This is a genomic window from Methylobacterium sp. WL64 (assembly GCF_008039945.1).
Lineage (GTDB): Bacteria > Pseudomonadota > Alphaproteobacteria > Rhizobiales > Beijerinckiaceae > Methylobacterium.
In genome coordinates, this window is the sequence record NZ_VRVA01000013.1 from 1 (window position 1) to 55751 (window position 55751).

The 55751-nt window shown below is 70.2% G+C and carries 53 protein-coding genes, 1 tRNA gene and 1 pseudogene (1 of these 55 running past the window's edge); 28 read left to right on the plus strand and 27 right to left on the minus strand.

Going from position 1 to position 55751, the window contains the following annotated elements; genetic code table 11:
* Window positions 1-405, plus strand: a 405-nt coding sequence (locus FV242_RS34445) for a hypothetical protein (protein WP_187278371.1), incomplete at its 5' end; no start/stop codon positions are given.
* An 85-nt stretch (window positions 406-490) separates the two neighbouring features.
* Here the strand turns inward: FV242_RS34445 and FV242_RS35160 are convergent.
* The 13 genes and pseudogenes from FV242_RS35160 to FV242_RS09230 all read right to left on the minus strand — a co-directional run bounded on the left by FV242_RS35160 (window position 491) and on the right by FV242_RS09230 (window position 13302).
* Window positions 491-694, minus strand: coding sequence for a hypothetical protein (locus FV242_RS35160; RefSeq protein WP_210248926.1), 204 nt, complete (start codon window positions 692-694; stop codon window positions 491-493).
* A gap of 323 nt (window positions 695-1017) precedes the next feature.
* Window positions 1018-1287, minus strand: a complete 270-nt coding sequence (locus FV242_RS09175) for a hypothetical protein (protein WP_092043558.1) — start codon at window positions 1285-1287, stop codon at window positions 1018-1020.
* A 354-nt stretch (window positions 1288-1641) separates the two neighbouring features.
* Complete coding sequence (gene ssuD / locus FV242_RS09180) at window positions 1642-2817, minus strand: FMNH2-dependent alkanesulfonate monooxygenase (protein WP_147910688.1); 1176 nt, start codon at window positions 2815-2817, stop codon at window positions 1642-1644.
* 116 nt (window positions 2818-2933) lie between these two features.
* On the minus strand, window positions 2934-3791 hold the full coding sequence (locus FV242_RS09185; RefSeq protein ID WP_147910689.1) for an ABC transporter ATP-binding protein: 858 nt from the start codon (window positions 3789-3791) through the stop codon (window positions 2934-2936).
* Window positions 3791-4573, minus strand: a complete 783-nt coding sequence (ssuC, locus tag FV242_RS09190; protein WP_147910693.1) for an aliphatic sulfonate ABC transporter permease SsuC — start codon at window positions 4571-4573, stop codon at window positions 3791-3793. Before ssuC ends, FV242_RS09185 begins: the two co-directional genes overlap by 1 nt.
* Window positions 4573-5574 (minus strand): sulfonate ABC transporter substrate-binding protein, encoded by a 1002-nt coding sequence (locus tag FV242_RS09195; RefSeq protein ID WP_147938708.1) that lies wholly within the window; start codon window positions 5572-5574, stop codon window positions 4573-4575. Before FV242_RS09195 ends, ssuC begins: the two co-directional genes overlap by 1 nt.
* Window positions 5575-5580: 6 nt before the next feature.
* Entirely contained in the window at window positions 5581-6531 is a 951-nt protein-coding gene (locus FV242_RS09200) for an aliphatic sulfonate ABC transporter substrate-binding protein (protein WP_147938709.1), read from the minus strand.
* Window positions 6532-6539: 8 nt separating this feature from the next.
* Window positions 6540-7118: an FMN reductase gene (gene msuE, locus FV242_RS09205; protein ID WP_147938710.1), complete on the minus strand. Its 579-nt coding sequence runs from the start codon at window positions 7116-7118 to the stop codon at window positions 6540-6542.
* 558 nt (window positions 7119-7676) lie between these two features.
* Window positions 7677-7877 (minus strand): hypothetical protein, encoded by a 201-nt coding sequence (locus tag FV242_RS09210; protein WP_007557999.1) that lies wholly within the window; start codon window positions 7875-7877, stop codon window positions 7677-7679.
* 244 nt (window positions 7878-8121) lie between these two features.
* The gene (locus FV242_RS09215; protein ID WP_147938711.1) at window positions 8122-9645 is read right to left on the minus strand and encodes a carbohydrate porin; all 1524 of its coding nucleotides are present in this window, start codon (window positions 9643-9645) and stop codon (window positions 8122-8124) included.
* A 72-nt stretch (window positions 9646-9717) separates the two neighbouring features.
* Window positions 9718-10653, minus strand: a pseudogene (locus FV242_RS09220) (Gfo/Idh/MocA family protein).
* A gap of 1 nt (window position 10654) precedes the next feature.
* Window positions 10655-11635, minus strand: coding sequence for an AraD1 family protein (araD1, locus tag FV242_RS09225; RefSeq protein WP_147938712.1), 981 nt, complete (start codon window positions 11633-11635; stop codon window positions 10655-10657).
* Between the two features lie 59 nt (window positions 11636-11694).
* Window positions 11695-13302, minus strand: coding sequence for an aldehyde dehydrogenase (NADP(+)) (locus FV242_RS09230; RefSeq protein WP_147938713.1), 1608 nt, complete (start codon window positions 13300-13302; stop codon window positions 11695-11697).
* Between the two features lie 146 nt (window positions 13303-13448).
* On the opposite strand from FV242_RS09230, the gene FV242_RS09235 reads away from it, so the two are divergent.
* The gene (locus tag FV242_RS09235; protein WP_147907274.1) at window positions 13449-14189 is read left to right on the plus strand and encodes a FadR/GntR family transcriptional regulator; all 741 of its coding nucleotides are present in this window, start codon (window positions 13449-13451) and stop codon (window positions 14187-14189) included.
* 39 nt (window positions 14190-14228) lie between these two features.
* Here FV242_RS09235 and FV242_RS09240 read toward each other — a convergent pair whose 3' ends face one another.
* Complete coding sequence (locus tag FV242_RS09240) at window positions 14229-16028, minus strand: IlvD/Edd family dehydratase (RefSeq protein WP_147938714.1); 1800 nt, start codon at window positions 16026-16028, stop codon at window positions 14229-14231.
* A complete protein-coding gene (locus FV242_RS09245) occupies window positions 16025-17179 on the minus strand; it encodes an aldose epimerase family protein (RefSeq protein WP_147938715.1) in 1155 nt (384 codons plus the stop codon). Before FV242_RS09245 ends, FV242_RS09240 begins: the two co-directional genes overlap by 4 nt.
* A 158-nt stretch (window positions 17180-17337) precedes the next feature.
* On the opposite strand from FV242_RS09245, the gene FV242_RS09250 reads away from it, so the two are divergent.
* Both FV242_RS09250 and FV242_RS09255 read left to right on the plus strand, forming a co-directional pair.
* A complete protein-coding gene (locus tag FV242_RS09250) occupies window positions 17338-18654 on the plus strand; it encodes a sugar MFS transporter (RefSeq protein ID WP_147938716.1) in 1317 nt (438 codons plus the stop codon).
* Window positions 18655-18729: 75 nt separating this feature from the next.
* Entirely contained in the window at window positions 18730-19593 is an 864-nt protein-coding gene (locus FV242_RS09255; protein ID WP_147938717.1) for an SMP-30/gluconolactonase/LRE family protein, read from the plus strand.
* A 179-nt stretch (window positions 19594-19772) separates the two neighbouring features.
* On the opposite strand, the gene FV242_RS09260 is transcribed toward FV242_RS09255, so the two are convergent.
* Entirely contained in the window at window positions 19773-20000 is a 228-nt protein-coding gene (locus tag FV242_RS09260; RefSeq protein ID WP_306440292.1) for a hypothetical protein, read from the minus strand.
* A 765-nt stretch (window positions 20001-20765) separates the two neighbouring features.
* Between FV242_RS09260 and FV242_RS09265 the strand changes: the two genes are divergently transcribed.
* From FV242_RS09265 to FV242_RS09275, 3 genes are all read left to right on the plus strand, one after another.
* On the plus strand, window positions 20766-20990 hold the full coding sequence (locus FV242_RS09265) for a hypothetical protein (RefSeq protein WP_147907269.1): 225 nt from the start codon (window positions 20766-20768) through the stop codon (window positions 20988-20990).
* 164 nt (window positions 20991-21154) lie between these two features.
* Complete coding sequence (locus FV242_RS09270; RefSeq protein WP_187278372.1) at window positions 21155-24034, plus strand: PAS domain S-box protein; 2880 nt, start codon at window positions 21155-21157, stop codon at window positions 24032-24034.
* A 6-nt stretch (window positions 24035-24040) separates the two neighbouring features.
* Window positions 24041-25744: an HWE histidine kinase domain-containing protein gene (locus FV242_RS09275; RefSeq protein WP_147938719.1), complete on the plus strand. Its 1704-nt coding sequence runs from the start codon at window positions 24041-24043 to the stop codon at window positions 25742-25744.
* A gap of 37 nt (window positions 25745-25781) precedes the next feature.
* On the opposite strand, the gene FV242_RS09280 is transcribed toward FV242_RS09275, so the two are convergent.
* The 3 genes from FV242_RS09280 to FV242_RS09290 form a co-directional block, all read right to left on the minus strand.
* Window positions 25782-26171: a phage holin family protein gene (locus tag FV242_RS09280; RefSeq protein WP_147907266.1), complete on the minus strand. Its 390-nt coding sequence runs from the start codon at window positions 26169-26171 to the stop codon at window positions 25782-25784.
* Between the two features lie 75 nt (window positions 26172-26246).
* Entirely contained in the window at window positions 26247-26675 is a 429-nt protein-coding gene (locus FV242_RS09285; protein ID WP_147938720.1) for an RNA polymerase sigma factor region1.1 domain-containing protein, read from the minus strand.
* An 83-nt stretch (window positions 26676-26758) separates the two neighbouring features.
* Window positions 26759-27805, minus strand: coding sequence for an acyltransferase (locus tag FV242_RS09290; RefSeq protein ID WP_246692647.1), 1047 nt, complete (start codon window positions 27803-27805; stop codon window positions 26759-26761).
* Window positions 27806-28067: 262 nt separating this feature from the next.
* Here FV242_RS09290 and FV242_RS09295 point away from each other — a divergent pair.
* Window positions 28068-28144, plus strand: a tRNA-Arg gene (locus FV242_RS09295).
* 287 nt (window positions 28145-28431) lie between these two features.
* Here FV242_RS09295 and FV242_RS09300 read toward each other — a convergent pair.
* Together FV242_RS09300 and FV242_RS09305 are read right to left on the minus strand one after the other, a co-directional pair.
* Window positions 28432-30858, minus strand: a complete 2427-nt coding sequence (locus tag FV242_RS09300) for a PAS domain S-box protein (protein WP_147938722.1) — start codon at window positions 30856-30858, stop codon at window positions 28432-28434.
* Window positions 30859-31042: 184 nt separating this feature from the next.
* On the minus strand, window positions 31043-32155 hold the full coding sequence (locus FV242_RS09305) for an FAD-binding domain-containing protein (protein WP_147938723.1): 1113 nt from the start codon (window positions 32153-32155) through the stop codon (window positions 31043-31045).
* Between the two features lie 258 nt (window positions 32156-32413).
* On the opposite strand from FV242_RS09305, the gene FV242_RS09310 reads away from it, so the two are divergent.
* Window positions 32414-33550 carry an S-(hydroxymethyl)glutathione dehydrogenase/class III alcohol dehydrogenase gene (locus FV242_RS09310; RefSeq protein ID WP_147856776.1) on the plus strand — a complete coding sequence of 379 codons (1137 nt, stop codon included), beginning with the start codon at window positions 32414-32416 and terminating at the stop codon, window positions 33548-33550.
* Window positions 33551-33682: 132 nt separating this feature from the next.
* Entirely contained in the window at window positions 33683-34516 is an 834-nt protein-coding gene (gene fghA, locus FV242_RS09315) for an S-formylglutathione hydrolase (protein ID WP_147938724.1), read from the plus strand.
* 92 nt (window positions 34517-34608) lie between these two features.
* On the opposite strand, the gene FV242_RS09320 is transcribed toward fghA, so the two are convergent.
* Both FV242_RS09320 and FV242_RS09325 read right to left on the minus strand, forming a co-directional pair.
* Window positions 34609-35019: a DUF1236 domain-containing protein gene (locus FV242_RS09320; RefSeq protein WP_147907259.1), complete on the minus strand. Its 411-nt coding sequence runs from the start codon at window positions 35017-35019 to the stop codon at window positions 34609-34611.
* A 364-nt stretch (window positions 35020-35383) separates the two neighbouring features.
* The gene (locus FV242_RS09325; RefSeq protein ID WP_147938725.1) at window positions 35384-36454 is read right to left on the minus strand and encodes a malate/lactate/ureidoglycolate dehydrogenase; all 1071 of its coding nucleotides are present in this window, start codon (window positions 36452-36454) and stop codon (window positions 35384-35386) included.
* 174 nt (window positions 36455-36628) lie between these two features.
* Here FV242_RS09325 and FV242_RS09330 point away from each other — a divergent pair, with 174 nt between their 5' ends.
* The 5 genes from FV242_RS09330 (at window position 36629) to FV242_RS09350 (ending at window position 42111) form a co-directional block, all read left to right on the plus strand.
* Entirely contained in the window at window positions 36629-37792 is a 1164-nt protein-coding gene (locus tag FV242_RS09330; RefSeq protein ID WP_147907257.1) for an ABC transporter substrate-binding protein, read from the plus strand.
* A gap of 33 nt (window positions 37793-37825) precedes the next feature.
* Entirely contained in the window at window positions 37826-38701 is an 876-nt protein-coding gene (locus FV242_RS09335) for a branched-chain amino acid ABC transporter permease (protein ID WP_007562633.1), read from the plus strand.
* On the plus strand, window positions 38698-40545 hold the full coding sequence (locus FV242_RS09340) for an ATP-binding cassette domain-containing protein (protein ID WP_147938726.1): 1848 nt from the start codon (window positions 38698-38700) through the stop codon (window positions 40543-40545). The genes FV242_RS09335 and FV242_RS09340 overlap by 4 nt, the downstream gene beginning before the upstream one ends.
* 5 nt (window positions 40546-40550) lie before the next feature.
* The gene (locus tag FV242_RS09345; RefSeq protein ID WP_147856343.1) at window positions 40551-41309 is read left to right on the plus strand and encodes an ABC transporter ATP-binding protein; all 759 of its coding nucleotides are present in this window, start codon (window positions 40551-40553) and stop codon (window positions 41307-41309) included.
* Between the two features lie 151 nt (window positions 41310-41460).
* Window positions 41461-42111: an SAM-dependent methyltransferase gene (locus tag FV242_RS09350; protein WP_147938759.1), complete on the plus strand. Its 651-nt coding sequence runs from the start codon at window positions 41461-41463 to the stop codon at window positions 42109-42111.
* Between the two features lie 57 nt (window positions 42112-42168).
* On the opposite strand, the gene FV242_RS09355 is transcribed toward FV242_RS09350, so the two are convergent.
* Window positions 42169-43512: an APC family permease gene (locus FV242_RS09355; RefSeq protein WP_147938727.1), complete on the minus strand. Its 1344-nt coding sequence runs from the start codon at window positions 43510-43512 to the stop codon at window positions 42169-42171.
* A gap of 190 nt (window positions 43513-43702) precedes the next feature.
* On the opposite strand from FV242_RS09355, the gene FV242_RS34450 reads away from it, so the two are divergent.
* The 9 genes from FV242_RS34450 to FV242_RS09395 all read left to right on the plus strand — a co-directional run bounded on the left by FV242_RS34450 (window position 43703) and on the right by FV242_RS09395 (window position 51502).
* Window positions 43703-43876 carry a hypothetical protein gene (locus tag FV242_RS34450; protein WP_187278373.1) on the plus strand — a complete coding sequence of 58 codons (174 nt, stop codon included), beginning with the start codon at window positions 43703-43705 and terminating at the stop codon, window positions 43874-43876.
* Window positions 43873-44655: an SDR family NAD(P)-dependent oxidoreductase gene (locus tag FV242_RS09360; RefSeq protein WP_147907253.1), complete on the plus strand. Its 783-nt coding sequence runs from the start codon at window positions 43873-43875 to the stop codon at window positions 44653-44655. The genes FV242_RS34450 and FV242_RS09360 overlap by 4 nt, the downstream gene beginning before the upstream one ends.
* Before the next feature lie 181 nt (window positions 44656-44836).
* Window positions 44837-45541 carry a GntR family transcriptional regulator gene (locus tag FV242_RS09365; RefSeq protein ID WP_147938728.1) on the plus strand — a complete coding sequence of 235 codons (705 nt, stop codon included), beginning with the start codon at window positions 44837-44839 and terminating at the stop codon, window positions 45539-45541.
* A gap of 91 nt (window positions 45542-45632) precedes the next feature.
* Window positions 45633-46385: an ABC transporter ATP-binding protein gene (locus FV242_RS09370; RefSeq protein ID WP_147907251.1), complete on the plus strand. Its 753-nt coding sequence runs from the start codon at window positions 45633-45635 to the stop codon at window positions 46383-46385.
* Between the two features lie 67 nt (window positions 46386-46452).
* On the plus strand, window positions 46453-47163 hold the full coding sequence (locus FV242_RS09375; RefSeq protein WP_147907280.1) for an ABC transporter ATP-binding protein: 711 nt from the start codon (window positions 46453-46455) through the stop codon (window positions 47161-47163).
* A 99-nt stretch (window positions 47164-47262) separates the two neighbouring features.
* Complete coding sequence (locus tag FV242_RS09380) at window positions 47263-48495, plus strand: ABC transporter substrate-binding protein (RefSeq protein WP_147907250.1); 1233 nt, start codon at window positions 47263-47265, stop codon at window positions 48493-48495.
* A 71-nt stretch (window positions 48496-48566) separates the two neighbouring features.
* Window positions 48567-49469: a branched-chain amino acid ABC transporter permease gene (locus tag FV242_RS09385; protein ID WP_147938729.1), complete on the plus strand. Its 903-nt coding sequence runs from the start codon at window positions 48567-48569 to the stop codon at window positions 49467-49469.
* Between the two features lie 9 nt (window positions 49470-49478).
* Window positions 49479-50480, plus strand: coding sequence for a branched-chain amino acid ABC transporter permease (locus FV242_RS09390; RefSeq protein WP_147938730.1), 1002 nt, complete (start codon window positions 49479-49481; stop codon window positions 50478-50480).
* A 125-nt stretch (window positions 50481-50605) separates the two neighbouring features.
* Window positions 50606-51502 carry a dihydrodipicolinate synthase family protein gene (locus tag FV242_RS09395; RefSeq protein ID WP_147938731.1) on the plus strand — a complete coding sequence of 299 codons (897 nt, stop codon included), beginning with the start codon at window positions 50606-50608 and terminating at the stop codon, window positions 51500-51502.
* A gap of 27 nt (window positions 51503-51529) precedes the next feature.
* Here FV242_RS09395 and FV242_RS09400 read toward each other — a convergent pair whose 3' ends face one another.
* The 3 genes from FV242_RS09400 to FV242_RS09410 form a co-directional block, all read right to left on the minus strand.
* Complete coding sequence (locus FV242_RS09400; RefSeq protein ID WP_147938732.1) at window positions 51530-51793, minus strand: hypothetical protein; 264 nt, start codon at window positions 51791-51793, stop codon at window positions 51530-51532.
* 104 nt (window positions 51794-51897) lie between these two features.
* Window positions 51898-52167 (minus strand): hypothetical protein, encoded by a 270-nt coding sequence (locus tag FV242_RS09405; protein ID WP_147907245.1) that lies wholly within the window; start codon window positions 52165-52167, stop codon window positions 51898-51900.
* 118 nt (window positions 52168-52285) lie between these two features.
* Window positions 52286-52900, minus strand: a complete 615-nt coding sequence (locus tag FV242_RS09410) for a hypothetical protein (protein ID WP_147938733.1) — start codon at window positions 52898-52900, stop codon at window positions 52286-52288.
* A gap of 317 nt (window positions 52901-53217) precedes the next feature.
* Here FV242_RS09410 and FV242_RS09415 point away from each other — a divergent pair, with 317 nt between their 5' ends.
* From FV242_RS09415 to FV242_RS09430, 4 genes are all read left to right on the plus strand, one after another.
* Window positions 53218-53664, plus strand: a complete 447-nt coding sequence (locus FV242_RS09415) for a hypothetical protein (protein WP_246692648.1) — start codon at window positions 53218-53220, stop codon at window positions 53662-53664.
* Between the two features lie 115 nt (window positions 53665-53779).
* On the plus strand, window positions 53780-54070 hold the full coding sequence (locus FV242_RS09420; protein WP_147857360.1) for a hypothetical protein: 291 nt from the start codon (window positions 53780-53782) through the stop codon (window positions 54068-54070).
* A 97-nt stretch (window positions 54071-54167) separates the two neighbouring features.
* Window positions 54168-55064, plus strand: coding sequence for a LysR substrate-binding domain-containing protein (locus FV242_RS09425; RefSeq protein ID WP_147938734.1), 897 nt, complete (start codon window positions 54168-54170; stop codon window positions 55062-55064).
* A 214-nt stretch (window positions 55065-55278) separates the two neighbouring features.
* Window positions 55279-55751 carry the 5' portion of an SDR family NAD(P)-dependent oxidoreductase gene (locus FV242_RS09430; RefSeq protein WP_147907241.1) on the plus strand. It continues 277 nt past the right edge of the window, so only the first 473 of its 750 coding nucleotides appear in the window; it begins with the start codon at window positions 55279-55281; the stop codon falls past the right edge of the window.

Genomic DNA, 55751 nt, shown 5'->3' on the forward strand with positions numbered 1-55751 from the left:
GCCCCGGCACCCCGGGCAGCCGCTGCTCCGCCGGCGGCGCGGGCGCCGGGCGTGGCGCTCTATGTCGGGACGCAGCCGGGCTGCAATGCCGGCGAAGTGACGATCGACCCCGGTTACAAGGGGTGCACCACGGCTCCGATCGGCGCGACCCTGACGCAGCCATCCTCGGCCGCCGACGCGCCGGTCTATGCCGGCACCACGGCCGGGCTCGATGCCGGCCTGGTCACCAACAACCCGCGCCATCTCGACGCCGGCACGCGGCCGATCGGATACCTGGCAGCCACCGGTGCGAGCGGGACGCCGCTCTATGTCGGGCTGCAGGGCGGCTGCAACGCAGGCGTGGTCTCCACAAACCCGGCCCATCTCAATTGCCGCGGCGCCCCGCTGGGGATCGCCGTGCGGTGAGGCCGGCCGAACGCGCCGCCCCGGATTCGGGACGGTGCTGGGGTATCGTCCTGAAGGCGAACCCGCGCCTGTCGGGACGCGGTGCTCAGCCCTTCTTGATCAGCGGCACCGGCTCAGCCGGCGGCTTGGTCGCGCAGGCGGCGACGCTGGCAGCCAGCACGGCCAGGACCAGAACGCGCGTGAGAGGATTCTTTGCGAAACAACGTGCAGTGGACACGAGGCAATCTCCGATTTGCGGCATAGCGGAGGCTAATGCCGCGCTCGGCTTCGGAAAGTGCAGGAATTTCACGCCTACGATGTTTCGCGATATTCTGTAATACCTAAAAAGTAAAACTCAAGCAATATAACGGATAAGTAAACGCATTCACTTATCGTAGGCGTATGAACTGATTTATTGTGAGCTGATCTGAAATAAACGCTGCATATGTCCCGGTTTTCATCACACGCTGCGGGCACCGCAGCGCGCTCAAAAAACGTCACCCGCACCGGAATCACCAGAGGAGCGCAGTGACCCGGGCCAGCACGACACGGCCAACCGCCGCGCCACGCTGTGTTGCTTCGCGACGCGCGCGATGACGGGATGGCTACCGGACAGGCGCCGCGGCGTCGGTCTCAGCGCACCTCGCTGACGCGCTTGGTCGCCTTCTTCTCCTGCTTGTAGGCGGTGATCGCCGCCGAGCAGCCGGGCGACAGGTTCTTCATGTTCGCCTTGAAGCAGGCCTCGACCTCCGGGCCGCCGGGCGCGTAGGCGCTGCAATAATCCATGTAGTCGCCGGTGCAGTGCTGCTTGAGCGCCTCGCGGGCCGGGGATTGCTCGGCCAGCGCCGCGGCCGGGCCGAGGCAGAGACCTAGGGTCAGGAGGACCGCCTTGGTCGAAGTCATGGATGTCCTTGTCGCTGTGCGATGATCGCGCGATCGAGCCGCGCGGTGATAGCCGCGGCACCTGAGCGTCAAGGATGGCGTGACTTTGGCGCGGATGTGCCGAACCTGCGCCATCCCCCGTTCTTTCCATCGTCATTGTGCGACGATGCCGGGGAAAAACCTAGCTTCAGAAGGTGATGGACAGTCTGCCGGTGCCAGCACGGCCATGCGGCAGGGCGTCGCCGGGCCTGCCGGGCTGCGCGTCCCGAACGCTGCCGGAGGGCGATAGGCCCTCCGGAAACCCTGATGTCTAGCCCGCCATCCGGCCGATGGCGCGGGCATCCCGGGTGCGGCGAGCCGGGCCGGAATACCGTCTCAGTGCGCGCCGACCCGGCGGGCGGGCACGAGGTCGTTGGCGATGATCTCGCCGAACGGTCCGTCGTTGCGGGCATTGCCCGCCGGCCGGCCCGTGGTGGCGCGCAGCGGCAGCTTCGGGAAGACCAGCTCGGCGAAGCGGTAGGCCTCCTCAAGATGCGGGTAGCCCGAGAGGATGAAGCGGTCGATCCCGAGATCGATGTATTCCTTCATCCGGTCGGCGACCTGATCGGCCGAGCCGACCAGCGCCGTTCCGGCGCCGCCGCGCACCAGCCCGACCCCGGCCCAGAGGTTGGGCGAGACCACGAGCTTTTCGCGGGAGCCGCCGTGGAGCGCCATCATGCGGCTCTGGCCGACCGAATCCTGCCGCTTGAGGGTCTCCTGCGCCTTGGCGATGGTGGCGTCGTCGAGCTTCGAGATCAGCTTCTCCGCGGCGTCCCAGGCCTCGGCCTCGGTCTCCCGGGCAATCACGTGCAGGCGGATGCCGTAGGAGAATTCCTTGCCCTTGGCCTCCGCGGCCTGCCGGGCGGCGGCGATCTTCTCCGCAACCTGGGCCGGGGGCTCGCCCCAGGTGAGGTACACGTCGCAATGCTCGGCCGCGACCTCCATGCCGGCGGGGGAGGAGCCGCCGAAATAGAGCGGTGGGTAGGGCTTCTGCACGGGCGGGAAGATTACTCGTCCGTTCTCGGTGCGCAGGTGCTGGCCCTGGAAGGTCACGGTCTCGCCCGAGAGCAGGCCGCGCCAGATCGTCAGGAACTCGTCGGTGACGGCGTAGCGCGCGTCGTGGGACAGGAACACGCCGTCGCCGGCCAGCTCCACCGGATCGCCGCCGGTGACGACGTTGATCAGGAGGCGCCCGTCCGAGATCCGGTCGAGGGTCGCGGTCATGCGGGCGGCCGCGGACGGCTCCATCAGGCCCGGCCGCACCGCCACCAGGAAGCGCAGACGCTTGGTCAGCGGCGCCAGCGCCGAGGCGATGATCCAGGAATCCTCGCAGGAGCGTCCGGTGGGCAGCAGCACGCCGTAATAGCCGAGTTCGTCGGCGCCCTGGGCGATCTGCCGGAGGTAGCTGATCGAGACGTCGCGAGCCCCTTCCTGGGCGCCGAGATAGCGCCCGTCGCCGTGGGTCGGCAGGAACCAGAGGACGTCGGCGCGCCCGTCATTCGTCGCGGTCATCGGGGTCTCCATTGCGGCTATGGGCCGGATGCGGAAAAGCCGGATCCGACTTTTCGCATCCGGCGATCACCAAGAGCTAGGGCAGGCCGCCGCTTCAAGGAAACGGCGACCCGGCGTCAGACGTTCGGCTCGGCGCCGAGCAGATGATCGAGAATACGCCCTTCGAGACGCGCCAGATCCGGATCCCCACGCCGACGCGGGCGCGGCACGTCGACCCGCAGGTCGAGGGCGATGCGGCCGGCCTCGACCACCAGGATGCGGTCGGCCAGCGCCACCGCCTCGGAGACGTCGTGGGTGACCAGCAGGGCGGTGAAGCCCTGGGCCAGCCAGATCCGCTCGATCAGGTCCTGCATGCCGATGCGGGTGAGCGCGTCGAGGGCGCCGAGCGGCTCGTCCAGGGCCAGCAGGCCCGGCCGGCCGACCAGTGCCCGGGCCAGCGCGACGCGCTGGCGCTGGCCGCCCGACAGGGTCGCGGGCCAGTGCCCCGCCTTCTCGGCGAGGCCGACCTCGGCCAGGGCCGCGAGCGCCTTGTCCCGGCGCTCGGCCCGGGAGCCCTGGCCCGACAGGCCGACCGTGACGTTGTCGACCACGCGCGCCCAGGGCAGCAGCCGCGGCTCCTGGAACATGATGCGCTTGGGCGGATCGCTCCGGCGCGGGCCGGTCTCGGGGCCCTCCAGCACGATCCGGCCGCCCGTTGGCGCCTCGAGCCCCAGGATCAGGCGCAGCAGGGTGCTCTTGCCGCAGCCGGAGCGCCCGACCACGGCGGTGAACCCGCCGGCCGGCAGGTAGAGGTCGAGCCCCTCGATGACGGCATGGCCGTCGAAACTCTTTCTGAGATCGCGGGCGGTTACGGCGATGCCGCGGCCGGCGGCCGGCGCCGGCTGATGGGGCGGCGGCAGCGAGCCCGCGTCGGCGCTCCGGGTCTCGGGGACGGGATCGGCCGGAGCCTCTCGGCGAAGGGCGTCGAGCAGCATCAGGCGCTCCTGTAGGCGGGGTTCCAGGCGAGGCAGGCACGCTCGAGCTGGCGCGTCAGCGCGTCCGCGAGCTTGCCCAGGGCGGCGTAGATCAGGATCGCCAGCACCACGACGTCGACCAGCATGAACTCACGCGCCTGCATGGCCATGTAGCCGAGCCCCGAGGAGGCGGAGATCGTCTCGGCGACGATCAACGTCAACCACATGATGCCGAGCGCGTAGCGCAGGCCGACGAAGATCGACGGCAGGGCGCCGGGTAGCACCACCTTGGTGAACAGCTCCGTGCGCGACATGCCGTAGACGCGGCCCATCTCCACCAGCGCCGGGTCCACCGAGCGGATCCCGTGCAGGGTGTTGGCGTAGATCGGGAAGAACACGCCGAGCGCCACCAGGAACAGCTTGGCCTCCTCGCCGATGCCGAACCACAGGATCACCAGCGGGATCAGCGACAGGTGGGGCACGTTGCGCACCATCTGGACGGAGGTGTCGGTCAGCTGCTCCGACACGCGGGAGAGGCCGTTGGCCAACCCGAGGGCGAAGCCGATGCCGCCGCCCACAACGAAGCCCGAGAGGGCCCGCAGGGTGCTGACCCAAAGGTTGGTCCAGAGTTCGCCGGTGCGCCCGGCCTCCCAGCCGGCCCGGACCACGTCCAGGGGGGCCGGCATGAACCGGTTCGAGACGAGGCCGGCCGACACCGCAGCCTGCCAGCCCAGCAGGATCGCGATCGGCAGGAGCCACGGCAGCGCCGTGTCGCGCAGGCGTGCGAGGGGGGTGGGGCGCATCATCGGCTCTCCGCCCGGCGTTCGGGCTGTGTCCAGACCGCGTCGGCCACGCGGATCGGCTTCGGCAGCAGGCCGAGGCCGTGGAAGGCGTCCGCCACCCGCTGCTGGTCGGCGATCGCAGCGGCGTCCAAGGGGGCGGCCCCGTAGGATTGGCGTTCGAGGGCGATCTTGAGGATCGGCGCCGGGATGCCGACGGAGGGCGCGAGTTCCGCCGCCACGGTCTCGGCGTGGCCCTCCGCCCAGGTGTCGATCGCCCCGATCGCCGTCAGCACGGCCGCGATGATCTCCGGGCTGGCTTCCGTGAAGCCGCGGCGCGAGAGATAGAACTCGCGGTTGGGTGCGATCCCCCGCCCGTCCGCTAGCACGCGGGCGCCGGTGGCGCGCTCGGCGGCGGCGAGATAGGGATCCCAGATCGCCCAGGCATCCACGGCACCGCGCACGAAGGCGGCGTTGGCGTCCGCTGGCGCCAGGAAGGCGAACTTCACCGCGTCGTAGGGCAGGCCGGCCTGCTCCAGCGCCCGCACCACCAGGAAGTGAACGTTCGAGCCCTTGTTGAGCGCCAGCGTCCGGCCGCGCAGGTCGGCGACGCTGCGCACCGGGCTGTCCCTGGGCACGAGGATCGCCTCGCCCCGCGGGGCCGGCGGCTCGGTCGCCACGTAGCGCAAGTCCGGGCTTGCCGCCTGCGCGAAGATCGGCGGCGCCTCGCCGGCCGTGCCGAAATCGATCGCCCCGGCATTCAGGGCCTCCATCAGGGGCGGGCCGGACGGGAATTCCGACCACGTCACCGCGTAGCCCAGCGGCTTCAGCGCCGTCTCGAGGGTGCCGCGGGCCTTCAGCAGCACGAGCGACCCGTATTTCTGGTAGCCGACCCGGACGGTGCCGCCTGCGGCCCGGGCAGGCCGCAGGGCGCCGGTCGCCGCCAGGCCGAGGCCCACGGACAGGAACTTTCGGCGGTGCGGGGCAAGCCCGGACCCGGCTATGCGGAAGGTTCGGTCGGTCATGAGATCTCAGCCGTTGCGGGCGGGCGGTGTCCAGACCGCGTCGGTGATGCGGATCGGTTGGGGAATCAGCTTGAGGGCGTGGAAACGGTCGGCGACGGCCTGCTGCTCGGCAGTGACGCGCGCCGTCATCGGGCCGATCACGTAATCGTTGCGATCCACCGCCCGGCGGGTGGCCGGCAGCGGCACGCCGGTGCCCTGCGACAGGAGCGCCGCGACCGCGCCGCGGTTCTCCCGGCACCAGGCGGCGACCTCGCTCAGCGCGTCGATCGCCGCGACCAGCACCGGGCCGTGCGCTTCCGCAAAGGCACGGCTCGCCAGGAAGAAATTGTTCTGTGGCGTGATCTCGGTGGCGAAGGCCAGCACGCGCACGCCCTCCCCCGCCTCGGCGATGGCGAGATAAGGATCCCAGATCACCCAGGCGTCGACGCTGCCGCGGGCGAAGGCTGCCGCCGCGTCGGCTGGTGCCAGCAGCACCGGCTCGATATCGGCGTAGCTGAGACCCGCTTTCTCCAGAGCCGCCACCGTAAGGTTGTGTGCGCTCGTTGCCTTGCCGAAGGCGACGCGCCTTCCCTTGAGATCGGCGAGGCTCCGCAAGGTCGAACCCTTGGGCAGCAGGATCCCGGCCCCGGAGCCGCCGGCTTCCTGGGCGGCTATGTAGACGAGGCTGGAGCGCGCCGCCTGGGCGAAGATTGGCGGTGCGTCGCCGGTTTGGCCGAAATCGATCCCGTCGAGGGACAGAGCCTCGACCAAGGGCGGCCCGAGCGAGAACTCCACCCAGCGCACCGTATGACCCAGGGCCGCAAGGCGTCGCTCGATGATCCCCTGCTGCTTGGCCACCACCAGGATGCCGTTCTTCTGGTAGCCGATGCGCAGCACGCCGGGCTCGGCCGCCCGCGCGCCGCGCAGGGCCGGGACGGCCGCAAGGGATGCGGCCAGGAAGGTGCGTCGGTCGAGCATCGCGCGGCTCATTCGGCGGCGGCGAGTTCGGCCGGGCCGGTCGCCGCCGCAGCCCGGTGCAGCAGAAGGGCGGCGAGCTGGGCGCCAGCCTCGGCGGCGCGGGCCCGCACGCCAGCCTCGGTCAGGACACCGTCGCTGAAATCCGCATCGGACGCGTAGACCGCAGTCGGGATCTGCAGCGCGCCGAAGAAGCCGAAGAGTGGCCGGAAAGCGTGCTCGACCACCAGGGCGTGGCGCGTCCCGCCACCTGTGGCCACGATGGCCACAGGCTTGCCGGCCAGCGCGGTCGGATCGACCAGGTCGAACAGGTGCTTGAACAGGCCGGTATAGGCACCCTTGTAGACCGGCGAGCCGACGACGAGCCCATCAGCCTCCTCGATCGCATCGAGCACGCGGCGGGCCGGCAGCGGCAGCTGGTCGCGCGTCCAGGCCGCTCCCAACCCGGAGCCGGCATCGACGAAGTCGAAGATCCGCCCGTCGAAGGCTGCCTGGGCGCAGGCCTCGTGCAGCACGGCGTCGACCAGCCTGCGGGTCTTGGACGGACGCTGAACATTCGCGCTCAGCCCGACGAGTCTCGGTCGTGTCATTGCAGTAGCCTTGCGATAAGACCGGGCCGCCCTGCGCGATGGCGAATGGCGGCGGCGCAACCGGATGTCCGAATAGAGCAGTAGAATTGCTGACTGCGCCGCGCGACGTCAATGAAACGGGTTTTCTAATTCATCTGGAATAGAAAAACGTTCTGCTCGGAAACGGCGGTTCGGAGCGCGGTTTCATCTCGCGATCCGGGTGCGGTACTGGCCGTCCCCCCGCTCGGCAGGGAAAAAATTTGATTTTGGCGCGCAATCAGTCTCGCCGTTCTGACGGATGGAGAGGAAAAGCGTTCGGATCGACGTATCGGGAGAAGGACCGTCTTGCGGGGATGATTGTGTCGCCGGGCGGCGGCCACAACCATTCGCAAGGGCATCGGTTCGTACAATTCGGGCCGGCCGGGTGAAGCCGCGTGGATACACAGGCTCCGAAACAGGCGTCCCGGTTCGGATCCGGGGGCGAACGAAAAAGGGCCAGCCGTGGCGGCTGACCCTGCATCGTTCGACGATCCTCATGCGTCGCGCGCGTCGCCGGTTGGGCGGTGCGCGCGCTCGGGATTACTCCGCTGCGGTCATCTCGGCGGTGAAGTGACCGCACCAGTCGTTGGTGGCCACGACCGGCCACAGGCCCTTGGACTCGGGTGCGGGCTGGCTCACCGGCGGGTTGAAGCGGCACAGGCCGGCATCGCCCTGGGCGCTCGCACCGTTGCCCTTGTGCTCATCGAAGAACTTGCAGCTCTCGCAGTTCGCGCTGGCCATGTCTCGATTCTCCCGTGTCGGTTCGGCTGCCTGCCGTTCTCTCTTGCGAATTAGAACAGCTACAATCTGCTGGTCAACCGATCGCCGGACGGGCGGTTCCCGCGAGGGCCGCAGCTTTCTGAATTCATGGAAGCCTCAGCGTCGGCCGCAGGACGACCCGGCCGCTGAAATGCGATCCGCGCGCGCCGATTCTGGCGATTCTTCCGCCCGCGCACCCACCAAGGTGGGCGCGCGGGACGTGCAGTCAGAGGCTTCCCGGGCCCTTGGCCAAGCCGCCCAGCGTGAACAGGTCGACCGAGAGCTTCGCGCCGATGACGAAGGCATTGGGGATCGGCTTCGGGCGGAGCGGGAAGCGGGTCTGGTCCGGGCCGATCACGTATTGCAGGTTCGGCATCAGCCGGACCGCCGGGGTGAGCTGGATCCCGTAGCTGAGTTCCAGGATGGTCTGCAGGGTGTCGACGTTGCGGCTGCTGAGCCCGTACGAGGCCCGCGCGGCCCGGATGTTGGCCGTGCCCAGGGGCGACAGCTTCTCCATGGCGAACACGAACCCGAGCGTGTCGTAGGGCCGGCCCGGGAAGGTGCCGGTCAGCACGGCGCCGCCCTCAAGGAAGAAGTCCTGGAACTGCCGTCCGCCGGTGCCGCCGAGCGCGACCCCGAACACCGACAGGCCCTGGACGCCGTTCGGGTCCGGACGCCAGACCATCTGGTCGAAGCGGGCATAGACCGCCGACCGGCCGAACCGGGTCAGCGGATCGAGATCGCTGAAGGCCCGAAGCCGTCCGCGCACGTCGTAGACCGGATCCTTGTAGTCGGACTGATCGAAGACCACGCCGATGCTGTAGTTGCGCGGCAGTGGATCGTTGCCGAAGTTGGTCGAGTAGCCGGCCTCCACCGGGATCAGGACGCCGGTGGCGCCCCGGGTCGACCAGTCGATGCCGTTCTGGTTGGCCTGCTGATCGCGGGGATTCACCTCGTAGACGCCGGCATGGATGAACACTTTATCGGTGACCCAGGCCTTGGCATGGGCGCCCCAGGTGGCGATCGGCCAATACGTGAAGTTCGTCAGCTTGAAGATGGATTTCGGCGCGCCGCAGGTTGCGTTATTCTGGAAGTTGCAATACAACGGAGAACCGAGGAAGTTTGGATTGGCTAGAAGACGGCCAACTTCGATATCGAGACGGTTGTCGAACAGCTTCTGCTCGTAGGAGATCGACGAGAGGTGTGCCGTCTGGCCGCCACCGTAGATTTCCTGCACGCTTCCGTCGAAGCCGATACGATCCTGCGCGAGGCTGCGCCCGTGGCGCTGCGTCACGATCGTATGGAACGAGCCGCCGTCGATCCCGGCGAGTCGGCTGAGGTCCGCGTCAAGGCCGAACACGACCTGGCCGGCATAGGCCGATCCCTGACGGATGCCGCCGGACGGGTTCGCGGCGAACTCGCCTGTATAGTTCAGGACCATGCTGATCCCGTGGCCGAGATAGAGGGTCCCCGGCGGCAGGCCAGGCGGTGTCGCGCTGCTGCCCTGCACGTCGATCGAGGCCGCCGCGCTGCTCGGGCCGGCCGCACTCCGTGACTCGCGGATCGTCCGACGCCGCGCGCGATTCGCCCGGTACTTGGCCTTGGCCGACGGAGTTGCCCTCGGGCCAGGATTGACCAGGGACGGCCCCCCGTCCGGGGCGTCTGCCATTTGAGCTTCAGCTGAGCTGATGCCCGCAGAAAATGTGGTGGCGCAAAGTGCGAGCGCCGCCCATCGCGTGTGCTTTCCCATGAGATAACTCCCCCTAAGACGCGCGGCCCTGATTGGCTCTGTCGCGTTGGTGTTCCGCCGGGATCCCTCCGGTCAGTCCGTGAAGGTCTCCACGGAGCGGCGCTCGCCGCGCAGGAATGCGTCGGCGACGTGGATCAGCGGGTTCAGGTCGACGTCGCTCGTGCCGGATCGGACGAGGGCGGCGAATCGGTCTTAGAGGCCGCGATACTCGGCCTCCGGTGGCAGCGGCTGCGGACTGCCGTCGATCGTGAGGACGCCGCCGCCCTGAGACAGCACCAGCAGGCCGTCCTCGGTGTCGACGCGGATGTCCCAGGTCTGCGGGCCGGTCTGGCGCCAGTCGAACACCGCCTGGATCGGGGTGCCGGCGGCGTCGGTGAAGTGCAGGTCGGCAGCGATCGGCGCCTGCCGGTTCTCCGGGACCGAGAGGGTCGCGCCGGTGAGGAAGAAGGGCGGCAGGATGTGGGTCGCGATCGACAGGGCGTTGATGCCGGGATCGAATACGCCCATGCCGCCGGCTTGCCAGATCCAGGCCTGGTTCGGATGCCAGTGCCGGACATCCTCCATCCAGGCGATCGCCACCGACCGGATCCGGCGGCCGGACAGCCATTGGCGCGCGGGCTCGACCCCGGGGGCGTAGCGGGAGTGCCAACTGGCGAACAGGGTGACGCCCCGCGACCGCGCGGCCTCGACCAGGATCCCGACCTCCGCGAGCGTCGCCCCCGGGGGCTTTTCCAGGAACACGTGCCGGCCGGCCTCGATCGCCGCAAGGGCGGCCGCGAACCGGACCTGCGGCGGCTGGCAGAGGGCGACCGCGTCGAGGTCGCCCTCTGCCGCCAGCATCTCCGCGAGCGTGCGGTAGTTCGGCACCCCCTCGAAGCGGCCTTCGCGGCTCGCCACGGCCGACAGGGTGTAGTCCGGCGAGGCGCCGATGACCGGCAGATGCTGGTCGCGGGCGATCTTGCCGACGCCGACCAGACCGATGCGGATGGTCCCGTTCGAAGCCGACATCTCAGAGGACCTTCACGGACAGATCGCGGGCGGGCGCGACCGCCAGGGGGTTGCGCAGCGGCAGGGTGAACGGGGCGGCTTCGATCTCGAACACGTCCCCGGGCCGCGCCGTGACGCCGTCGCTGAACGACAGGGTCGCGGTGCCGAAGAAGTGGACGTGCAGGTCGCCGGGGCGGAGGAACGGCGCGTATTTGAAGTGGTGCCGCTCCAGGTTCTCGATTGAGTGGGACATGTTCGCCTCACCCGAGAGAAACGGCTTCTCCCACAGCACGGCGCCGTCGCGCAGGATACGGCTGGAGCCGCGCACGTCCGCGGGCAGCGCCCCCAGCCACAGCTCCGGGCCGAGCGCCGCCGGACGGAGCTTCGAGTGGGCGAGCCACAGGTAGTTGCCGCGCTCGGTGACGTGATCGGAGAACTCGTTCGCCAGCGCGAAGCCGAGGCGCACGGGCGTGCCGTCCGCGTCGATCAGGTAGATGCCGGCGATCTCGGGCTCCTCGCCCCCGTCGAGGGCGAAGGCCGGCGACACGAGCGGCTCGCCGGTGCCGACGATCGCGGCGCCATCGCCCTTGTAGAACCACTCGGGCTGGACCCCGGTCTCGCCCGGGGCGGGCTTGCCGCCTTCGACGCCCATCCGGAACATCCGCATCGAATCGGTCGGGGCCGGATCCGCCGCGGCGGCCCGGTGCATCTTGTCCCGGCCCTCCGCCGAGCCGAGATGCGTCAGCCCGGTGCCGCTCAGGAGCAGGTGCGCGGGGTCCGTGTGGTCGATCGGCGGCAGCAGCCGCATGGCGTCGAGATCCACCGCGTCGCCGAACCCGAGTCGGGTCGCCGACTCGACCAGGCTGTCCCCCGCCGCGAGCGCGCGCCGGGCCAGCTCCAGGACGCTGTCCACGCCGACCACGGACCGAGCCTGGCCGTCCTGCAGCACCGCCACACCCCGTCGCCCGTCCGAGGCGCGGAATTGTAGGAGTGATTGCCCCATCTCGTGCTCTCCCAAGGCCGGTCTTGACCGCGCCGGCTCGAAATCGAAGTGTGCCGCTGTCAGCGCTCGAAGGCCGAGCTGATGGTGCCGTCGACCCTCCGGGTCAGATGCCAGGGATTGTCCGGACGCAGGGGCTGCGGCAGCAGCGCGTCGGGCAGGTCCTGGTAGCAGACCGGTCGCAGGAAGCGCTCGATGGCCAGGGTGCCGACCGAGGTGGTCCGCCCGTCGGAGGTGGCCGGGAACGGGCCGCCATGGACCATCGCGGGGGCGACCTCGACCCCGGTGGGCCAGCCGTTCGCCAGGATGCGGCCGACCTTGCGGGCCAGCGCCGGGACCAGGCCGGCGGCGATGTGCTCGTCCGCGCGATCGAGATGCAGCGTCGCGGTGAGCTGGCCCGGCAGCGCGGCGATGATGCGATGGACCTCTTCGAGATCCGCGGCCGCCACCAGGATCGCCGCGGGGCCGAACATCTCGTCGGCAAGGCTGGGATCCGCCAGGAACCGCGCCCCGTCGGTGCGCAGCAGGGCGGCGGTTGCGCCGCCCGGCCCGGCGCTCGCGCCGCGCGCCGCCACCGTGACCCCTGGGCGGTCCGCCATCTCGGCGACGCCGTGCTCGAAGCGAGCGCGGATGTCGGCGGTCAGCATCGCGTGCGGCGCGCTCTCGCGAATCGCTGTCGCGGCGGCCTCCGCGAAGGCCTCCAGGTCGGAGCCCGCGATCCCGATCAGGAGGCCCGGATTGGTGCAGAACTGCCCGGCCCCCATGGTCACCGACTGGACGAAGCCGACCGCCAGGGCCGCGCCCCGTGCCCGCAGGGCGCCGGGCAGCAGCAGGACCGGGTTGACCGCGCTCATCTCGGCATAGACCGGGATCGGCTCGGGGCGTCCCGCCGCCACCCGCATCAGGGCGAGCCCGCCGCCACGCGAACCGGTGAAGCCGACCGCCTTGATGCGCGCATCGGCAACCAGCGCCGTCCCCAGGGCGTTCGAGGGCCCCGGCAGATAGGAGAACACGCCCGGATGCAGGTCGCTGGCGGCCACTGCCGCACGCACCGCACGGGCGACCAGCTCGCCGGTTCCGGGATGGGCCGGATGGCCCTTGACCACCACCGGGCAGCCGGCCGCCAGGGCCGAGGCCGTGTCGCCCCCGGCCACAGAGAACGCGAGCGGGAAGTTGCTGGCGCCGAACACCGCCACCGGTCCCAGGGCGACGTGACGGCGGCGCAGGTCGGGCCGCGGCAAGGGCAGGCGCTTCGGCTGGGCCGGATCGATCGTGGCCTGGACCCAGTCGCCCGCGCGGACGACATTCGCGAACAGGCGCAGCTGGCCGATGGTGCGGGCACGCTCGCCCTCGAGCCGCGCCCGCGGCAGACCGGTCTCGGCCATGGCCCGCGCGATCAGGGCTTCGCCGAGATCGCCCACGGCCTCGGCCACGGCGTCCAGGAAGCCGGCACGCACCGCGGGGGTCGATTCGGAAAAGCTCGGGAACGCCGCATCCGCCAGCGCGCAGGCTGCCTCGACCTCGGCCGTGCCGGCGGCCGAAAAGGCGGGCTCCAGAGCCGCGCCGCTTGCAGCGTCGGCAGCCCGGAACGTATCGGTGGTGGTCGCATCCTCGGCGCCGATCAGGATCGTGCCGCGAAGTTCCGCGTTCATCGTCAGCTCTTTACTCATACAAATAACTTAGAGCAGTTGTGCAGTGGCTGCAAGTGTCGCAGCACTATGGTGCTTGTGGGTGCGGGCGCTTGCACTCCTACAACTTCCGGGTACGATCACGGCGATCCTGCCCCGTCCTGGCGGCTTCGGACTGGAGGTGGCAGTTGAGGGGGGATCCAGGCTACGAGGACATCAAGCTGCCGCTGGCCTCGGGCTCGCGCAGGATCCACGGTTCGGTGGCGCGCGATCTGGGCATCGCGATCCTGGCCGGCCGGTACGCACCCGGGGACGTGCTGCCCGGCGAGATCGAGTTCTCGGAGCAGCTGAAGGTCTCACGCACCGCCTATCGCGAGGCGATTCGCATCCTGAGCGCCAAGGGGCTGGTGGAGAGCCGGCCGCGCACCGGTACCCGCGTGACCCAGCGCAGCCGCTGGAACCTCCTCGACCCGGACATCCTTGCCTGGGCGTTCGAGGCCGAGCCGAGCGAAACGTTCATCCGGGACCTGTTCGAGCTGCGCATGATCGTCGAGCCGGCGGCGGCGGCCCTGGCAGCCGAGCGGCGTTCAGCCCTCGACATCTCCCGGATGGGGCACGCCCTGGAGGAGATGGGACGCTACGGCCTCGCCACCGAGCTCGGGCGGGCCGCCGACCAGGCGTTCCACAACACGATCTTGGAGGCAGCCCGCAACGGACCCTTGATGGCGCTGTCGAGTTCGATAGCCGCTGCAGTAACTTGGACGACGATCTTCAAGCAGCGTCGCAGCGCCCTGCCCCGGGACCCCATGCCGGATCACCGGATCCTGTACGAGGCGATCGTGGCCGGCGACGTCGAGGCGGCGCGGGCGGCGATGACCGAACTGGTCCGCCTCGCCCTGACCGACACCGAGCTGTCCCTGACGGCGTGAACCCCGCGGCCGCCGTCGCGGCGGCCGCGGGGTTCCGTGTCAGTGGTTGTCGCGCGGCAGGCCGCTGGTCTGGGCGATGCGCTGGAAGTGCTCGGCCCCCTCCAGGATCGCGCCGGTGTGCATCTGCCCCACGGCGGCCCGCTGGATTGCCTGCCACGGCGTCTGGGATGCCGGATACGCGTATCCCCCGGCCTCCTCCAGGGCCTTGCGCCGCCGCTCGATCTCGTCGGCGTCGAGCAGCATGTCGGCGGTGCCGCGCTTCAGGTCGATCCGCACCCGGTCGCCGGTGCGCAGCAGGGCGAGCCCGCCGCCGACCGCCGCCTCGGGCGAGGCGTTGAGGATCGAGGGCGAAGCCGAGGTGCCGGATTGGCGCCCGTCGCCGAGGCAGGGCAGCGCGTGCACCCCCGAGCGGATCAGGTAGGCGGGCGGGCGCATGTTCACCACCTCGGCGGCGCCCGGATAACCGACCGGGCCGGCGCCCCGCATGATGAGGATGCTGTTGTCGTCGATCGCCAGAGCCGGGTCGTCGATGCGGTGGTGGTAATCCTCCGGTCCGTCGAACACGACGGCGCGGCCCTCGAAGGCCTCCGGATCGTCGGGGTTCGAGAGGTAGCGGTCCCGGAACTCATCGCCGATCACGCTGGTCTTCATGATCGCCGCGTCGAACAGGTTGCCGCGCAGAACCAGGAAGCCGGCGGCCTCCTTCAGCGGCCGGTCGATCGGGCGGATCACGTCCTCGTCCTCGATCACCGCGCCGCGGCAATTGTCGCCGATGGTGCGCCCGTTCACCGTCAGGGCATCCTCATGGAGCAGCCCGCGCTGCATCAGCTGCGCGGCCACCGCCGGGAGACCGCCCGCACGGTAGTAATCCTCGCCGAGATACTCGCCGGCCGGCTGCAGGTTGACCAGGAGCGGCACCTCGAGGCCGTGGGTCTGCCAGTCGGCGATGTCGAGCTCGACGCCGGCGTGGCGGGCGAGCGCGGCCAGGTGGATCGGGGCGTTGGTCGAGCCGCCGATCGCCGAATTGAGCACGATCGCGTTGAGGAAGGCCTCCCGGGTCAGGATGTCGGTCGGCTTGAGGTCCTCGGCGACCATCTCGACCACGCGCTTGCCCGTGAGGTAGGCGACCTCCTGCCGGTCCCGGTAGGGCGCCGGGATCGCCGCGGAGCCCGGCAGCATCATGCCGAGCGCCTCCGCGAGCGCGTTCATCGTCGTCGCCGTGCCCATGGTGTTGCAGTAGCCCGTGGAGGGCGCGGACGAGGTCACCAGCTTGATGAAGCCGTCGTGGTCGATCTCGCCCGCCGCCAGCATCTGGCGCGCGCGCCACACGATCGTGCCCGAGCCGGTGCGCTGGCCCTTGTACCATCCGTTGAGCATCGGGCCCACCGACAGGGCGATGGCGGGGATGTTCACGGTGGCGGCCGCCATCAGGCAGGCCGGCGTGGTCTTGTCGCAGCCCGTGGTCAGCACGACCCCGTCGAGGGGGTAGCCGTACAAGAGCTCGACCAGCCCGAGATAGGCGAGGTTGCGGTCGAGGCCGGCGGTGGGCCGCTTGCCGGTCTCCTGGATCGGATGGACCGGGAATTCGAGCGCGATGCCGCCGGCCTCGCGGATGCCCTCACGCACGCGCTCCGCCAGGACGAGATGGTGCCGGTTGCACGGCGACAGGTCGGAGCCGGTCTGGGCGATGCCGATGATCGGCTTGCCCGAGCGCAACTCGTCGAGGCTCAGGCCGAAGTTCAGGTAGCGCTCCAGGTAGAGCGCGGTCATGTCGATGTTGTCGGGGTTGTCGAACCACGCGCGCGAGCGCAGGGGCCGTGTGTTCGGGCGATCGGTCATTTCTTATGGGTCCGGTGTGCGGAACTGGTTGAGAAGCGATAGGTGATCACGTTCCGGTAGGTCGAACCCGGATCGAGGCGGGCCGAGCCGAAGGCCGGTTGGTTCGGGGTGTCGGGAAAGAGTTCGGGCTCGAGCGCCAGGGCGTCCGACTGCCGGTAGGCCAGGCCGGACTTGCCCACCGCGGTCGCGTCGAGGAAGTTGCCCGCGTAGAATTGGACGCCCGGCTGGTTGCTGGCGACGTCCAGAACCCGGCCGGATTCGGGGTCCTCGACCCGGGCCACGAGATGCGGCTCGGTCGTGGGGGCGTCGGTCACGACCCGGTTGTGGTCGTAGCCGCGCCCACGGAGGATCTGGATGTCGCGTCCGTCGCGGATGCGATCGCCGATCACCGTCGGCGTGCGGAAGTCGAACGGCGTACCCGCTACCGGGACTTGCGCGCCCGTGGGGATCAGCGTCGCGTCCACGGGCGTGTAGCGCTCGGCCGGGATCGTCAGGACGTTGCCTAGGATCGAGCGGCCGGACCCCTCCCCGGCGAGGTTGAAGAAGCTGTGGTTGGTCAGGTTGACGATCGTCGGCTTGTCGGTGGTGGCCTGGTAGGTCACGGACAGCGTGTCGGTGTCGTCGAGCGCGTAGGTTGCGGTGACGGTGAGCGTACCGGGATAGCCTTCCTCGCCGTCCGGACTGACGTAGCGCAGGCTGACCGACGGCGCTGCCCCGCCCTTGACCTCGGTGATGGTCCAGAGCTGCTTGTCGAACCCGGACGTGCCGCCGTGGAGGGCGTTGGGCCCGTTATTGGTCGCCAGCGCGTAGGTCCGGCCGTCGAGGGTGAAGCGGCCTCCGCGGATCCGGTTGGCGTAGCGCCCGACGCTCGCTCCGAAATAGTTGGGCTTGGCCAGGTAGCCGGCGAGATCGTTGTAGCCGAGGACGATGTCGGCGGACTTTCCGGCGCGGTCCGGGACTTCGAGGGTCCGCAGCAGGGCCCCCCACGAGATCACGCGGGCGGTGACGCCCCTGCCGTTGGTCAGTGTCACCTCTTCGACCGTCCGGCCGTCCGGCAGGGTGCCGAACACTGTCCGGACCGGCTCGGCAGCCTGGGCCGCCACAGGGAGCGCCGCGCAAGCGCCCAGCGCCACAGCCCCGACTCCACGCATGTGATCTCCCCGCAAGATGCCCGCCTCCCGCTTGCCGATCGTACGCCGGCGCTCCACGCGTGCCGCGGTTGACGTCTTAAACTCCGCTATATACTCATACAAATGAATTTCACAACATGGGGCCACGGCAAAGCGGCTCCCGGGAGAGGAAACGTTTGATGGCAGGACCGATCGCGAGCATCGGAGCGCCCGCGGCGGGAACGGCGTCGGCCGACCGCGGCAGCTACCGCCCGGCCCTCTCGCTGCTCGCGAGCCTCTTCTTCATGTGGGGCTTCATTACGGTCATCAACAACACCCTGCTACCTCATCTCAGGAGCGTCTTCGACCTCGATTACACGCAGACCACGCTGATCGAGTCGGTGTGGTTCATCGCGTATTTCGTGGCCTCGATCCCGGCCGCGAAGCTGATCGCGCGCATCGGCTACCAGCGTGCCCTGGTGGTGGGCCTTTGCATCATGGCGCTGGGTACGCTGGGCATGGTCCTGGCCTCCCATCAGGTCTCGTATGCGATCACGCTCACCGCCCTGTTCGTCATCGCGAGCGGCATCACCCTGCTCCAGGTCGCGGCCAACCCCTACGTGGCGGTGGTCGGGCCGCCGGAGACCGCCCCGGCGCGCCTCAACCTCGTCCAGGCCTTCAACTCGCTCGGCACGACCCTGGCGCCGCTCTTCGGCGGTTACCTGATCCTCGGACGCTCGGCCTCGGGCAACCTCGCCGCCGGCACCACCCTGACCGCGGCCGAGCGGCTGGCCGACGCACAGTCGGTGCAACTCCCCTACCTGATCGTGGCGGCGATCCTCGTCGTGCTCGCCATGGTGATCGCGCGCTTTCCGCTGCCCGCCATGGGCGGCGGCGCAGGCGACTCCGCGAAGCGGGCCGCCAAGGCCGAACGCGCCGGCCTCTCGCTCTGGCGCCACCGCAACCTCGTGTTCGGCGTGCCGGCGATCTTCATCTACCTGATCGCCGAGATCGGGGTGTCGAACCTGTTCATCAACTTCGTCTCGCAGCCCGAGATTGGCGACCTCACGCACACGCAGGCCTCGCATTACCTCTTCCTGCTCTGGGGTGGGATGATGATCGGCCGCTTCCTCGGCAGCTACCTGATGCAGGTGCGGTCCGCCGATACCATCCTGGCCGGAGCCGCCCTGGCGGCCTTCACCGTGATGCTGGTGGCGACCTTTGCGACGGGGTCGCTGGCGATGTGGGCGCTGATCTCCGTGGGGCTGTTCCACGCGGTCATGTTCCCGACGATCTTCACCCTCGGCATCCGCGGCCTCGGCCCGCTGACCGAGGAGGGGGCGGGCCTGCTGATCATGGCGATCGCCGGGGGCTCCCTGGTGGTGGTGCAGGGCTGGGCCGCCGACCGGTTCGGCCTGCAGCACTCCTTCCTCATCACGGCCGCCTGCGAGCTCTACGTCCTGTTCTTCGCGCTTTGGGGCAGCCGGCCGGGCCTGGGCACCTCCGACCGCGCCTGAGATATCGGTCACCACCGACGGTGCAGCGTAACGCGGTGGGCTGCGGTCCTCCGCCGGACTCGAGAAGGCGATCCCATGGAGGCACAGGTCCGCATCGTCACCCGCCCCGAGCGCGACCGGCTCGGCGAAGGACCCGTCTGGGTGCCGGAGCGGGGGCGGCTGTTCTGGGTGGACATCGAGGCGCCGGCCCTGCGCTGGCTCGACCTCGCCAGCGACGAGACGGGCACGCGCCCGTTTCCCGAGCCGATCGGCTGGATCATCCCCCGCGCCGGCCGGCGCGACTTCGTGATCGGCCTGAAGAGCGGATTTGCGCTGTTCGACCTGGAGGCCGACCACGTCACGCCGATCGGCAATCCGGAGCCGGACTGTCCGGACAACCGCCTGAACGACGCCAAGGTCGACTCGGCCGGCCGGATCTGGGCCGGGAGCATGCACCAGCCTGAGACTGCGGTCTCGGGCGCCCTGCACCGGCTCGACCCGGACCTGACCTGGCGTCGGATGGACGGTGCATACGGCGTCGCCAACGGCCCGACCTTCAGCCGTGACGGCCGGATCCTCTATCACAGCGACAGCGCAGCCCGGACCGTCTTCGCCTTCGACCTCGCCGCCGACGGGACCTTGACGGGGAAGCGGGAATTCCTGCGCTTCCCCGAGGCCTGGGGCTGGCCCGACGGGATGACCACGGATGCGGACGGCTGCATCTGGATCGCCCACTGGGGGGCTGGCCGGATCAGCCGGCTGGATCCGGAGGGGTGCCTCCTGCGGGCCATCGCGCTTCCGGCCACGAACATCACGAGTTGCGCCTTCGCGGGACCCGAGCTCGACCGGCTGTTCGTCACGTCGGCGTCGCGGGGCGTCGAGCACGAGCCGTCCGCAGGCGCGCTGTTCGAACTCGATGTTGGCGTAACCGGCCTGCCGCCCCGGGCGTTCGGGGGCTGACCGCCCGATCCCTCGGCCGGGCGAAAGCGATCGACGGGTCGCTAAATCGTGTGGCTCCTTCCCCCGGATGGGGGATGCGGCGCCGGGGTGGCGCGTCTACGGTCCGGCATTCTCCGAGACGAGACCACCTCCAAACCCGCCCGGCCCGTGCCGCGGCGGGTTCTTTGATTGCGGCAGCCTCACGCACGGATCGGTAGGCGGCCGACCACCGAGCCCGACGCATCCCGTACGACGAGGGTCCAGGACGCGCCGGACGCGCCCGTGCCGATGGATCCCGCCATCTCTCCGATCACGCTGCGCGCCTCGTCCAGGGCCTCCTCCAGGCTCTCGGCCTCGACGCCCACCTCGTCCCGGATCCGCTCCCGGTCGTTCTCGACATCGAAGTAGAAGCGCTCGGGCACCGACATCCCCCTGCTCAAACCCTGTGGCGGACGCCAGGACTATCTCGACGTCGTTTAATGGGCCACCGTGACCAACGCCGGCTGCGATAAACCTTAATCTGTCTAAAACGTGAATTGGACCGGTTTACCACAATGCGTCCGGTATTTGAGCGCATCGATCTACTATAGAGCTGAGAGACAGCCCGCCCACCCACACCGGTGGCTCGAAGCGGCGGGGCTTCTGACCTTGGGGCTTAGCCATGTCGACCGCCGATGAGCCGCCTGCCATGAAGGGAACGGGCGACGGCTCAAACAGGAAAGAGAGGGTGCGGGTGCATATCCGAAGCGTTCTCTCAAAGATCAGTGCTTCATCAATACCCAAGGATTAGACGCGCTGATGGCGGCTTGACCATACGCCCTTGGGTGATGGGTGCAGCGACGGCCTCCGCGCACGACCGCCTTTTTACGTAGCAACGCCCTTCGAAATGGCGGGTTTCTGAAACCTCCAGCCCCGTAGCGCCGTAACCGACCCATGGCGGAAAACACCCCCCTTCGCGCCCATATCCGCGCGGTACTGCTCAGGCTGGTGCGGACGTTGACGGATCGGACCGGTCCGCGCGGACCGACGCCGACCTAGAGCGCACGCCGCCGACGTGGATACCGGTTCGGCGCAAGCGAGCGCGTCGCATAGGCTCACCGTCCGCGCGCGATCGTCGCGACGGCATCGCCGCTCCGGGGCGTTAACCCTTCGTCAACCATGCGCCGACAGAGTTCCGGACGGAGGGCTCAGCCATGGTTCGACGCCGGGATTTCGATGCACTGAGCGAGGCGCAGATCGCCGCGCGGCGCACGCAGAAGCGCTGGGTCGAGCCCAAGGCGCAGTTCCGTCCCGCTGCCCCGCAGGCGGTGACCGATTTGCTCGACACGATCCAGCACGTGGCCGAGGCGGCCACCGGCGAGCGCAGCTTCCTGCACCTGCGCCCCGTGGCCGGCGGCGGCCGCAGCCGCGAGCATTAACGCCGCGCACCTCTCAAGTCCGGGCCGGCCGATGGGCTGGCGAGCGCCAGCCGGTTCTGCAACAAGGCCGAGATGAGCCGGCGTACAGCCTTCGATCTCATCCCTACCGGTGCGCCGTCCGTGTCCGGCCGATGCCGCGCGGTCCGCGCGCCGTGAGCGGTGCCTTGAGCGCGGACGAGGCGGACGTTCTCCGGCGCCGCACCCGTGACCTCGAGGACGAAGTCACCCGCCTGCGCACCGCCCTCGCCGCGAGCCGGGCGGAGACCCGGGCCGAGGTGCCGCAGCATGAAGAGGCGCCGCGGGACGAGACCGCCTTCGATCGCGCGTACTGGCACAGGTCAGCCCATGTCGACGCGTTCCTGCCCGATCCCGATCCCGAGCGGATCGACGATGCCGAGTTCCGCCGGCTCGCCGACCACCTGCCGATCCTGTGCTGGCTCGCCCGCGGCGACGGCCATCTCTGCTGGTACAACAGGCGCTGGCTCGATTACTGCGGCACCACGCAGGCGGCCATGGCCGGCTGGGGCTGGCAGAGCGTCCACGACCCGGAGGCGCTGCCCCGGGTGACGGCGGTCTGGGCCGCCTCGATCGCCACCGGCGAGCCGTTCGAGATGGTGTTTCCCCTGCGCGGGGCCGACGGCGTGTTCCGGTCGTTCCTGACGCGGATCGTGCCGCTGCGGGACGCCACCGGCCGGGTGGTGCGCTGGTTCGGCGTCAACGCCGAGATCGGTGCCCAGGTCCGGGCCGAGGCGGCGCTCCGCACCTCCGAGACGCGCCTGCGCCGGGCCCAGGAGGCCGGCGGCGTCGGGGTGTTCTCCATCGACCTCGACCGGAACGTCATCCACGCCACGCCGCACTTCTTCCGCCTGTACGGCCTGGCCGAGCAGGAGACGTTGCCGATCGACGCGGTCGTCCGTCTCGTCATCCCGGAGGATGCCGGACGCGTCGCGCAATGGGCGGACCGGGGCGCCGGCCTGACCGATGCCGACGTGGCCTATCGGATCCGTCGGGCGGATGACGGCGCGGAACGCTGGATCGCCCGCCGCGGCGCGCTCGAGCGCGACCCCGATGGGCGCCCGATCCGGTTCGTCGGGGCGGTGCGCGACATCACCGACCACAAGTCCGCCGAGCAGCGGGCGGAGGCCAACCAGCGCGAGCTGCGCCTCATCACCGACGCGTTGCCGGTGCTCATCGCCTTCATCGACTGGGACTACGTCTACCGCTTCGCCAATGCGGCGTATCAGGACTGGTTCTTCCGCCCGGCCGCGGAGATCGTGGGGCGGGACGTGCGGGTGCTGCTCGGGCCGACCGCCTTCGAGCTGCGGCGCGCCTATGTCGAGCGCGCCCGCGCCGGCGAGGCCGTCCGGTTCGAGATCGCCTGGCCCCACCAGGACGGGCGCCACCGCGACGCCGAGATCCGCTACCTGCCCCGGCGCGGCGCCGACGGTGCGGTCGACGGCTTCCACGTGTTCGTGCAGGACATCACCGACCGCAAGCGGGTCGAGGCCACCCTCCTCTCCGAGGTCACCCAGCGGACCCGCGAACGCGACCGGTTGTGGGAGACCACCAACGACCTGATGGGCACGGCGGGCCTCGACGGCTTCCTCAAGACCGTCAATCCGGCCTGGACGCACATGCTCGGCTGGAGCGAGGCGGAACTGCTCGGCCGGCCGTTCCTGGACGTCGTCGATCCGGGCGACCACGCCGAGACCGTCGAGGTGGTGGGCCGCCTAACGGCCGGCGAGACGGTGGCGGGCTTCGTCGACCGCGTCCTGACCCGCGCGGGCGAGCGCCGGGTGGTGATGTGGACGGCGGTGCCCGATCCGGGAACCGGGCTGTTCTACATCGTCGGGCGGGACCTCACCGAGCAGCGCCGGGTCGAGGAGCAGTTGCTCCAGGCGCAGAAGATGGAGGCGATCGGCCAGCTCACCGGCGGCATCGCCCACGACTTCAACAACCTGCTGACCGGCATCGTCGGCTCCCTCGACCTGATGCAGACCCGCATCCAGCAGGGCCGCACCGACGCGATCGAGCGCTACGCCCGCGCGGCCTTGTCGTCGGCCAACCGCGCCGCGGCGCTGACCCACCGCCTCCTCGCCTTCGCCCGGCGTCAGCCGCTGGAGCCGCGGCCGACCGCCGCCAACCCGCTGGTCACCGGCATGGAGGACCTGCTGCGGCGGACCCTGGGCGAGCGGATCCACCTCGAACTCGTCACCGCCGGTGGCCTGTGGCTGACCCTCTGCGACCCGCACCAGCTCGAGAACGCGCTGCTCAACCTCGCCATCAACGCCCGGGACGCGATGCCCGAGGGCGGCCGCCTCGTGATCGAGACCGCCAACGCCCATCTCGACCACGCCTACACCCGCCGGCACGCCGGCGTGAACGCGGGCGCGTATGTCTGCCTCAGCGTCAGCGATACCGGGACCGGCATGAGCCCGGAGGTCGCCGCCCGGGCCTTCGACCCGTTCTTCACCACCAAGCCCCTCGGCCAGGGCACCGGCCTCGGCCTCTCGATGATCTACGGCTTCGCCAAGCAGTCCGAGGGACATGTCCGGATCTACTCGGAGCCGGGTCGCGGCACGACGGTCAAGCTCTATCTCCCGCGTCACCGCGGCGCCGCGCCGCCCGAGGAGGCGGAGTCCGGTCTCATCGAGGTGCACCGGGCCGAGCGCGGCGACACGGTGCTCGTGGTGGAGGACGACCCGGTGGTGCGCGACCTGATCGCCGAGGTTCTTGGCGACCTCGGCTACACCGCACTCCAGGCCGCGGACGCCGAGGCGGGCCTCGCGCTGCTGCGCGCGCCGGGGCGGATCGACCTGCTGATCAGCGACGTCGGATTGCCCGGTGGCCTCAATGGCCGCCAGATGGTCGACGCCATCCGCCCGGACCGGCCGGACCTGAAGGTGCTGTTCATCACCGGCTACGCCGAGAACGCGACCTTCGGCAACGGCCACCTCGAACCCGGCATGCGGATGATGACCAAGCCGTTCCCGGTCGAGGCCCTGGCCGCCCGGGTGCGCGCGATGATCGCGGGTCTCGACTGACCGCCCATGTCGCTCACCACCCGCATCCTGCTGCTGGTGCTGCTGGCGCTCACGCCGGCTCTGGCGATCCAGGGCTACAACGAGGTTGCCCTGCGCACGAGCCGCGACGCGGCGGTGCGTGCCGACGCGCTCGCCACCGTCCGGGGCGCCGCGGAGGATTTCTCCCAGCTGTCGGAGCGGATGCGCCAGGCGCTCGACCTCATCTCCGGGGATCCATCCGTGCGGGCGCGCGACCCCGCCGCCTGCGCGGCCTACCTGAAGCGCTCCGCCGCCCGGCTCCCGCACGTGATCCTGATCGCGCTCACGGATCCCGCCGGCGCGGTGATCTGCGACAGCGCCGGCTCGGCACCGGGATCCTACTCGACCGGCGCACGCGCCTATCATCACCGCGCCCTGGAAGCCGGCGGATTCGCGGTCGGCGGCTACGCGCTGGGGACCGTCTCGAACCGGCCCTCGATCCACTTCGCCCGGGTCGTGGCCGGGGGGGACGCGACCGACGGCTCCGCGACGGGCGTCCTTCTGGCCGCCGTCGATCTCGACTGGCTGTCCGACCATCTGGAGCAGACCCTGCACCAGGCCGAGACGGCCATCACGGTGACGGACCGCGACGGCCTGATCATCGCGCGGCGCCCGGACGGGGCGGACTGGATCGGCAAGCCGATCCCGCAGGAGCGCGTCGTGATGCGGACGGCCCGGGACGGCGAGGTGCGCATCGCCGAGGGCCTTGACGGCCGCACGCGGGTCATCGCCACGGCCATGCCGGAGGGGCCGCTCTCCGGGGTGCGCCTCGTGGCCGGGCGCGACAGCGCGGCGGCGTTCGCGGATATCGATGCCGCCAGCCGCCGCGGGCTGGTGCTGATCGTCCTGGGCGCGGTCCTGGCGCTGGCGGCGGCGCTCCTGGCCGGACGGATGTTCATCCGCCACCCGATCGATCGCCTGCTCCGGGTCGCGGCCGCCTGGCAGGACGGCGACCTCTCCGCCCGCACGGGCCTGCGCGGCCTGGCGGAGTTCGGCCGCCTCGGGCGCAAGCTCGACGCCATGGCGTCCGCGCTCCAGAGCAACACCGACGCGCTGCACGCCGAGATCCGCCACGGCCGCGCCCTGCAGGAACAGCAGGTGACGATGCTGCACGAGCTGAACCACCGGGTGAAGAACACCCTGGCCACGGTGCAGGCCCTGGCCCGCCAGTCCCGCGGCGCCGAGGGCGTCCTCGAGGCGCGGATCCTGGCGCTGTCGAAGACCCACGACCTCCTGACCCGCGAAGATTGGAGCGGCGCCTCCCTGCGTGAGGTGCTGGAGAGCGAGCTGAACCCCTACCGCACCGGCGCCGATCAGATCGGCCTCGACGGGCCCGACGTCGCGCTCTCACCCCGGCACGTGCTGGCCCTGGGGATGACGATCCATGAGCTGACCACCAACGCCGCCAAGTATGGCGCCCTCGCGGTGCCGGGGGGACGGGTGCGGGTCTCGTGGTCGCTGGCCGCGCCGGAGGGCGGGATACGGCGCCTGCGCCTCGACTGGCAGGAGAGCGGCGGCCCGCCGGTGCAGCCGCCGGCCCGGGCCGGCTTCGGGACCCGCCTGATCTCCGGCGGTGTCCGGCGCGAGCTCGACGGCATGGTCGACCTCGCCTTCGAGGCCGGGGGCCTGCTCTGCCATCTGGATGTGCCGATCGAGTCGGGGCCGAGCACGATCCTGGTGCCGACGCGGTAGGGCGCCCCCTCCTGCCGCAGGCGGCGGGTACCTCGGATTACCCCCGGGGCCGCGCCAACTCCCGGGCATCCTGCTTGACCTGCCGCCACGTCCGCCACGGCTCCAGGTTCGACAGCGCCATCCGGCGCAGGCCGAGCCAGCCGAGCGCGAACGCCGCGACCAGGAACGGCGCCGCCACGATCAGCGCCGCCGGCGCCTCGGAGCCGAACGGCACGGCGAGCAGCTTCACGAGTCCGTCGAGCCCGAGAAAGAACGTGACGATCAGCAGCACGGGAATCGTGCCGACGATCGCGACCAGCGAGACGATGGCCCGGACGTTGCCGTCGATCTCGGTCCGCGCCAGGCTCAGGAGCGATTCCAGATGCGTCGCGCTCTCGCGCAGGGCCGCGACCAGCAGGGCCAGGGTGCCGTCGGCTCGTTGACGCATGGTTCGGGTCTATCCTCTCGATCCATCAGGGCCTGGGCCAACGGAGCCGCCCGCGCAAGCGTTCCGGCCCGCCGCTCACAGCATCAGCAGCACGGCGCCGAGGATGAGGAACGTCGCGAGGGCCGCCAACGCGACGGCCTGGGTGGCGTCGCGGCTGTCGTCGGGATCCAGGCCCGGCGCGGCGGCGGATCGAATCGGCCGGGGCTCCGCCGCCGCGGCCGGAGCCCCGGTCCCGCCGGCCGGCAGGACCGGCGGCGGCGTCCCGGGCTGCTGCTCCGGGAGGATGACCGATCCCGGGATCGCCCGATCCAGGGGCGGTCCGAAGGCCTCCGGCTCGACGCTCACCCCCGCGGCGTCGAGCTCCAGCATCACCAGCACCAGGGCGTCGACATCCATGCGGTCGACCGGGAGGGCGGCCTGCAGGTCGATTGCCGTGAGTGCGCCCCGCGCCCGGCCGAGGGCGATCAGCCGGTCCAGCGTTCCGCGATCAATCGTCTGCGTCATCGCCCGCTCCGGCCTCCGCCCGACCCGCAGGGCCGGTGCTCTCCCGACGAGAACCCGCGAGGCCCCCCGCGGTTACCGCGCGGTCACGGGCCGAGCGCGGGGGCGGCCGTCAGGGCGTCGCCGGAACCCCGGATCGCAGACCGGTGCGTACCGGGCCGGTGTCGGAGCATCGGCTTCTCGACCAAGTACCAGCTCAGGAACCCCAGTGGGGCCGCCGCCGCGAGGGTCAGGATCGCGGCCGTCCAGGGTGGCAGGTCCGGCCGATGGGCGACCAGCAGGTTCTGCACAGGCCAGGCATAGAGATAGAGCCCGTACGAGGCATCGACGCGCGCGGTGGCGCGGCTGAGGGCGTTGGGGCGCACCGCCAGGGCGAACCAGAAGATCAGGTAGCCGCCGAGAATCGCGAAGGCCGGCTCGGCGAGCGGCGGGCTGAACATCAGCGGCAGGAGCAGCGACGCGGCGGCGGCTGCGCCCCGGCCGGTATAGGCGATCCGGTCGCCGAACAGCTGGAAGGCGCCGCCGCAGCAGAACACGAAGCTCAGGCGGATCATCTCCGACAGAACGCCGAGCCCATGCCCGGGCTGGCCGATCGGCAGGACGAGCCAGCGCAGGGCCAGCACTCCCCCGAGGCCGGCGAGCAGGACGAGGTAGCGCCGCCGCCGCCGCAGGGCGCGCGCGCCGCCGACCAGACCGAGCAGCAGGTAGCAGCCGAACTCGCACGGAATCGTCCAGAGCGATCCGTTGAGGATCGGATAGGGCAGCGCCTCGAACGCGCCCGGAACCACCGGCATCAGCAGCAGCGACAGGCGCAGCACGGTCTCGGCGGGCGAGATCGCGGCCAAGTCACCGCCGCCCAGGGGCGCGACGACGGCGATGCAGACGAGGGACGCCACCACGAAGCCCGGATAGATCCGCAGCGCCCGCCGCTTCAGGTAGTCGGAGAACGAACGCTTGGCGCGGTAGCTCGCGGTGATCAGGTAGCCGCTCACCAAGAAGAATCCGTCCACCGCGACCTCGCCCAGCGACAGCGTGCCGAACACCTGCGTGAGCCATTCGCGCGACCGATTGCCATCCGCCAGCTCCGGCGCGTGCGAGAGCACGACCAGGATCGCGAACAGCACGCGCAGCATGCCGAAATTGTTCGCCGCTCGGTCTTCCCCGCCGACCCGCTGCGACACCCGCCTCGCCCCATAATCCCCTAGCGACCGCCAAGGACCGGGAAACCGCACGCGAAGACAAGACCGCCAGGGCAACACCCTGCAGCCATCGCGCCGCCGACGGCCGGAACCGGTTCGGTATCCGGTCCCAGTCCGGACACGGACGCAGGCAAAGGCAGCCTCACCCAGACCGTTGCACTGGCGCCGCGGTTGGGTTAGGAAATCGACGCGGCTAGCACCCGTAGCTCAGCTGGATAGAGCGTTGCCCTCCGAAGGCAAAGGTCACACGTTCGAATCGTGTCGGGTGCGCCAATCTCCTGAATGCCTTAGGGCGTCAGCTTAACGTGTCGGTTTGCCTGGGGTTAAAGCCCGGCTGCCGTACGTCCGCGTACTGGTGACGTGCCAATTAGCGCAGTTGGCCGGCCAGAGGCCGGTGAGCTGAACGCTTGGCCTTTCCGATCAATCTCAGCCGTGGCGATCTCGTCGCGGGTTGGCCTCGGCGCCCGGATGCCAGTCCCGGCGCTGGTTCAGTTCAGGCCGCCCACACCGCGGGGAGTGTGCCCTTCCCTGCGCGCGCGGCCTGCGGGAGATCCCGTCCGTCAGCGCCGCGCCGGCGACCGTGCCCGTTCGACGGCGCGCCGCAGGATGCGCGACAGGTCGGTGACCGAGTACGGCTTGCGCAGCAGCTCGAAGCCGTGGGTGCCGTGCGCTGCAAGCACGTCGCTGTAGCCCGATGCCAGGACGACCGGGAGGTCGGATTGCCGGCGGCGGATCTCGTGGGCCAGCTCGACCCCGTTCATGCCGGGCATCACCACGTCCGAGAACACGACCTCGAAGCGGAACGGGACACGCTCGAACTCGCGTAGCGCCTTCTCCGCGTCCGTCGCCCAGACCGTGCTGTAGCCCAGTTCCTGCAGGGCCTGCGCGGCGAACGCGCCGACCTCGAGGTTGTCCTCGACCAGGAGGACGCAGGTGCCGTGGCCGTCGGCCAGGGCCGCGGGCTCGGGCGCCTCGGCCTCCGGGACAGCCGCAGCCACCGCCCGCGGGAGATACAGGGTGAAGGTGCTGCCCGCGCCCAGGCGGCTCTCGGCGACGACCTCGCCACCGGACTGTTTGGCGAAGCCGAACACCTGGCTGAGGCCCAGACCGGTGCCCTGCCCCACCCCCTTGGTCGTGAAGAACGGCTCGAAGATCCGCTCCAGGTCACCGGGGGCGATGCCGGTGCCGGTATCGGTCACCGAGACCGCGACGAAATCCCCCTGTATCGCCGGGTGGGCCCGCACGGCCGGGACGCGATTCACGGGCTGCACCCGGATGGTGATCCGGCCCTCGCCCGCCATGGCGTCGCGCGCGTTGACCACCATGTTCACCAGAGCCGTATCGAACTGGCTCGGATCGGCGTCGATCAGGCACGGGCTCTCCAGCCCCGCCGCGTCCCGCAGGGGCACGACCTGCATGTCGACGTGGATGCGCGCCCCCGTCAGGGTCCGCACCATGTCGGAGACCGAAGCCACGCCGCGGCCGACGTCGAACACCTCGGGCTGGAGCGCCTGGCGCCGGGCGAAGGCCAGCAATTGGCCCGTCAGCTTGGCGGCGCGGGCGACGGTGTCCGAGATGGCGTCGACGTACCGGGTGCGGCGCTCCTCGGGGAGGTTCGGGCGCTTGAGCAGGTCGGTCGACGACTTGATCACGGTGAGCAGGTTGTTGAAGTCGTGCGCCACCCCGCCGGTGAGCTGGCCCACCGCCTCCAGCTTCTGGGATTGGCGGAGTTGCTCCTCGAGGGCTTTCCGCTCGGTGACGTCCCGACCCGCCGCGTAGAAGTGGTCGCCGCGCGGGACCACGTTCCACGAGATCCAGCGATAGGCGCCGTCGCGCGTCCTGAACCGGACATCGACGTCGTCGACGTCGCCGACGGCGATCACCCGCGCCAGCGCCTGTTCCGCGAGCGTCCGGTCGTCCGGGTGTACGAACGCGTCGAACCGGGCGCCGACCAGATCCTCGGAGGTCCAGCCGAGGGTCGCGGTCCAGGCCGGGTTCACCGCCCGGTACACGCCGTCGAAGCCGCAGACCACGAACAGGTCGCGGCTCGCCCGCCACAGGGTGTCGCGCTCGTCGGTCCGCTCGCGGGCGGCGGTCTCCAGGTGATCCTCGAGGCGGCGCCGGTCGGTGATGTCGTTGAACAGGATCGCGACGCGCCGCCGCGCCGGCTCGCCGACGCGCAGGGCATGGACGTCGAACCAGCGCCCCATCGACACGGCGGCGCTCTCGAAGCGCACCGAGCGCCCGGTCATGGCGACCGCACCGTAGGTCTCGAACCAGGACGGTTCGAGATCGGGAACGAGTTCGCTGACCCAGCGCCCCGCCGCGTTTCGCAGGCCGGTATGGCGCTCGAAGGCCGGGTTGACCTCGATCAGGCGGTAATCGACCGCGCGGCCCTCGGCGTCGAACCGCATCTCCACCACGCAGAAGCCGGCATCGATGGCCTCGAACAGGGTCTGGTAGCGCGCCTCGCTCTCGGCCAGGCGCTCCTCCTCGGTGCGGAAGCGAGTAACGTCCAGCTGGCTGGCGAAGAAGTAGCGCAGCTGCCCGTCCGCATCGAAGACCGGGCTGACGTAGAGTTCGTTGCGGAACGGCCTGCCGTCGCGGTGATAGTTCAGGATCTCGACGACCACGTCGCGGCGGGCCGCAATGGCGTCGCGGACCTTGGCGACGTCGGCGGGATCCGTCCCGGGCCCCTGGAGGAACCGGCAGTTGCGGCCGATCAGGTCCTCCGCGCCGTAGCCGCACAGCTCCTGGAAGGCGCGGTTGGCGAAGACGATGGGATTGTCGGGCAGGTTGGGATCGGTGACGATCTGCGGCATGCGGGTCTTCTCCGCCGCCGTGAACAGGAGGTCGATCCCGGCCGCCGACGTGCGCTCGTTGCCGCTCGGCGCATGCACGGCGCTCGCGTTGTACGCCCGCAAACGCTCGATCTCGGCCTCGGCCTCCTGAAGGCGCCGACGCAGCGCGTCGTGTTCGACATCCATGCAGCGAAATCCCGCCCCCGCGTCGCCAGACCTGGCCGTCGGTCTCCCAACGGTCAGGCCGTCCGGCGGCTCCATACCGTATCTGCCGGGTCGGTCGCCATGAAGACCGGGGCCGGAAGACCCGGAACCGCGACGATTCAAATCAGCGCGGCGCGGACAGTCGGCGGCGGACGGGTCCGGGACCTCATGCTGTCAGGACCGCGGGAATCACCGAGCGCAGGCGGGAATAGCCGCGCGTGGATCGCGGCCAGGCGGTCTCGTCCCATGCACGGCGAACCCGGATGCAATCCTCCGGCAGGGCATCGGCCGACGGGCCCACCGGAGCCCAGGCGGTGACGACCGGACGATCCCCGGACCAGCCTGCCTCGACCGGGCCCGCTTCGCAGCCGAACTGCGCCGCGGAGCGTTGCAGCGCATCGGCCATCGCCTCGGCGTCGGCTGCCCGGACCCGCTCGGAGGCCCCGGGGGCATGGACCAGCAGGCCGCCGACGCGAACCACCCGGGAGTCCCCCAGCGGCAGGCTCTCGGGGTGCAGGTCGTCGAGATGCAGCAGCAGCGCGATGTCGCCTGCCGGCACGGTCTCGGCCCGGGGCAGCGGGACCTCGCGGGGCGGCATCGCCTCGTCGAGGGCGTCCGGCTCCTCGTCGAGGCCGACGGGGTCGAAGCGGCCCTCGGTGTAGCGCCGGATGTTCTCGGCACGGGCGACATAGTGCTTCCCCCGGGTGTGCAGCCCCGCCACCCAGCGCCAGGACAGGGTGTTGCTCGCCGGATCGCCATCGACCAGGTGGTCCATGAAGAACGCGGCTCCGAGCGCCCAGGGCAGGCGCAGCGTGAAGATCCAGATCGAGGCGAACCACATCCGGGCGTGGTTGTGCAGCCAGCCGGTATCGACGAGGTCGCGGGCCCAGTCGTCGAACCCGTCGATCCCGGTCCGGCCCTCGACCGCCATCGCGTAGGTGCGGCGCAGTCCGGGCTCGGCGGCGAGCCGCTCCCGGTCGCAAGCAACCCGGGCGTGGTAGTCCGTCCAGGCGGACGGGTGGGTCTCCAGATGGCCCTTGAAGTAGGTCCGCCAGAACACCTCGGACACGAACTTCTCGGCGCCGCCATCGCCGAACGCGTTCTCGGCGGCGGCCGCGACTTCGGCCTCCGTGATCAGGCGCCGGCGCAGGTAAGGTGAGAGGGCCGAGGTGGTCGGCGCGCGGCCGGGACCACGGTCGGTGTTGCGGCAGGCGGCGTAATCGGCCCCGGCTCCGGCCAGGAAGGCGGCGAGCCGGTCGAGCCCGGCGGCTCGGGTCATGGGGCGATTCACGGGAAAGGTAGGGTCCATGCCCCGCAGTTAGCGCGCCGCCCAAGCCGTGCGGATGCGACCCATTCCCCGGACCGCTCGAACGGGGGACGTACCCGAAACGCGGACGCACACATTGCATCTCGGCGCCAGAACCATCAAACACACCCCAGATTTTCGGACCGTTCGGTGTGCCGCCCCAGGGCGAGGCGCGCCGAAGAGTCGGCCGTTCGACGCCGTCCGTGATCGTCCAAACAACAGGAACACGTGATGAAGACGCGCGCCGCGGTCGCGTGGGAAGCCAAGAAGCCTCTCACCATCGAGACCATCGACATCGAAGGGCCCAAGGCCGGCGAGGTTCTCGTCGAGCTGATGGCCACCGGCATCTGCCACACCGACGCCTACACCCTCTCGGGACTCGATTCCGAGGGCAAGTTCCCGGCGATCCTCGGCCACGAGGGCGCGGGCATCGTTCGCGAGGTCGGCGCCGGCGTGACCACGCTGAAGCCCGGCGACCACGTCATCCCGCTCTACACGCCGGAATGCCGCAACTGTAAGTCCTGCCTCTCGCAGCGCACCAACCTGTGCACCGCGATCCGGGCGACCCAGGGCCAGGGCGTCATGCCGGACGGCACCAGCCGCTTCTCCTGCGTCTCCACCGGCGGCAATCCCGGCGGGTCGAACACCGTGTTCCACTACATGGGCTGCTCGACCTTCTCGAACTTCACGGTCCTGCCGGCCATCGCGCTCGCCAAGATCCGCGAAGACGCCCCCTTCGACAAGATCTGCTACATCGGCTGCGGCGTGACCACGGGCATCGGCGCGGTGATCTACACCGCCAAGGTCTGGCCCGGCGCTAACGTGGTGGTGTTCGGCCTCGGCGGCATCGGCCTCAACGTGCTGCAGGCCGCCCGGATGGTCGGTGCCGACAAGATCATCGGCGTCGACATCAACCCGGAGAAGCAGGCCATGGCCCGCAAGTTCGGGATGACCCACTTCATCAACCCGAACGAGGTCGGCACCGACAAGGTGGTCCAGGCCATCGTCGATCTTACGGGCGGCGGCGCCGACTTCTCCTTCGATTGCACCGGCAACGTCCACGTGATGCGCCAGGCCCTCGAATGCTGCCATCGCGGCTGGGGCGAGTCGATCGTCATCGGCGTGGCGGAGGCCGGCCGCGAGATCTCGACCCGCCCGTTCCAGCTCGTCACCGGCCGGGTCTGGCGGGGCTCGGCGTTCGGCGGCGCCCGCGGTCGCACCGACGTGCCGAAGATCGTCGACTGGTACATGGAGGGTAAGATCAACATCGACGATCTGATCACCCACACCATGCCGTTGGACGAGATCAACCACGGCTTCGACCTCATGCACGAAGGCAAGTCGATCCGCTCCGTCGTCGTCTACTGAGGAAGACCGATCCGGGGCTCCCCGCCTGCAAGGCCGGGGAGCCCCGCGCACGTCCTCGCATTCTCGAAGACCCGGGCCCGCGATCCAGCCCCCGAGCGGGGCTCCCGCCTCCCGAGCAGGAGATCACAGCTGATGGAAACCGTCTCGAAGGCCCGCGCCCATGGCGGCACGCAGGGCGTCTACAAGCACGACGCGCAGACCACGGGATGCCCGATGACCTTCGCGGTGTTCGTGCCGCCCCAGGCCGAAAAGGGCCCGGTCCCGGTGCTGTGGTACCTGTCCGGGCTCACCTGCACGCACGCCAACGTCATGGACAAGGGCGAGTACCGCGCCGCTGCCGCGGAGCACGGCGTGATCATCGTGGCCCCCGACACCAGTCCGCGCGGCCCCGGCATCCCGGACGAGGAGGGCAACTGGCAGTTCGGCTCCGGCGCCGGGTTCTATCTGGACGCCACGCAGGCGCCCTATGACAAGAACTACAGGATGTGGAGCTACGTGACGGAGGAGCTGCCGGCCCTCATCGCGAAGGAGTTCCCCGCCGACATGACCCGCCAGGGCATCTTCGGCCATTCCATGGGCGGGCACGGCGCGCTCACCATCGCGTTGACCTACCCGGAGCGCTTCAAGTCCTGCTCCGCCTTCGCGCCGATCGCCCAGCCCGCGACGGCCGGTTGGTCGAAGCCGGCCTTCGAGAAGTATCTCGGGTCCGACACGGCCGCCTGGCGCGCCCACGACGCCACCGCGCTGATCGAGGACGGCAAGCGCTTCCCCGAGTTCCTGGTCGATCAGGGCACCGCCGACAGCTTCCTCCAGGACGGCCTGCGCCCCTGGCTGCTGGAGGAGGCCTGCAAGAAGGCCGGGATCGCACTGACCCTCAACATGCGCGAGGGCTACGACCACTCCTACTTCTTCATCTCGACCTTCATGGCCGACCACATCGCCTGGGCCGCCGCGCGCCTGAAGTAACATCGCGTCGGCGCCCCGCGCCGAGCACGACCACGCCGCCGGGCGCGTCCCGGCGGCGTGAAACCTCGGCTCCGCGCGGATGCGCGCAGCCCCTAATCAATGACCTCGACGATGCGCCGCGTCCGCGGCTCGACCAGCACGGGGTGATCGTTGACGATGGTGTAGTTGTAGTTCGGCAGCGCGAATTCGGCCGGCACGTCGTAATAGACCACACCGTCCTCCGGCAGGACGGTTCCGACCCGCACCGGCCCCGCGTAGGCGAAGGAGGGCCGCTGCTCGCCGATCGCGTAGATGCGGAAGCGGTCCCGCCGGTCGATCCCGAGGATGCTGTTGGCCGTGCCGACGGCGGCACCGATCGCGCCGCCGACCACGGCGCCGAGCGGGCCCGCGATGGCCTCGCCGCGCTCCCGACCGTCCTGCGCGCCGCGCGCCAGGCCTTGCGCGTGAGCCGGCGTCACGAAGCCGAGCATCAGCACGATCGGCAGGGAGATCCAGTGTCGCATGAGATCCTCGTCAAGCAGTGGAAACGGTAGCGACGGTCAGCGGCACCACGGGGCGGCCCCGCACCATCGGATCGGAGCCCGGTCGATGGATCCCGTCGTGACGGGATCGGAGGATGACGGCGCCGCGACCGACCGCTCCGCGGGGCGGTTGGCCTTCACCAGCATCACGGCCGAAAAACAGCAGAGTGCGAGGGCCGCGATCCAGAGGACGCCCCTCGCCGTTCGGATCGTTCGCTTGGACATGCGCGCGAGGGTGGGCGGCTTCGGTTAGCGAACCGTTTCACGCCCCGGCGCGCCCCTGATGCGCGCCGTCGAGATCCTGCCCAAGGGGGGGTGTTCGCCCCGCTCGGGAGACCGGGCCCCCTCAGGCGCAGTAGGATTGCCCGTCGAGGCCGTGCGGCCGGCCGGCGGCGAGCAGCGTCTCCCAGACGGGCTCGGGAAGCGGCACGCCCTCGGCTAGGCGTTCCGCCTTCATGCGGCGCTCGGGCTCCCCGGGCAGCAGCACCGCGCCACCCGGCGCCGGCTGGGCGGAGGCGAAGAAATCGAGATAGCTGCGCGCCTCGGCCGCGATCGCGTCGTCCGAGCCGAAAGCGCTCGGCGTCATGTAGAGCGAGAGCATGCCGTTGCAGACCCGCCGCTTGCCCGGCCCCGCCGTACCGGAGCCGGTGAGCGCGCCGGCCAGGAGCTCGCACATCAGCGACAGGCCCGAGCCCTTGTGCTCGCCGAAGGCCCGGATCGCGCCCGTGCCCTTCTGATTGTCGCGGTCCGGCCCGTCGAGCGGGCCGAACAAGGTGGTCGGGTCGGCGCTGAGGCGGCCATCCGGCTCGATCAGCACGCCCTCGGGCAGGGGCTTGCCCCCCTGCGAAGCCACCAGGACCTTGCCCTCGGCGACCGCCGAGGTCGCGAAGTCGAGGACGATCGGGTCGCGCCCCGGAAGCGGAAAGGCGGCCGCGACGGGGTTTGTGGAGAAGCGTCGCTCCACCGAGCCGAACGGCGCGACGAGCAGGCTGCCGGCGACGTTGACGAAATGCACCGAGATCAGGCCCGCGGCGGCGGCACGCTCGGCCCATTCGCCGATCCGCCCGAGATGCCCGGCATGCCGAAGGGCGATGACCGAGACGCCGTGCTCACCGGCCTTGGCGATGCCGAGATCGGTGGCGAACGGGCCGGCGGTCTGGCCGAAGCCGTAATGGGCGTCCACCAGCGCGAAGGCACCCCCGTCGATCAGCACCTCGGGGCTGCGGTCGGCCACGAGTTCGCCGTCGCGCAGCCACGCGACGTAGCGCGGCACCCGGATGACCCCGTGGCTATCGTGGCCGGTGAGGTTGGCGGCCACGAGGAACTGGCCGATCCGCCCCGCTTCCGCCTCCGAGCAGCCCTCCCGAACGAAGATGTCCCGCACGAAGGCGGTCAGTCCGGCGGCGTCGATCCGCATGATGGTCTATCTCCCGTCGTCGCGCCTCGTCGGGCGCGTTCGGGTAACGATCCTAGGCTTTCTTAACCCGCAAGGCGACCGGTTCGGGTGACGCGGGATAGACAATGAAGCGTTCCGCATGGCCCAATACAATCAACGTCGGGCACAAGAACCGGCGGCGGGACGGGAATGCCGATGAAGACGACGCGTCGCGTTTTCTTGACGGGTGCCGCTTGCGCGGCTGCGAGCGGCCTCGCCCCGGGGGTGATCCGATCGAGTCACGCGCAGGGCGCCGGCGCGACGATCCGGATCGGCATGGTGCTGCCGGTCACGGGCCCCGGCGCGGATGCGGGGCGCTTCGCCCTCAACGGCGCCAAGATCGCCCTGGAGGCGGTCAACAAGGCCGGCGGCGTGCTCGGCAAGCCGCTGGAGATCGTCACCGAGGACGACCAGACCACCAATCCCGGCGCCGTGCTGGCCTTCTCCAAGCTGGCCTCGCAGCCCGATCTCGTCGGCTTCCTGGGCTCGGTCCGCTCCACGCAGAACCACGCGATGGCGCCGGACATCCTCAAGACCGGCAAGCCGATGTGCTTCGGCGGCACCGACCCGGTGCTGACGCAGCTCGGCAACCCGTGGATGTTCCGCTTCCGGCCCAACGACAGCTTCTCGGCCCGGGTGATCGCCGAGCACGGCGTCAACGGCCTCGGCAAGAAGAAGTGGGCGATCATCCACTCCACCGACGCCTTCGGCACGAGCGGCGCCAAGGCGCTGACCGAGAGCCTGGGTAAGGTCGGCGCCACGGTCGTGCTCGACCAGGGCTACGCCAACCAGGGCCAGGACTTCACCCCCGTGGTGCTGGCGATCCGGCAGGCCGGGGCCGACGTGATCGGCTCGTACTTCACCTTCGAGAACGACCTCGGCATCTTCGCCCGCCAGCTCCGCCAGCTCGGCGTCACCGCCCCCTGGGTCGGCTCGCCCTCGATCACCAACGTCACGGCGCTGAAGCTCGCCGGGCCCTCGCTCTACGGGACCTACGGCGTGGCCGACTACGCGGAGGAATCGAGCGACGCGGCCCGGGCCTACGGCAAGGCCTACCGCGCCGCGACCAAGATCGCCCCCGACAACCAATCCTCCTGGACCTTCGACGCGGTGACGGTCCTGGCGCTGGCGATCAACAAGGCGGGCAAGACCGACCCGCAGGCGATCCGCGAGGCGCTGCTGGCGGTGCGGGGCCACGCGGGCGCCGAGGGCACCTACAACTTCGACAAGAACGGCGACGGCCTGCACGGCTACAACGTCGTGCGCAACGACAAGGGCACGATCACGTTCGACCGGCGCATCGACTTCTATCAGGGCTGAACACGTCGTCGCGGACGGGGCACGGGCGCGCACATGGACCTGATCCTCCAGCTCCTCTTCACCGGAATCGGCATCGGCTCGGTCTACGCCCTCGTGGCCCTGGGCTTCGTGCTGATCTTCCGCGCCACCAACGTCGTGAACTTCGCGCAGGGCGAGTTCTCGATGGTCGCGGCCTTCCTGATGGTGGTGTTCGCCGTCGATCTCGAGTGGCCGTACTGGCTCTCGGTGCTGCTCACCATCGGCGGGATGGCTCTGCTCGGCGCCCTGTTCAACCTCGGCGTCTACTATCCCCTGCGCCACCGCACCTACCTGCCGGTGATCATCTCGACCATCGGCGCCTCGATCTTCCTGGCCAACACCACGCTCGCCCTCTACGGACCGCAGCCGCAGGTCCTGCCGCCGGTGTTCGAGACGCAGGGCTTCCTGCTCGGCCCGGTCTTCCTCGACAGCCAGTACCTGCTGATCATCGCGGTGACCGCGGCGCTCGTGGCGTTCCAGTACTGGTTCTTCGAGCACACCCTGGTCGGCAAGAAGCTCCAGGCGACCTCCCAGGACAAGGAGATGGCGGCGCTCCTCGGCATCCCGGTCGCCGGCATGATCATGCTCACCTTCGTCTACAGCGCCGTGCTCGGCGGCATCGCCGGCATCCTCGTGGCACCGGTTCTGTTCGTGTCGATCCAGATGGGCGCGACCATCGCGCTGAAGGCCTTCGCCGCGACGATCATCGGTGGGTTCGGCGACGTGACCGGCGCGATCATCGGCGGGCTGGCGCTCGGCATCATCGAGACCTTCGGAGCGGCCTACGTCTCGGTGCCGTACAAGGACGCCTTCGCCTTCATCGTCCTCGTGGCCTTCCTGGTCGTGCGCCCGCAGGGGCTGTTCGGCGAGCGTGTGGCGGAGAAAGCATGAGCGCCGATCCGACGACGGCCAACCCGACCCTCTCGGGGACCGCCCCCCGGCCCTCCCGGCCGATGCCGCTCGGCAGCCTCGCCTATGCGGGTTTCGCCGCAGCCGCCGTGGCGCTCGCCGCGACCACGCCGCTCACCGGCTACGTCCTCAACATCCTGATGCAGGCCGCGACCTACGCGATCGCGGTGATCGGGCTCACCGTCGTGCTCGGGCTGTGCGGCCAGATCAACCTGGCCCAGGCCGCCTTCTTCGGGATCGGCGCCTACGCGGTCGGCCTCGGCACGGTCGATCACGGCCTGAATTTCTGGCTGTGCCTGCCGATCGGGCTCGCGCTGGCGGTCGTGCTCGGGGCGGTGCTCGGCGCCTCGACGCTGCGGCTCGGTGGCCACTACCTCGCCATGGTGACGATCTCGTTCCAGCAGATCCTCACCCTGGTCCTGACCAACTGGATCCCGGTCACCCACGGCCCGGACGGGGTGCCGAACATCCGCCGCCCGGCCCTGTTCGCGGATGGACAGAGCTACCTCGCGCTGTGCGTCCTGGTTCTGGCGGTGGTCGGCTGGCTGGTCTGGCACCTGCCGCGGACCCGGCTCGGGCGCGCCATGCGGGCGGTGCGCGACAACGAACTGGCCGCGGGCGTCAGCGGGATCGACGTCTACCGCACCAAGGTCGCGGCCTTCGCCATCGGGGCGTTGCTGGCGGGCCTGGGCGGCGGCCTGTTTGCCGGCAGCTTCACGTATATCAGCCCGGACCAGTTCTCCTTCGCCGAGTCCATCGTCTTCCTGACCATGGCGCTGCTGGGCGGCGTCGGTTCGCCGGTGGGCGCGGTGATCGGCACGGGCCTGCTGATCCTCATTCCGGAATGGCTGCGCTTCCTCAAGGAGATCCCGGGCCTGTACCTGGCGATCTACGGGCTCGCGGTGATCCTGATCGTCGTGTTCATGCCCGACGGCATCTGGGGATTTCTGGGCGATCAGGTCCGGCGGCTGCGGCCTGCCAAGCCTGCGCCTGCGCCCGCCCCGGAGCTGACCCTGAGCCAGGAGCGCGACGCCTCGGCGACGCTGCTGACCGTGTCAGGCCTGTCCAAGCATTTCGGTGGCCTCAAGGCCGTGGACGCGATCGATTTCACCGTCACCCGCGGCGGCATCCACGCGCTGATCGGCCCGAACGGCTCGGGCAAGACCACGACGCTCAACGTCCTGTCCGGTCTCTACACGCCGACCGGCGGCAGCATGCGCCTCCAGGACCGGGACATCACCCGGTTTCCCCCGCACCGGCGCGCCGCGGTCGGGATCGGGCGCACGTTCCAGAACATCCGCCTGTTCCGTTCGATGAGCGCCCTGGAGAATGTGGTGATCGGCGCCGAGCGCCCGAACAACCCCCTCGGCGCAAGCGACCGGCCGGCGCTGGAGGCCCGGGCGCGCGCGGCCCTGGCCTTCGTCGGGCTGGAGGCGCGGGCGCAGGAGCCGATCTCGGGCTTCTCCTACGGGCACCAGCGCCTGATCGAGATCGCCCGGGCGCTCGCCGGCAACCCGACGCTGCTGCTCCTCGACGAGCCGGCCGCCGGGCTCAATTCCAGCGAGAAGAACGCCCTGACGGTGCTGCTGCGCCGGATGGCGGCCAAGGGCCTGACCATCCTGATCATCGACCACGACATGACCCTGGTCAGCGACGTGGCGAGCCACGTCACCGTCCTGAACTTCGGTCGGCACATCGCGGACGGGGTCACCGCCTCCGTGCTGCGCGAACCCGCCGTGATCGAGGCCTATCTCGGGGAGGACGCCGCGACCGGGCCGGGCGCGGGGCTCCAGACCGCGTTGAAGACCGATCTCGCGCCGGCCTGAGCAGGATGAGCACCGCCGTGTCGAACCCGGTCCTGGAGATCCGCGACCTCACCGTCCGCTACGGCGAGATCGAGGCCGTGCGCGGGCTCTCGTTCGTGGTCGGCACGGGCGAGGTCGTGACCCTGCTCGGCTCCAACGGGGCCGGCAAGTCGACCACCCTCAAGGCGATCTCCGGCTTGGTGAAGCCGGCGGGCGGCAGCATCCTGCTCGACGGGCAGCCGCTCCACGGCCTGAAGCCCGAAGCGATCGTGCGCCTCGGCGTCGCCCACGTGCCCGAGGGGCGCCGGGTCTTCCCGGGGCTCACGGTGCGCGAGAACATCATGCTCGGCGCCTCGAACCGGTCCGGCGTCCCGAAACGCGCCTTGCGCGACGAGGTCGAGGCGATGTTCGAGCTGTTCCCCGACATCCGGCGCTTCGGCGACGCGCTCGGCTGGACCCTCTCGGGCGGCCAGCTCCAGATGGTGGCGCTCGCCCGCGGCCTGATGGCCAAGCCGCGCCTCCTGCTGCTGGACGAGCCCTCGCTCGGCCTCGCCCCGGTGATCGTCCAGGCGGTGTTCGCGATCATCGCGGAGGTGCGGCGCCGCGGCACGACGGTGCTGCTGGTCGAGCAGAACGCCCGCATGGGCCTGTCGGTGGCCGACCGCGGCTACGTGCTGGAGACCGGCCGCCTCGTCCTCGAAGGCGATCCGCAGGCGCTCTGGGCCAACGACGACATCCGCGCCGCGTATCTCGGCGGCCGCGCCGCGGCGGGCAGCGCCGCCTGACGCCGCAGCCCGGAACCGCCCGGACCGCGCCCGGTTTCACCGTCACAATCCCGAAGGCGCGGTGAGGCCTCTCGTGCGTGATCGCAAATCGGCCTCCCGGCGCCGCCTGCTGCAAGCCGGAGGCGCAGCCGTGACGAGCGCGATGCTCGGGATGCAAAGTGCCTCGGGCGCCGAGGTCGACCCCACGCGGCCGGCCGAGACTTCGGCGGGCCGCCGCGCGAAGAGTCTCGATACCGATTACTTCAAGGGCATGTACGCCACGGAGTCGGATCCGTGGCGCTTCGCTACGAGCCCTTACGAGCGCGACAAGTATGCGGCGACGCTCGCGGCCCTGCCGCGGGCCCGCTACGCATCCGGCCTCGAAGTCGGCTGCTCGATCGGCGTGTTCACGCATCAGCTCTGCCCCCGGTGCGACGCGCTGATCGGGCTCGACGTAGTCCCCTCCGTCCTGGACGACGCCCGGGCGCGCTGCGCCGATTGCCCGAACGTGCGCTTCCAGCTCGCGGCCGTTCCGGGCGCATGGCCGGACGGGCGGTTCGACCTGATCCTGATCTCCGAGGTCGCCTATTATCTCGACCGCGCAGACCTCGCCCGGCTGGTCGCGCGGGTGGAGGGCTCGGTGCTCCCCGAAGCGGACATCGTGCTGGTCCACTGGCTCGGCGTCACCCATTACCCGCTCTCCGGCGACGAGGCGGCGGAAGGCTTCATCGCGGGCGCCCAAGGTTTTGCGCGGGTCCTGAAGCAGTCGCGAACCGCCGAGTATCGGCTCGACGTGCTGCGGGCGTTCAAGCCCGCTCCCTGAAGACCGTGATCGCGCGCGGCCCCGGGCCGGGTGCCGTCCGGGCAGGCGGCGCCGGCCTCACCGCGGCGGCGCCATGCGCGCCGTCTTCCGCTCCCGCGCCGTCGCGATGCCGTACAGGAGGAAGCCGGCCAGCATCAGCGCGAGGCCCGCGAGGGACTGGAGCGGCCGGACGGTCACGAGGTGGACCAGCATGAACAGCGTGACCGACAGGAAGATCATCGGGGTGACCGGGTAGCCCCAGGCCCGGAACGGCCGCGGCAGGTCGGGCCGGGCGATCCGGAGCTTGATCAGCCCGATCACGGTCAGGAACGAACACAGGATCAGGCTGAACTGGATGAAGTCGAGCACCGCCTCGAAGCTCTGGGTGAACAGCAGGATGGTGGCGACGCAGGCCTGAAGGAGAAGCGCGGCGCCCGGCACCCCGCGCCGCGTGCGCCGGGCGAACAGGCGCAGCAGCGTCACGTCCTCGCCCATCGCGACGGTGACGCGCGGGCCGATCCACATCATCGCGCCGATCGTCGGGATCAGCCCGGCGCAGATCAGCCCACCCACGACGCGGCCGCCCACATCGCCGAAGACGTGACGGCCGGCGATCACCGCGACCTCGACCTGGCCGGCGAGTTCGGCGGCGGGCGTCGTGTAGAGGAACACCGCGTTCAGCGCGATGGAGAGCGCGACGACGAGGCCGGTCCCGAGGAACAGCGCCCGCGGCAGGCTGCGCGGCGGGTCGGCGAGCTCGCCGACGATGTAGGTCGCGGCGTTCCAGCCCGAATAGGCGTACATCACGAAGACGAGGCTGATCGCGAAGCTGGCGCTGACGACCTGCGCCGGATCGAACGAAGCGGGCGAGAAGCCGATCGCCGCGCCGCCCCCTCGCGCGAAACCCGCCCCGATGAAGGCGATGATCAGCGCCAGCTTCAGCAGCGTGAACCCGATCTGGAACGCGCTGCTGTGGCGCGTGCCCCGCAGGTGGACGAGCGAGACGATCCAGATCGCCGCGAGGCCGAGCAGGAGCGGCGGCGCCCCGGGCAGCACCGCCTTGCCGTACTGGCCGAGCGCCATGGCGGCGAGCGCCACCGGCGCGGCGAAGCCGACGGTGCCCGAGAGCCACCCGGCCATGAACCCGACCGCCGGGCTGTAGATCTGCGTGAGGAGGTTGTACTCGCCGCTGGAGCGGGGAAACATCGTGGCGAGTTCGGCGTAGCAGAGCGCCCCGCACAGCGCGACCACGCCGCCGACCAACCACAGCAGCAGCAGCGTGAAGCCGGACGGGATGTCGGCGACCTGGAAGCCGAGGCTGGTGAAGACGCCGATGCCGATCATGTCGGCCACGACGATGGCCGTCGCCGCCAGCGTGGAGACGGTCGGGGCAGCTGCTGCAGCGCCGGATCGGTCGGTCATGACGTCGGCCCGTCGTGGCCAGCCGCCGGGACGGGATTCCTCGGCGGGTGCCCGGACCGCGTCGGCACGGCCGCGCCATCACCGTGCTAGCCGCGTTGCGAATCGCAGTCACGCGGATGCAGGCCCCGAAGGTGCCGAGGCGTCCGTTTGCCGCGCGCAGGGGGCTTCGCGGTCGGCGCAGCTGGTCCTGATGTTCGGTGCCGCGCTGCCGACGGAAGGACTGGAAATTCAAGTCCCGCATCGTATGGATCTGTGGGAGCGGTTTCGAGTGGTGCCGCTGTCGCGCACCATGAGCGAGGCGCCGCTGCCGGAACGATCCCCCGCCGCCGCCGCGCGGCCCTCGCCCACGGATATGACGCTATGAGCGACACCCAGGACCGGACCGCGCTGGTGACGGGGGCGGCCCGCGGCATCGGGCTCGCCGCCGCGAGCCGGTTCCTCGCGGACGGGTGGCGTGTCGCCCTCCTCGACATCGACGGCCCGGCCGTGGCCGCCGCCGCCGCCGGGCTCGACCGGCCCGAGGCGGTGCTGGCGGTCACCGCGGACGTCTCCGATCCGCAGGCGGTCGCCGGCGCGATGCGGCAGGTCGCCGACCGGTTCGGGCGGCTCGACGCGCTGGTCAACAACGCCGGCATCGCGATCTTCAAGCCGCTGATGGAGACCACGTTCGACGATTGGTCGCGGGTGCTCGCCGTGAACCTGTCGGGGCCGTTCCTGTGCACGCAGGCGGCCGTCCCGCTGCTTTCCGAGCGCGGCGGCGCGATCGTGAACATCACCTCGATCTCGGGCCTGCGCGCCTCGACGCTGCGGACCGCCTACGGCACCAGCAAGGCGGCGTTGGCCCAGCTCACCAAGCAGCAGGCCGTCGAGCTGGCGCAGTTCGGGATCCGGGTGAACGCGGTCGCCCCCGGGCCGGTGGACACCGCGATGGCCAAGGCGGTTCACAGCCCGGAGATCCGCGCCGACTATCACGATGCCGTCCCGTTGGGGCGCTACGGCCTCGAGTCGGAACTCGCGGAGGCGATCGTGTTCCTCTGCTCCGAACGGGCCTCCTTCGTCACGGGCCAGCAGCTCGCCGTCGATGGCGGCTTCGAGGCGACCGGCATCGGCCTGAAGACCCTGCGCGGCGAACGGGGGGACTGAGTGGCACCCCCAGCCCTCGCGTCGCGGCGGCGATGGCGGCCGCGACGCAAGGGTCGGGCCGGCTTGGTGACCCACGGGACGTTCATCGGCCTGCGCCCGGCAACGCCCCGGCCCGCGTGAGGACCCCGTCTGTCGCAACGCATCGACTTCGGATAAAATCTACACGCATTCCGAGGTGCCGATGCCTGATCCCAATCCCAATCCCAATCCTCCGTCACGTCCCACCGATCGCCTGCGCCACAAGACCGTTTCGGCCGCGGTCACGGAATCGCTTCGTCAGCGCATCCTGAACGGTGAGTTCGCGCCCGGGATCCAGCTGCGCCAGGATGCGCTGGCGGAGGAGTTCGGCATCAGCCGCATCCCGGTTCGGGAGGCGCTGCTGCAGCTGGAGGCTCAAGGGCTGGTCAGGATCGTGCCGCATCGCGGGGCGCTCGTGACCGGCCTGACCGTCGAGGAAGTGGAAGACATCTTCCGCCTGCGCGAGCAGCTCGAACCGCCGCTGCTGGCGCTCTCCGCACGCCGCTTCGGGGCGGCGGATTATCGGAGGCTGCGCGGCCTCACCGACGAGTACGGCGCGGCGCTTGAGGCTGGCCAGGTCGACCGATGGGGCGAGCTGAACCGAAGCTTCCACCTCGATCTGCTCCGTTACGCCGATCGCCCCCGCTCGCTCAGCATCGTCTCCGCCCTGCTGCAGGATTGCGATCGCCCGACGCGGCTGCAGCTGTCCGCCTCCGGGGACACCGCGCGTGCCGATCACGAGCACACGCAGATCGTGGCGCTCTGCGAAGTGGGCCGCATCTCGGAGGCGGCCGAACTCTTGCAAGCGCACATCGCGCACGCCGCCGTATCGCTGGTGGCGATCTACCGGAACGCCCCGGCCGGGTAAGCCCGCTGATTGTGCAGCTGTCGTCGCAGAGGACGCTTGACGCATCTGCAGATTTTATACAATCTACAGAAACGGAGCCGGTGGGGGTGTCGTGGCTGAGCACGCGTTGGTGACAGAGGGGCTGACCAAGGCGTTCGGCGGTTTCACGGCCGTCCGGGACGTCGACTTTTCGGTCCGCCGTCACGCCATCCACGCGCTCATCGGCCCCAACGGCGCCGGCAAGACCACGTTCTTCAACCTGCTGACCAAGGTCCACACGCCGACCGGCGGACGCATCCTCTACGAAGGGGCCGACATCACGCACGAGAGTTCGGCGGCGATCGCCCGGCGGGGAATCGTGCGCTCGTTCCAGATCTCGGCGACTTTCCCGCACATGAGCGTGCGTGACAATGTCCGTGTCGCGCTCCAGCGGCGATTGGGGACGCAATATTGGTTCTGGCGCTCGATCCGATCGTTGTCCGTGCTCGACGACGAGGCCATGGTGCTTCTGTCCGAGGTCGGCCTTGCGGATTACGCCGACACGAACGCCGCCGATCTTTCCTACGGGCGCAAGCGCACCCTCGAGATCGCCACGACGCTTGCCCTCGATCCGCCCCTTCTTCTCCTCGACGAGCCGACCCAGGGCATGGCCCTCGACGATGTCGACCGGATCAAGCGGCTGATCCGGCGGATCGCCGTGGGTCGCACAATCCTGATGGTCGAGCACAACATGTCGGTGGTGGCGGACCTCTGCGACGCGATCACCGTGCTCCAGCGCGGCGAGATCCTCGCCCAGGGCAGCTACGCCGAGGTCTCCAACGATCCCGGCGTTAAGGCGGCCTATCTCGGAGGCGGACATGCCTGAGACGGACTTGCCCGAGACGGACTCGCCCGAGACGGACTCGCCCGAGACGGACTTGCCCAAAAAGGACTTGCCTGAGCCCGCCATCGCCCTGCAGATCCGCGGGCTCGAAGCCTGGTACGGCGAGAGCCACGTCCTGCACGGGATCGACCTCACGGTGCGCGAGGGCGAGTGCGTGACCCTGCTCGGCCGCAACGGTGCCGGGCGCAGCACCACGCTCAAGGCCATCCTGGGCCTGACCGACCGGCGCGCCGGCTCGGTGCGGGTGCGCGGGCAGGAGACGATCCGGCTCAGCACGCACCGGATCGCCCGGCTCGGCCTCGGCTACTGCCCGGAGGAGCGCGGCATCTATCGCTCGCTCACGACCCAGGAGAACCTGACCCTCCTGCCCCGCCTCGGCCCCGACGGGATGTCGGTGGCCGAAGTGCTGACGCTGTTTCCGAACCTGGCCGAGCGGGCCGACAGCGGCGGCGGCCGCCTCTCGGGCGGCGAGCAGCAGATGCTGGCGCTCGGCCGCATCCTGACCACGGGCGCCCGCATCCTGCTGCTGGACGAGATCACCGAGGGCCTCGCCCCGGTCATCGTCGAGGCGCTCGGCCGGGCGGTGGCCCTGCTCAAGAGCCGCGGCTTCACCATCGTGCTGGTCGAGCAGAACTTCCACTTCGCCCGGCACCTCGCCGACCGCCACTACGTGATCGAGCACGGACGGGTCGCGGCCGAGATCCCGGCCGACGCGGTGGCGGCACGGGAGGCCGAGGTCGGGCGCCTGCTCGGCCTCTGAGTCTTATCCCGAAAGGCGGCTGCCGGCTTTCGGGACACGACGATGCACAGACAACGCTCCGGCAGGGGCAAGTATTCGGGACGAACAGGAGGCGGGAACATGCGGTCACGGTTCATCGGTTACGTGCTCGGCGCGTCGCTCGCGTCGGCCCCCCTGTCGATCCCCCTGCCGGCGCTCGCCGCCGAGGCGATCAGCGACGGCGTCGTCAAGATCGGCATCCTCAACGACCTGTCGGGCATCTATTCCGACTTCACCGGGCGCGGCTCGGCCGTGGCGGCGCAGATCGCCATCGACGAGATGGGCGGCAAAGTGCTGAACGCCCCCATCGAACTCATCGCGGCCGACCACCAGAACAAGCCCGACATCGCCGCCAACCTCGCCCGGGAATGGTTCGACCAGGGCAAGGTCGACATGATCGCCGACTTCCCGACCTCCTCGACGGCGCTTGCCGTGATGGAGATCGCCAAGCAGAAGAACCGGGTGACGATGCTCTCGGCCGGGGTCGCCATGGCGGCGATCAACGAGAAATGCTCGCCGCTCAACGCGCAGTGGATGGTGAACACCTACGCGCTCGCGGCCGGCACCGCCAAGGCGCTGCTGAAGACCGGCCGCAAGACCTGGTACTTCGTCACCGCCGACTACACCTTCGGCCATTCCCTCGAGAAGGACGCCTCCGCGGTGGTCGAGGCCGAGGGCGGCAAGGTGCTGGGCGTGTCGCGCCATCCCTTCCCGGGCGGCGACTTCTCCTCCTTCATGCTGAAGGCGCAAGGCAGTGGCGCCCAGGTGATCGCGCTGGCCAATGCCGGCAGCGACACGATCAACGCCGTCAAGCAGGCCGCCGAGTACGGCATCGGGCGCGGCGACAAGCAGGTGATCGCCCCGCTGCTCACCTACATCACCGACGTGAAGAGCCTCGGCCTAGCCAAGGCCCAGGACATGTACCTCACCGAAGCCTTCTACTGGGACTACGACGACCGCTCGCGCGCCTTCGCGGAGAAGTATTTCGCCAAGATGAAGCGCATGCCGAGCGCGTCGCAGGCGGCGGTCTACTCGGCCGCGCTCAGCTACCTGAAGGCGATCGAGGCGGCGGGCACCGACGAGGCCGGCGCCGTGATGGCCAAGCTGCGCACCATGACCATCGACGACGCGGTGATCCGCAACGGCACGCTGCGCGCCGACGGCGCCCTCGTCCACGACATGCTGCTCCTGCAGGTGAAGAAGCCGGCGGAATCCAAGCGCGACTGGGACTTCTACAACGTCCGGGCGGTCCTGAAGGGCGACGACGTGTTCCCGAAGCCCTCGGATGCCTGCCCGCTCAACGCCAAGGGCTGAGGCCGTCCCCACGCTCCGCGCGGACGGTCTCCGTGCGGTTCCCGCCCCTCGCAGCCGCCGGTGACCCCCCGATGGACATCACCCTCCAGGCCTTCATGGCCCAGCTCACCATCGGCCTCATCGGCGGTTGCTTCTACGCCCTCCTGAGCATGGGGCTGGCGATCATCTTCGGGCTGCTCAACATCATCAACTTCACCCATGGGGCGCAGTTCATGATGGCCGCGTTCCTGGCCTGGATCGGGCTGACCCAGATCGGGCCCTGGCTCGGCTATCCCGACTTCCAGATCAGCTTCTGGGTCGCGCTGGTGCTGGCCCCGCTCTGCGTCGCCCTGTTCGGCATGCTCATCGAACGCACGCTGCTGCGCCGGCTCTACCATCTCGACCACCTCTACGGACTGCTCCTGACCTTCGGGGTGGCGCTGGTGATGGAGGGGGGCTTCCGATACGTGTTCGGCGTCTCCGGCCAGGGCTACGAGCCGCCGGAGATCCTGCAGGGGCCGGTCGATGTCGGCTTCATGCTGCTGCCGAAGTACCGCGTCTTCGTGGTCGTGGCCTCGCTGCTGATCTGCGTCTTCACCTGGTTCCTGTTCGAGCGGACCAAGCTCGGCGCCTACCTCCGCGCCGGGACCGAGAACCCGCGCCTGCTCCAGGCCTTCGGCATCAACGTGCCGGTGATGATCACCCTGACCTACGGGTTCGGCGTGGCGCTGGCCGGCATCGCCGGGGTGCTGGCCGCGCCGATCATGCAGGTGACGCCGCTCATGGGCGGCAACCTGCTCAACATCGTCTTCGCCGTGGTGGTGATCGGCGGCCTCGGCTCGATCCTCGGCGCGATGATGACCGGGCTCGCCCTCGGGCTGATCGAGGGGCTGACCAAGGTGGTCTACCCGGAGGCCTCGACCGTGGTGGTCTTCGTCATCATGGCGCTGGCCCTGCTGGTACGCCCGGCCGGCCTGTTCGGCCGCGAAGTCTGAGGGGAGCCGATGTCGAACACCTTCAAGATTGTCCTGGTCCTGGTCGCGCTCGCCCTGGTCGTCCCCTTCGTGCCGGGGCTGATCTACCCGGTCTTCGTGATGAAGGTGATGTGCTACGGGCTGTTCGCCTGCGCCTTCAACCTGCTCCTGGGCTTCACCGGGCTCGTGTCCTTCGCGCACGCCGCCTTCCTGGGCAGCGCCGGCTACGTCACCGGCGCCCTGATGATCCGCTTCGGCAACCACCCGCTGGGGATGCCGGCGGCCTTCGTGGCGGGCGTCGCCGCGGCGGCTCTGGTCGGCTTCGCCATCGGTGGCCTCGCGATCCGGCGGCGGGGCATCTACTTCGCGATGATCACCCTGGCGCTCTCGCAGATCGTCTATTTCCTGGCGGTGCAGATCCGCTGGACCGGCGGCGAGGACGGGCTCCAGGGCATCCCGCGCGGCAGCCTGTTCGGGCTCGACCTCACCTCCGACACGGTGATGTACTACGTGACGCTGGCGCTGTTTGCGGCGGGCTTCCTGTTCGTGGACCGCGTGGTCCACTCGCCCTTCGGCCAGATCCTGCAGGCGGTGCGGGACAACGAGGCGCGGGCGACGTCGCTCGGCTACGACACCGACCGCTTCAAGCTTCTGGCCTTCGTGATCTCGGCGGCGGTCGCCGGCTATGCCGGGGCGATGAAGGCGCTGGTGTTCCAGCTCGTCTCCCTCAACGACGTTTCGCTGCACACCTCGACCGAGGTGGTGCTGATGACCCTGCTCGGGGGCGTCGGCACGATCTTCGGGCCGCTGCTCGGGGCCGGGCTGGTGGTCGGGCTGCAGAACTACCTCGCGACCATCGGCGACCTCGTGACCGTGGTGATCGGCCTGATCTTCATCGTCTGCGTCTCGTTCTTCCGGCGCGGCGTGGTCGGCGAGCTTCTGCACCTGCGCCGCCGCCGGGCCGAGCGGATCAAGAGGCGTCCGGTCCTCATCGCCACCCACGAGACAGCCCCGGCCGCCGAGGCGGTTTGAGGCACCCCCTGCCCCGACGGGCAGGCCGATTTCGCCGCCGCGCCGTGTGAGGCGTGGGCGAAGCCATGGCCGCGCGAGCCGAGTGCGGTGCTGTTCAACCCGTTGATCGAAAAGGAAATTCGACCATGTGGACCGGTGTCATTCCCGCCGTCACGACCAAGTTCAAGTCCGACGGCAGCCTCGACCATGCCGAGATGGAGCGCTGCTTCGGCCTCCAGATGGACGCCGGATGCGACGGCATCATCGTGTGCGGCTCGCTCGGCGAAGGGCCCATGCTGTCCCAGGACGAGCGCATCGACGTGCTCAAGCGGGCCCAGTCGGTCACCAAGGGCAAGCCGACCCTGCTGACCGTGTCCGAGGCGGGCACCCGCGAGGCCTGCGACCTCGCCGCCAAGGCGGCCAAGGCCGGCGCCAGCGGCCTGATGGTGGTACCGAGCCCGATCTACCACACCGATCCGGCCGAGACGGTCGAGACCCTGCGGGCCGTCGCGGCCGCGGGCGACCTGCCGGTGATGATCTATTCCAACCGCGTTGCCTACCGGGTCGACGTCACGCCCGAGATCATGGAGGACTTGGCCGCGGATCCGCGCTTCGTGGCCATCAAGGAATCCTCCGACGACATCCGCCGCACCACCGAGATCATCAACCGGCTGGGCGACCGCTACGCCGTCCTGACCGGCGTCGACAACCTCGCCCTGGAAGCGCTCGCGGTCGGCGCCTGCGGCTGGGTCGCCGGCCTCGTCTGCGCGTTCCCGTCGGAGACGGTCGCGATCTACCGGCTGATGCAGGCGGGGCGCACCCAGGAGGCGCTGGCGATCTACCGCTGGTTCCGGCCGCTCCTCGACCTCGATGTCTCGACCTACCTGGTCCAGAACATCAAGCTCGCCGAGTGCCTCGCGATCAACTCGACCGAGCACGTGCGCGGTCCGCGCAAGCCCCTGTCCGGGGCACGGCGGGCCGAGGTCGAGGCGATTGTGCGCAAGGCGATCGAGAGCCGCCCCGCCCTGCCCGCAACGGCCTGATCGCGGGCGGCGGGACCCGGGTTCGGCTCAGCGGCCGATCCCGGTCCCGCCGCCGATCGGGGCGACCGCGTTCGGCCCGGTGTTGGGAGCCGGCGTCGCGGCCTGATTCCGCTGGATGTCCATCCGCAGCGTGTTGCCCTGCGTCGTCTGCTCCTGGCGCAGCGACCGCAGCTGGTTGTTGTTTTCCATGGACTGGTTCGCGGCGTTGGGATTGTTCTGCTGCACCTGAGCCCGGACGGGGGTCGCGAGAAGCGGCGACAGGCAGAGGCCGGCGAGGAGGATGGCGCGCATGGTCAGCTCTGGAGTTCGATGGGGTCACCGAGTCGACGCGCGCGCCGGCCGCCAAGTTCCGCCGATCTCAGGCCGTCTGGCCGGCGTCGCCTTCGGGGAACCGCTCAGCAGCCGATGCAGACCCGCGGATCCCATTTCGGCAGCGGCTTCAGCGGTGGCAGCACCCTCTGCAACGGGGCCGACGTGGTCACGCTCTGCTGGGGAAGCACGACCACGGTGGTCCGCTCGTCTGGAGCGGCGACCACGATATCCTGAGCCGGCTCACCCGCGTCGGGACGGGCGATACTGCCGGTCAGATCGCGATCGACCGCCCGGGCGGAGCCGAGGCTGAGCGAGACGGCGAGGCCGGCGGCGACGAGGCGGATGACGGTCACGGGAAACTCCGCCGGCACAACGGGATGCGGGCGGCGGGGTTCAATCGCCCGTCCCGGTTTGCCGGCGGTGTATCGCGTTCCGATCCCGGCGTCCGCCGTGACGGCGCCGCGCGTCGTGTCAGGATCGTCGCGGGCGTACCGACGAGGCCGGCAGGATCGTCGCGTGCCAGCGGTTGTCATCCTGGGGCACCCACGGCCGCTCGACCGGGTGTTCGGGCAGCCGGTACTCGACCTGGATCGGCCCGACCGGTAACCCGCCTGCCAGCGCGAGTGTCCGCGGCGGCGGACGTTTCGCCAGCCGGACCGGATGCGCTCCTGCCGCGAGCCGGCGCCGGTCGTGCCGATGAAGCCGGGCGTAGCGCTTGCGCATCTGGGCAAGTCGTATTTGCGCAACGCGCATCTTGGCGCGCCGCAATTGGGCGAGCCGCACCTTCGCCCGCGGCCGCCGCGCGGCCGTCGCGAGGCGGGTCGGGCGCTGCGCCAGCTCGACCAGGCTCGGCTTGTCGTAGCTGACCGGCGCGACGCGGTTGGCCACCGTAATGCAGCCGGTGCAGATCGAGCCTGAAAGCTGCTGCCAAGTCCGTTGCTGTCGCTCCGCGATGAGCGCGCTGCGATCGACCGCCGGGCGGGGTTGTTCCGCGCTTCGGCCAGCGGGAACGGCCGCAACGATCGACGGCGACAGGACGGCGAAAGCAGCAAGCGCCGCAATCAGGGAATGTGCAACGCTCTTCATGACCCATCTCGGCGGCTGTCCGGAGCCGCCAAGCTTCTCGTTGCCGCGTGGGCGCCGCCGAGCAAACCGTTTTCTTGAGGAGTCGGTATTCAATACGCAGGCAGCGAACCCGGTCTTGGACCGGCCGTGCCGACGATGCTTCCGTCCGGACGGGTTGAGCGGGCCAAGATTATCACGGGATTTCCGGTTATCTACAAGTATTGTTTGTTTATTTGGAAGTTGCGCTTGGCGATGCGGGTTGGACATATGGCTTAATCCGTGGTTAACATCGAGTCCCACAGCCGTGATTAGGGCTGCGGCATCGCATCAGGGCGATCATGATCAATGTTAACCGGATTGCGGTCCTAGGCATGCTGCTGTCGGCGGGGGCGTGCTCGCGCCTGCCGAACGTGCCGACGGCCTACAGCGCGTTGCCGCGCACCCCGGTGTCCGTCGCCGCGACGCCGGTGGCCGCGGCCCCGGAGGCCCAAGCCGAGGCGGTCGCCACCCTGCCGCGCATCGTCATACCGGGGACCATGACGACCCCGGTCCCGGCGTTCGAGCCCCGGGGCCTGAACCCGGGTGCGGCCCTGGACTCGTCCCGGCGCAGCCGCCTGGCCTGGGAGGCGTTGCGTCCCGCCGATCTCCTGAGACCGCCGGCCCTCGCCGCCGGCCGGTCGACCGCGTCGACGATCCCGGCGCAGACCTACGATCGCGACGCGGCGATGGAGCGCCTCCTGAAAGGCGGCCACGCGGCCGCGAGCGGCATCTGCTCGGGCTGCTGAGCTTGCGCCGCCGGGCGGGGCATGGTTAGCCGATCGCGTCCGAAGGCTCTGCCGGTTTACGCGCCGTTAACGTGTCCTCCCCAAGTTGCAGCGAGCGACCCGAGGGAGGCGTGGCATGGGTGCCTTGAAGGCTGAAGACGAGCAGGCTGTCGATCGCCTGACCCTGCGGCTCCTCCAGGACGCCTATTGCGACCTCGCGGCCGTGCTCCGCGGGGCCCAGCCCGCGGCGGCCGCGGCCATTCTCGCCGTCATGGAACAGCGCGTCACCGACGTCCTCACCCGGATCTGCCAGCAGGGTTCGGAGGGGCCCGCCTCGGCCGGCATCGCGATCGCCGTCGGCGAACGGGTCGGCGAGATCATGGATCAGGCCCATGGCCGCGACGGGCAGGCGGCGCTGGCAGCCTGAAGCCGGCTCAGCTCATCGCAGCGTTGGGCCGCCTGACGGCCCGCACAGATCCCTCGGCCATTGCCAGCGCCGCCACCGCCGGACCATCCTGCCTCGGATGCGTCCGCCCGTCCCCCTGTCCGCCGTCCGGATCTTCGAGGCCGCCGCGCGGCGGCGCTCATTCAAGGCGGCGGCGGGCGAGCTGAACCTGTCGCCGAGCGCGGTCAGCCACGCCGTCCGAAAGATGGAGGAGACGCTCGGCGTCGCCCTGTTCGAGCGCAACGGGCAAGGCATCACGCCGACCCCGGCCGGGGAGGCCTTGTGCGACCATGTCGGCCGGGCCTTCGCCGAGCTGAACCGCGGCCTCGACCTCGTGGCGAATCGCGGGCCCCAACTGCTGCGCCTCCATTGCGCGCCGAGCTTTGCCGCGCAGTGGCTCGTCCCGCGCTTGGCGCGCTTCCTCAGCGAGCATCCGGGCTTCGAGGTTCGGCTGGCCGCCGGCATGGACTACGCCCGCTTCATCACCGACGAGTTCGACGCCGACATCGTCTACGGGCCGCCCCGGGGCGAAGGCCTCGTGCGCATGCCGCTCGGGTTCGAGACGGTGACGCCCCTCTGCGATCCCGAGCGCGCCGCCCGGATCGCCGCCCCCGCCGACCTGTTCGCGCAGACCCTGATCCAGAGCGACAATAAGCAGGTGCGCTGGACTCACTGGTTCGAGCGCAACCGGCTGGCCGCGCCGCCCACCGCCGCGATCCGCTTCGACCGGAGTTTCCTCGCCCTGGCGGCGGCGGCGGACGGGCTCGGCGTCGCCCTCGAATCGACCCGGCTCGCCGAGCGGGAGATCGCCGCCGGTCGCCTGGTCGCGCCGCTCGCCGGGCGGGCGGAGGACATCGGCTACGTCGGCCACCATTTCGTCTGCCCGGCCGATGCCCGCCGCCGGGCGCCGCTGCAGGTCTTCGCGCGCTGGCTCGCCCAGGAACTCGCGATCGAGCTGGCCGCCGAGCTGGTTTGACACCCTCGGCAGGTGAATCCCATTCACCTGAGGATGTAGGATTCGCGTTTGTCGCGGCCGGTCTCGCCGGGTCAATGTCGCCTCAACGAACAAGACGCGAGGAAACGTCACCGCGAGGCCGCCGATCCCCGGATCGCGATCGCCGGCCGGCTTGCGCCTCCGTCGCGACGACAGGCTTCGATCCCGCACCCGCGCGGATCGCCGGGAGGGTCCCATGCTGTTGAACGATCGGGTCTGCGTGATCACCGGGGCGGCCTCCGCCCGCGGCATCGGCAAGGCCACCGCGCGCCTGTTCGCGCAGTATGGCGCGCGTATCGCCGTGCTCGACCTCGATGCGGGCCAAGCCGAGGAATCCGCCCGCGAGATCGGGGCCGGCCATGTCGGCCTCGCCTGCGACGTGGCCGACCGGGCCGCCTGTTCCCGGGCCGCCGAGGAGGTCGTGGCCCGGCTCGGGCGCATCGACGTGCTCGTCAACAACGCCGGCATCACCCAGCCGCTCAAGATCATGGACATCGCGCCGGAGAATTACGACGCGGTCACCGACGTGAACCTGCGCGGCACCCTCTACATGAGCCAGGCCGTGATCCCGGGGATGCGCGGCCAGGGCTCGGGGGCGATCGTATGCATGTCCTCGGTCTCTGCCCAGCGCGGCGGCGGCATCTTCGGAGGCCCGCATTACAGCGCGGC

Bases quoted from the DNA above. Each gene is read 5' to 3' on its own strand.
- FV242_RS09175 (WP_092043558.1), bottom strand. From the start codon at position 1,287: ATGACTTCGACCAAGGCGGTCCTCCTGACCCTAGGTCTCTGCCTCGGC.
- ssuD (WP_147910688.1), bottom strand. From the start codon at position 2,817: ATGACCGCGACGAATGACGGGCGCGCCGACGTCCTCTGGTTCCTGCCG.
- FV242_RS09185 (WP_147910689.1), bottom strand. From the start codon at position 3,791: ATGCTGCTCGACGCCCTTCGCCGAGAGGCTCCGGCCGATCCCGTCCCC.
- ssuC (WP_147910693.1), bottom strand. From the start codon at position 4,573: ATGCGCCCCACCCCCCTCGCACGCCTGCGCGACACGGCGCTGCCGTGG.
- FV242_RS09195 (WP_147938708.1), bottom strand. From the start codon at position 5,574: ATGACCGACCGAACCTTCCGCATAGCCGGGTCCGGGCTTGCCCCGCAC.
- FV242_RS09200 (WP_147938709.1), bottom strand. From the start codon at position 6,531: ATGCTCGACCGACGCACCTTCCTGGCCGCATCCCTTGCGGCCGTCCCG.
- msuE (WP_147938710.1), bottom strand. From the start codon at position 7,118: ATGACACGACCGAGACTCGTCGGGCTGAGCGCGAATGTTCAGCGTCCG.
- FV242_RS09210 (WP_007557999.1), bottom strand. From the start codon at position 7,877: ATGGCCAGCGCGAACTGCGAGAGCTGCAAGTTCTTCGATGAGCACAAG.
- FV242_RS09215 (WP_147938711.1), bottom strand. From the start codon at position 9,645: ATGGGAAAGCACACGCGATGGGCGGCGCTCGCACTTTGCGCCACCACA.
- araD1 (WP_147938712.1), bottom strand. From the start codon at position 11,635: ATGGGGCAATCACTCCTACAATTCCGCGCCTCGGACGGGCGACGGGGT.
- FV242_RS09230 (WP_147938713.1), bottom strand. From the start codon at position 13,302: ATGAGTAAAGAGCTGACGATGAACGCGGAACTTCGCGGCACGATCCTG.
- FV242_RS09240 (WP_147938714.1), bottom strand. From the start codon at position 16,028: ATGACCGATCGCCCGAACACACGGCCCCTGCGCTCGCGCGCGTGGTTC.
- FV242_RS09245 (WP_147938715.1), bottom strand. From the start codon at position 17,179: ATGCGTGGAGTCGGGGCTGTGGCGCTGGGCGCTTGCGCGGCGCTCCCT.
- FV242_RS09250 (WP_147938716.1), top strand. From the start codon at position 17,338: ATGGCAGGACCGATCGCGAGCATCGGAGCGCCCGCGGCGGGAACGGCG.
- FV242_RS09255 (WP_147938717.1), top strand. From the start codon at position 18,730: ATGGAGGCACAGGTCCGCATCGTCACCCGCCCCGAGCGCGACCGGCTC.
- FV242_RS09260 (WP_306440292.1), bottom strand. From the start codon at position 20,000: ATGTCGGTGCCCGAGCGCTTCTACTTCGATGTCGAGAACGACCGGGAG.
- FV242_RS09265 (WP_147907269.1), top strand. From the start codon at position 20,766: ATGGTTCGACGCCGGGATTTCGATGCACTGAGCGAGGCGCAGATCGCC.
- FV242_RS09275 (WP_147938719.1), top strand. From the start codon at position 24,041: ATGTCGCTCACCACCCGCATCCTGCTGCTGGTGCTGCTGGCGCTCACG.
- FV242_RS09280 (WP_147907266.1), bottom strand. From the start codon at position 26,171: ATGCGTCAACGAGCCGACGGCACCCTGGCCCTGCTGGTCGCGGCCCTG.
- FV242_RS09285 (WP_147938720.1), bottom strand. From the start codon at position 26,675: ATGACGCAGACGATTGATCGCGGAACGCTGGACCGGCTGATCGCCCTC.
- FV242_RS09290 (WP_246692647.1), bottom strand. From the start codon at position 27,805: ATGCTGCGCGTGCTGTTCGCGATCCTGGTCGTGCTCTCGCACGCGCCG.
- FV242_RS09300 (WP_147938722.1), bottom strand. From the start codon at position 30,858: ATGGATGTCGAACACGACGCGCTGCGTCGGCGCCTTCAGGAGGCCGAG.
- FV242_RS09305 (WP_147938723.1), bottom strand. From the start codon at position 32,155: ATGACCCGAGCCGCCGGGCTCGACCGGCTCGCCGCCTTCCTGGCCGGA.
- FV242_RS09310 (WP_147856776.1), top strand. From the start codon at position 32,414: ATGAAGACGCGCGCCGCGGTCGCGTGGGAAGCCAAGAAGCCTCTCACC.
- fghA (WP_147938724.1), top strand. From the start codon at position 33,683: ATGGAAACCGTCTCGAAGGCCCGCGCCCATGGCGGCACGCAGGGCGTC.
- FV242_RS09320 (WP_147907259.1), bottom strand. From the start codon at position 35,019: ATGCGACACTGGATCTCCCTGCCGATCGTGCTGATGCTCGGCTTCGTG.
- FV242_RS09325 (WP_147938725.1), bottom strand. From the start codon at position 36,454: ATGCGGATCGACGCCGCCGGACTGACCGCCTTCGTGCGGGACATCTTC.
- FV242_RS09330 (WP_147907257.1), top strand. From the start codon at position 36,629: ATGAAGACGACGCGTCGCGTTTTCTTGACGGGTGCCGCTTGCGCGGCT.
- FV242_RS09335 (WP_007562633.1), top strand. From the start codon at position 37,826: ATGGACCTGATCCTCCAGCTCCTCTTCACCGGAATCGGCATCGGCTCG.
- FV242_RS09340 (WP_147938726.1), top strand. From the start codon at position 38,698: ATGAGCGCCGATCCGACGACGGCCAACCCGACCCTCTCGGGGACCGCC.
- FV242_RS09345 (WP_147856343.1), top strand. From the start codon at position 40,551: ATGAGCACCGCCGTGTCGAACCCGGTCCTGGAGATCCGCGACCTCACC.
- FV242_RS09350 (WP_147938759.1), top strand. From the start codon at position 41,461: ATGCAAAGTGCCTCGGGCGCCGAGGTCGACCCCACGCGGCCGGCCGAG.
- FV242_RS09355 (WP_147938727.1), bottom strand. From the start codon at position 43,512: ATGACCGACCGATCCGGCGCTGCAGCAGCTGCCCCGACCGTCTCCACG.
- FV242_RS34450 (WP_187278373.1), top strand. From the start codon at position 43,703: ATGTTCGGTGCCGCGCTGCCGACGGAAGGACTGGAAATTCAAGTCCCG.
- FV242_RS09360 (WP_147907253.1), top strand. From the start codon at position 43,873: ATGAGCGACACCCAGGACCGGACCGCGCTGGTGACGGGGGCGGCCCGC.
- FV242_RS09365 (WP_147938728.1), top strand. From the start codon at position 44,837: ATGCCTGATCCCAATCCCAATCCCAATCCTCCGTCACGTCCCACCGAT.
- FV242_RS09380 (WP_147907250.1), top strand. From the start codon at position 47,263: ATGCGGTCACGGTTCATCGGTTACGTGCTCGGCGCGTCGCTCGCGTCG.
- FV242_RS09385 (WP_147938729.1), top strand. From the start codon at position 48,567: ATGGACATCACCCTCCAGGCCTTCATGGCCCAGCTCACCATCGGCCTC.
- FV242_RS09390 (WP_147938730.1), top strand. From the start codon at position 49,479: ATGTCGAACACCTTCAAGATTGTCCTGGTCCTGGTCGCGCTCGCCCTG.
- FV242_RS09395 (WP_147938731.1), top strand. From the start codon at position 50,606: ATGTGGACCGGTGTCATTCCCGCCGTCACGACCAAGTTCAAGTCCGAC.
- FV242_RS09400 (WP_147938732.1), bottom strand. From the start codon at position 51,793: ATGCGCGCCATCCTCCTCGCCGGCCTCTGCCTGTCGCCGCTTCTCGCG.
- FV242_RS09410 (WP_147938733.1), bottom strand. From the start codon at position 52,900: ATGAAGAGCGTTGCACATTCCCTGATTGCGGCGCTTGCTGCTTTCGCC.
- FV242_RS09415 (WP_246692648.1), top strand. From the start codon at position 53,218: ATGATCAATGTTAACCGGATTGCGGTCCTAGGCATGCTGCTGTCGGCG.
- FV242_RS09420 (WP_147857360.1), top strand. From the start codon at position 53,780: ATGGGTGCCTTGAAGGCTGAAGACGAGCAGGCTGTCGATCGCCTGACC.
- FV242_RS09425 (WP_147938734.1), top strand. From the start codon at position 54,168: ATGCGTCCGCCCGTCCCCCTGTCCGCCGTCCGGATCTTCGAGGCCGCC.